Source organism: Streptomyces sp. NPDC058632 (assembly GCF_042717095.1).
Taxonomy (GTDB): domain Bacteria; phylum Actinomycetota; class Actinomycetes; order Streptomycetales; family Streptomycetaceae; genus Streptomyces.
Genome location: NZ_JBHXQZ010000023.1, coordinates 13,660 through 68,732, shown reverse-complemented (window position 1 = coordinate 68,732; position 55,073 = coordinate 13,660). Strand labels below are relative to the sequence as shown.

Annotated in this window: 52 protein-coding genes, 2 tRNA genes and 3 riboswitches; of the genes, 28 read left to right on the top strand and 26 right to left on the bottom strand. The window is 72.4% G+C overall.

Annotated features, from left to right (window positions below; genetic code table 11):
- Positions 1-138: 138 nt before the first annotated feature.
- Positions 139-963, top strand: coding sequence for an N-formylglutamate amidohydrolase (locus ACFWVE_RS11765; RefSeq protein WP_384011286.1), 825 nt, complete (start codon positions 139-141; stop codon positions 961-963).
- A 19-nt stretch (positions 964-982) separates the two neighbouring features.
- On the opposite strand, the gene ACFWVE_RS11760 is transcribed toward ACFWVE_RS11765, so the two are convergent.
- Genes ACFWVE_RS11760 through ACFWVE_RS11750 form a run of 3 tightly spaced genes read right to left on the bottom strand, consistent with a single transcriptional unit; the run spans position 983 to position 3,563 of the window.
- Entirely contained in the window at positions 983-1,492 is a 510-nt protein-coding gene (locus tag ACFWVE_RS11760; protein WP_384011284.1) for a hypothetical protein, read from the bottom strand.
- Positions 1,493-1,497: 5 nt separating this feature from the next.
- A complete protein-coding gene (locus ACFWVE_RS11755; RefSeq protein WP_384011281.1) occupies positions 1,498-2,073 on the bottom strand; it encodes an RNA polymerase sigma factor in 576 nt (191 codons plus the stop codon).
- A 59-nt stretch (positions 2,074-2,132) separates the two neighbouring features.
- Positions 2,133-3,563, bottom strand: a complete 1,431-nt coding sequence (locus ACFWVE_RS11750) for a S8/S53 family peptidase (protein ID WP_384011279.1) — start codon at positions 3,561-3,563, stop codon at positions 2,133-2,135.
- Positions 3,564-3,810: 247 nt separating this feature from the next.
- On the opposite strand from ACFWVE_RS11750, the gene ACFWVE_RS11745 reads away from it, so the two are divergent.
- Positions 3,811-6,402, top strand: a complete 2,592-nt coding sequence (locus ACFWVE_RS11745) for a CHAT domain-containing protein (protein ID WP_384011346.1) — start codon at positions 3,811-3,813, stop codon at positions 6,400-6,402.
- Positions 6,403-6,433: 31 nt separating this feature from the next.
- Here ACFWVE_RS11745 and ACFWVE_RS11740 read toward each other — a convergent pair whose 3' ends face one another.
- Positions 6,434-8,311, bottom strand: coding sequence for a LuxR C-terminal-related transcriptional regulator (locus ACFWVE_RS11740; protein ID WP_384011276.1), 1,878 nt, complete (start codon positions 8,309-8,311; stop codon positions 6,434-6,436).
- 96 nt (positions 8,312-8,407) lie between these two features.
- Between ACFWVE_RS11740 and ACFWVE_RS11735 the strand changes: the two genes are divergently transcribed.
- Positions 8,408-9,493, top strand: a complete 1,086-nt coding sequence (locus tag ACFWVE_RS11735; protein ID WP_384011274.1) for a M12 family metallopeptidase — start codon at positions 8,408-8,410, stop codon at positions 9,491-9,493.
- 310 nt (positions 9,494-9,803) lie between these two features.
- Here ACFWVE_RS11735 and ACFWVE_RS11730 read toward each other — a convergent pair whose 3' ends face one another.
- The 4 genes from ACFWVE_RS11730 to ACFWVE_RS11715 all read right to left on the bottom strand — a co-directional run bounded on the left by ACFWVE_RS11730 (position 9,804) and on the right by ACFWVE_RS11715 (position 13,606).
- Entirely contained in the window at positions 9,804-10,742 is a 939-nt protein-coding gene (locus ACFWVE_RS11730) for a TauD/TfdA dioxygenase family protein (RefSeq protein ID WP_384011271.1), read from the bottom strand.
- A gap of 399 nt (positions 10,743-11,141) precedes the next feature.
- Entirely contained in the window at positions 11,142-11,840 is a 699-nt protein-coding gene (locus ACFWVE_RS11725) for a (2Fe-2S)-binding protein (RefSeq protein ID WP_384011269.1), read from the bottom strand.
- 62 nt (positions 11,841-11,902) lie between these two features.
- Positions 11,903-12,244, bottom strand: a complete 342-nt coding sequence (locus ACFWVE_RS11720; protein ID WP_384011343.1) for a (2Fe-2S) ferredoxin domain-containing protein — start codon at positions 12,242-12,244, stop codon at positions 11,903-11,905.
- 128 nt (positions 12,245-12,372) lie between these two features.
- Positions 12,373-12,502, bottom strand: a riboswitch (cobalamin riboswitch).
- A 117-nt stretch (positions 12,503-12,619) separates the two neighbouring features.
- Entirely contained in the window at positions 12,620-13,606 is a 987-nt protein-coding gene (locus tag ACFWVE_RS11715; protein WP_384011265.1) for a ferric reductase-like transmembrane domain-containing protein, read from the bottom strand.
- A 343-nt stretch (positions 13,607-13,949) separates the two neighbouring features.
- A riboswitch (cobalamin riboswitch) is annotated at positions 13,950-14,152 on the top strand.
- Between the two features lie 119 nt (positions 14,153-14,271).
- On the opposite strand from ACFWVE_RS11715, the gene ACFWVE_RS11710 reads away from it, so the two are divergent.
- The 8 genes from ACFWVE_RS11710 (at position 14,272) to ACFWVE_RS11675 (ending at position 22,700) form a co-directional block, all read left to right on the top strand.
- A complete protein-coding gene (locus tag ACFWVE_RS11710; RefSeq protein ID WP_384011263.1) occupies positions 14,272-15,258 on the top strand; it encodes a hypothetical protein in 987 nt (328 codons plus the stop codon).
- Positions 15,255-16,277 (top strand): cysteine synthase family protein, encoded by a 1,023-nt coding sequence (locus ACFWVE_RS11705; protein ID WP_384011260.1) that lies wholly within the window; start codon positions 15,255-15,257, stop codon positions 16,275-16,277. Before ACFWVE_RS11710 ends, ACFWVE_RS11705 begins: the two co-directional genes overlap by 4 nt.
- Positions 16,274-17,527 carry an ATP-grasp domain-containing protein gene (locus ACFWVE_RS11700; protein ID WP_384011258.1) on the top strand — a complete coding sequence of 418 codons (1,254 nt, stop codon included), beginning with the start codon at positions 16,274-16,276 and terminating at the stop codon, positions 17,525-17,527. The genes ACFWVE_RS11705 and ACFWVE_RS11700 overlap by 4 nt, the downstream gene beginning before the upstream one ends.
- On the top strand, positions 17,520-18,785 hold the full coding sequence (locus tag ACFWVE_RS11695) for an MDR family MFS transporter (protein ID WP_384011255.1): 1,266 nt from the start codon (positions 17,520-17,522) through the stop codon (positions 18,783-18,785). The genes ACFWVE_RS11700 and ACFWVE_RS11695 overlap by 8 nt, the downstream gene beginning before the upstream one ends.
- Positions 18,754-19,503 (top strand): class I SAM-dependent methyltransferase, encoded by a 750-nt coding sequence (locus ACFWVE_RS11690; protein ID WP_384011253.1) that lies wholly within the window; start codon positions 18,754-18,756, stop codon positions 19,501-19,503. The genes ACFWVE_RS11695 and ACFWVE_RS11690 overlap by 32 nt, the downstream gene beginning before the upstream one ends.
- 51 nt (positions 19,504-19,554) lie before the next feature.
- Positions 19,555-19,735: riboswitch (cobalamin riboswitch) on the top strand.
- A 27-nt stretch (positions 19,736-19,762) separates the two neighbouring features.
- The gene (locus ACFWVE_RS11685; RefSeq protein ID WP_384011251.1) at positions 19,763-20,788 is read left to right on the top strand and encodes an ABC transporter substrate-binding protein; all 1,026 of its coding nucleotides are present in this window, start codon (positions 19,763-19,765) and stop codon (positions 20,786-20,788) included.
- On the top strand, positions 20,785-21,888 hold the full coding sequence (locus tag ACFWVE_RS11680; protein WP_384011249.1) for a FecCD family ABC transporter permease: 1,104 nt from the start codon (positions 20,785-20,787) through the stop codon (positions 21,886-21,888). Before ACFWVE_RS11685 ends, ACFWVE_RS11680 begins: the two co-directional genes overlap by 4 nt.
- Entirely contained in the window at positions 21,885-22,700 is an 816-nt protein-coding gene (locus tag ACFWVE_RS11675; protein ID WP_384011247.1) for an ABC transporter ATP-binding protein, read from the top strand. The genes ACFWVE_RS11680 and ACFWVE_RS11675 overlap by 4 nt, the downstream gene beginning before the upstream one ends.
- Before the next feature lie 129 nt (positions 22,701-22,829).
- On the opposite strand, the gene ACFWVE_RS11670 is transcribed toward ACFWVE_RS11675, so the two are convergent.
- Both ACFWVE_RS11670 and ACFWVE_RS11665 read right to left on the bottom strand, forming a co-directional pair.
- Positions 22,830-22,903 (bottom strand) — tRNA-Pro (locus ACFWVE_RS11670).
- A gap of 114 nt (positions 22,904-23,017) precedes the next feature.
- The gene (locus ACFWVE_RS11665; protein WP_384011245.1) at positions 23,018-23,668 is read right to left on the bottom strand and encodes a GntR family transcriptional regulator; all 651 of its coding nucleotides are present in this window, start codon (positions 23,666-23,668) and stop codon (positions 23,018-23,020) included.
- A 208-nt stretch (positions 23,669-23,876) separates the two neighbouring features.
- On the opposite strand from ACFWVE_RS11665, the gene ACFWVE_RS11660 reads away from it, so the two are divergent.
- A complete protein-coding gene (locus tag ACFWVE_RS11660) occupies positions 23,877-25,040 on the top strand; it encodes a Gfo/Idh/MocA family protein (protein ID WP_384011243.1) in 1,164 nt (387 codons plus the stop codon).
- Between the two features lie 4 nt (positions 25,041-25,044).
- On the opposite strand, the gene ACFWVE_RS11655 is transcribed toward ACFWVE_RS11660, so the two are convergent.
- Positions 25,045-25,656: a TMEM175 family protein gene (locus tag ACFWVE_RS11655; protein ID WP_384011240.1), complete on the bottom strand. Its 612-nt coding sequence runs from the start codon at positions 25,654-25,656 to the stop codon at positions 25,045-25,047.
- A 75-nt stretch (positions 25,657-25,731) separates the two neighbouring features.
- The gene (locus ACFWVE_RS11650) at positions 25,732-26,766 is read right to left on the bottom strand and encodes a LacI family DNA-binding transcriptional regulator (RefSeq protein ID WP_384011238.1); all 1,035 of its coding nucleotides are present in this window, start codon (positions 26,764-26,766) and stop codon (positions 25,732-25,734) included.
- 115 nt (positions 26,767-26,881) lie between these two features.
- Between ACFWVE_RS11650 and ACFWVE_RS11645 the strand changes: the two genes are divergently transcribed.
- From ACFWVE_RS11645 to ACFWVE_RS11635, 3 genes are all read left to right on the top strand, one after another.
- Positions 26,882-28,069, top strand: a complete 1,188-nt coding sequence (locus ACFWVE_RS11645; protein ID WP_384011236.1) for a phytanoyl-CoA dioxygenase family protein — start codon at positions 26,882-26,884, stop codon at positions 28,067-28,069.
- Between the two features lie 58 nt (positions 28,070-28,127).
- Positions 28,128-28,904 (top strand): SDR family oxidoreductase, encoded by a 777-nt coding sequence (locus tag ACFWVE_RS11640; protein WP_384011233.1) that lies wholly within the window; start codon positions 28,128-28,130, stop codon positions 28,902-28,904.
- Between the two features lie 74 nt (positions 28,905-28,978).
- On the top strand, positions 28,979-29,983 hold the full coding sequence (locus ACFWVE_RS11635; protein WP_384011231.1) for a Gfo/Idh/MocA family oxidoreductase: 1,005 nt from the start codon (positions 28,979-28,981) through the stop codon (positions 29,981-29,983).
- 93 nt (positions 29,984-30,076) lie between these two features.
- Here the strand turns inward: ACFWVE_RS11635 and ACFWVE_RS11630 are convergent, their stop codons facing one another.
- From ACFWVE_RS11630 to ACFWVE_RS11610, 5 genes are read right to left on the bottom strand one after another with little or no spacing between them, the layout of a single operon-like run.
- Positions 30,077-31,096 (bottom strand): Gfo/Idh/MocA family protein, encoded by a 1,020-nt coding sequence (locus ACFWVE_RS11630; protein ID WP_384011227.1) that lies wholly within the window; start codon positions 31,094-31,096, stop codon positions 30,077-30,079.
- Positions 31,097-31,134: 38 nt separating this feature from the next.
- Entirely contained in the window at positions 31,135-32,037 is a 903-nt protein-coding gene (locus ACFWVE_RS11625) for a sugar phosphate isomerase/epimerase family protein (RefSeq protein ID WP_384011224.1), read from the bottom strand.
- A gap of 1 nt (position 32,038) precedes the next feature.
- Positions 32,039-32,950, bottom strand: a complete 912-nt coding sequence (locus ACFWVE_RS11620) for an ATP-binding cassette domain-containing protein (protein ID WP_384011221.1) — start codon at positions 32,948-32,950, stop codon at positions 32,039-32,041.
- A 5-nt stretch (positions 32,951-32,955) separates the two neighbouring features.
- Positions 32,956-34,032 (bottom strand): ABC transporter permease, encoded by a 1,077-nt coding sequence (locus ACFWVE_RS11615; RefSeq protein WP_384011219.1) that lies wholly within the window; start codon positions 34,030-34,032, stop codon positions 32,956-32,958.
- A complete protein-coding gene (locus ACFWVE_RS11610) occupies positions 34,032-35,054 on the bottom strand; it encodes a sugar ABC transporter substrate-binding protein (RefSeq protein WP_384011214.1) in 1,023 nt (340 codons plus the stop codon). Before ACFWVE_RS11610 ends, ACFWVE_RS11615 begins: the two co-directional genes overlap by 1 nt.
- 317 nt (positions 35,055-35,371) lie before the next feature.
- On the opposite strand from ACFWVE_RS11610, the gene iolC reads away from it, so the two are divergent.
- The 6 genes from iolC to ACFWVE_RS11580 all read left to right on the top strand — a co-directional run bounded on the left by iolC (position 35,372) and on the right by ACFWVE_RS11580 (position 42,545).
- Entirely contained in the window at positions 35,372-36,370 is a 999-nt protein-coding gene (iolC, locus tag ACFWVE_RS11605) for a 5-dehydro-2-deoxygluconokinase (protein WP_384011208.1), read from the top strand.
- A gap of 13 nt (positions 36,371-36,383) precedes the next feature.
- Positions 36,384-37,259 carry a deoxyribose-phosphate aldolase gene (locus ACFWVE_RS11600; protein WP_384011203.1) on the top strand — a complete coding sequence of 292 codons (876 nt, stop codon included), beginning with the start codon at positions 36,384-36,386 and terminating at the stop codon, positions 37,257-37,259.
- 77 nt (positions 37,260-37,336) lie between these two features.
- A complete protein-coding gene (iolB, locus tag ACFWVE_RS11595) occupies positions 37,337-38,230 on the top strand; it encodes a 5-deoxy-glucuronate isomerase (protein WP_384011196.1) in 894 nt (297 codons plus the stop codon).
- Entirely contained in the window at positions 38,227-40,098 is a 1,872-nt protein-coding gene (gene iolD / locus ACFWVE_RS11590) for a 3D-(3,5/4)-trihydroxycyclohexane-1,2-dione acylhydrolase (decyclizing) (RefSeq protein ID WP_384011193.1), read from the top strand. Before iolB ends, iolD begins: the two co-directional genes overlap by 4 nt.
- Before the next feature lie 107 nt (positions 40,099-40,205).
- Positions 40,206-41,699: a CoA-acylating methylmalonate-semialdehyde dehydrogenase gene (locus ACFWVE_RS11585; RefSeq protein WP_384011189.1), complete on the top strand. Its 1,494-nt coding sequence runs from the start codon at positions 40,206-40,208 to the stop codon at positions 41,697-41,699.
- Between the two features lie 60 nt (positions 41,700-41,759).
- Positions 41,760-42,545 carry a GntR family transcriptional regulator gene (locus ACFWVE_RS11580; protein ID WP_384011183.1) on the top strand — a complete coding sequence of 262 codons (786 nt, stop codon included), beginning with the start codon at positions 41,760-41,762 and terminating at the stop codon, positions 42,543-42,545.
- Positions 42,546-42,588: 43 nt separating this feature from the next.
- Here the strand turns inward: ACFWVE_RS11580 and ACFWVE_RS11575 are convergent, their stop codons facing one another.
- The 5 genes from ACFWVE_RS11575 to ACFWVE_RS11555 form a co-directional block, all read right to left on the bottom strand.
- Positions 42,589-43,572 (bottom strand): aldo/keto reductase, encoded by a 984-nt coding sequence (locus ACFWVE_RS11575; protein WP_384011181.1) that lies wholly within the window; start codon positions 43,570-43,572, stop codon positions 42,589-42,591.
- Between the two features lie 143 nt (positions 43,573-43,715).
- Positions 43,716-44,870, bottom strand: a complete 1,155-nt coding sequence (locus tag ACFWVE_RS11570; RefSeq protein WP_384011176.1) for a hypothetical protein — start codon at positions 44,868-44,870, stop codon at positions 43,716-43,718.
- A 168-nt stretch (positions 44,871-45,038) separates the two neighbouring features.
- Positions 45,039-45,371 carry a DUF3140 domain-containing protein gene (locus ACFWVE_RS11565; protein WP_384011174.1) on the bottom strand — a complete coding sequence of 111 codons (333 nt, stop codon included), beginning with the start codon at positions 45,369-45,371 and terminating at the stop codon, positions 45,039-45,041.
- Between the two features lie 10 nt (positions 45,372-45,381).
- Positions 45,382-45,612 carry a DUF2945 domain-containing protein gene (locus ACFWVE_RS11560; RefSeq protein ID WP_384011172.1) on the bottom strand — a complete coding sequence of 77 codons (231 nt, stop codon included), beginning with the start codon at positions 45,610-45,612 and terminating at the stop codon, positions 45,382-45,384.
- Between the two features lie 256 nt (positions 45,613-45,868).
- A complete protein-coding gene (locus ACFWVE_RS11555) occupies positions 45,869-46,084 on the bottom strand; it encodes a hypothetical protein (RefSeq protein WP_384011170.1) in 216 nt (71 codons plus the stop codon).
- A gap of 248 nt (positions 46,085-46,332) precedes the next feature.
- Between ACFWVE_RS11555 and ACFWVE_RS11550 the strand changes: the two genes are divergently transcribed.
- Complete coding sequence (locus ACFWVE_RS11550; RefSeq protein ID WP_384011166.1) at positions 46,333-46,596, top strand: HU family DNA-binding protein; 264 nt, start codon at positions 46,333-46,335, stop codon at positions 46,594-46,596.
- A gap of 176 nt (positions 46,597-46,772) precedes the next feature.
- Here ACFWVE_RS11550 and ACFWVE_RS11545 read toward each other — a convergent pair.
- Positions 46,773-46,846: transfer RNA gene (locus ACFWVE_RS11545), tRNA-Pro, on the bottom strand.
- 99 nt (positions 46,847-46,945) lie between these two features.
- On the opposite strand from ACFWVE_RS11545, the gene ACFWVE_RS11540 reads away from it, so the two are divergent.
- Entirely contained in the window at positions 46,946-47,515 is a 570-nt protein-coding gene (locus ACFWVE_RS11540; protein ID WP_384011160.1) for a DUF309 domain-containing protein, read from the top strand.
- A gap of 120 nt (positions 47,516-47,635) precedes the next feature.
- Positions 47,636-48,409 carry a precorrin-6A synthase (deacetylating) gene (gene cobF / locus ACFWVE_RS11535; protein WP_384011155.1) on the top strand — a complete coding sequence of 258 codons (774 nt, stop codon included), beginning with the start codon at positions 47,636-47,638 and terminating at the stop codon, positions 48,407-48,409.
- Between the two features lie 45 nt (positions 48,410-48,454).
- Here the strand turns inward: cobF and ACFWVE_RS11530 are convergent, their stop codons facing one another.
- Complete coding sequence (locus ACFWVE_RS11530; protein ID WP_384011151.1) at positions 48,455-49,231, bottom strand: cobalt-precorrin-6A reductase; 777 nt, start codon at positions 49,229-49,231, stop codon at positions 48,455-48,457.
- A gap of 258 nt (positions 49,232-49,489) precedes the next feature.
- Between ACFWVE_RS11530 and ACFWVE_RS11525 the strand changes: the two genes are divergently transcribed.
- Entirely contained in the window at positions 49,490-50,893 is a 1,404-nt protein-coding gene (locus ACFWVE_RS11525) for a diacylglycerol/lipid kinase family protein (protein WP_384011146.1), read from the top strand.
- 29 nt (positions 50,894-50,922) lie between these two features.
- On the opposite strand, the gene ACFWVE_RS11520 is transcribed toward ACFWVE_RS11525, so the two are convergent.
- A complete protein-coding gene (locus tag ACFWVE_RS11520; RefSeq protein WP_384011341.1) occupies positions 50,923-51,741 on the bottom strand; it encodes a sulfite exporter TauE/SafE family protein in 819 nt (272 codons plus the stop codon).
- 196 nt (positions 51,742-51,937) lie between these two features.
- Between ACFWVE_RS11520 and ACFWVE_RS11515 the strand changes: the two genes are divergently transcribed.
- The 3 genes from ACFWVE_RS11515 (at position 51,938) to ACFWVE_RS11505 (ending at position 54,089) form a co-directional block, all read left to right on the top strand.
- Positions 51,938-52,420, top strand: a complete 483-nt coding sequence (locus tag ACFWVE_RS11515; protein WP_384011142.1) for a Dps family protein — start codon at positions 51,938-51,940, stop codon at positions 52,418-52,420.
- Positions 52,421-52,623: 203 nt separating this feature from the next.
- On the top strand, positions 52,624-53,439 hold the full coding sequence (locus ACFWVE_RS11510) for an SAM-dependent methyltransferase (protein ID WP_384011138.1): 816 nt from the start codon (positions 52,624-52,626) through the stop codon (positions 53,437-53,439).
- 113 nt (positions 53,440-53,552) lie between these two features.
- The gene (locus ACFWVE_RS11505) at positions 53,553-54,089 is read left to right on the top strand and encodes an NUDIX hydrolase family protein (protein ID WP_384011134.1); all 537 of its coding nucleotides are present in this window, start codon (positions 53,553-53,555) and stop codon (positions 54,087-54,089) included.
- Positions 54,090-54,131: 42 nt separating this feature from the next.
- Here the strand turns inward: ACFWVE_RS11505 and ACFWVE_RS11500 are convergent, their stop codons facing one another.
- A complete protein-coding gene (locus tag ACFWVE_RS11500; protein WP_384011129.1) occupies positions 54,132-54,809 on the bottom strand; it encodes a GPP34 family phosphoprotein in 678 nt (225 codons plus the stop codon).
- Positions 54,810-55,073 lie beyond the last annotated feature (264 nt).

The following is a 55,073-nucleotide window of genomic DNA, read 5'->3' as shown; positions in this document are numbered from 1 at the left end:
GGAGCGCATGGGCGGTGACCTGTGCGTTGGCGAGGGGCGTGGGACCGGTCCTCGGTCCCGGTGCGCCGGCTGCGTTGTCAGTGGCGTGTGGCACCTTGATCTTGTCGTGCACCACTGACAACGCCCTGGAGCAGCCGTATGACCGATGTCCCGCCGGTACCGCAGGTCCCGCACCCCCCGCAGCCCTTCCGCCTTCTTCCCGGTGCCGGGGACTCCCCCGTGATCCTCCATGTGCCTCATTCCTCGCGGGAGATACCGGCCGAGGTGCGGTCCGGGATCGTGCTGGGCGAGGCGGAGCTGGAGCGGGAGCTGGACCACATCACCGACGCGCACACCGCCGCGATCGCCGAGGCCGCCGCCGAGGCGGCCGGGATCACTCCGTGGCGGTTCGTGAACGGACTGTCCCGACTGGTGATCGACCCAGAGCGGTTCCCGGACGAGCGGGAGGAGATGCTGGCGTCCGGGATGGGCGCGGTCTACACCCGGACCACGCACAAGGAGGCGCTGCGGCCCGACGGGTTCGAGCACGGGCCGCTGATCGAGCGGTACTTCCGTCCGTACGCACAGGCCATGACCCAGGCGGTGGCGGACCGCCTGGCGGCCACCGGGCGGGCCGTGATCATCGACGTCCACTCCTACCCCACCGCGCCCCTGCCCTACGAACTCCACGGCGTGGGCCCGCGCCCGCCGGTCTGCCTGGGCACCGACGCCTTCCACACGCCGGCCGGTCTGCTCGACGCGGCCCGCGAGGCGTTCGCGCCCTGCGGGGAGACGGGACTCGACAGCCCGTTCGCCGGGACGTACGTGCCGCTGGAGTTCTACGAGAAGCGGGCGGAGGTGACGGCGCTGATGGTGGAGATCCGCCGGGACACGTACATGACCGAGCCGGGCGGTCCCGCGGGACCGGGCCTGCGGGACCTCGCCTCGGCCCTGGGGACCCTGGTGGACGCGGTGTCGCGCTGACCTGGTGCCGGGACACGGCTCAGGTGCGCAGCCACTCCGTCTCGACCACGTCCCCGGCGGTCCGCAGGCGCAGGGCGAACGGGCCGGAGGGCGGGGTGGCGCCGGTGAAGCGGCCCATGTCGTCGGCGGTGAGGGAGGAGCCCGGCTGCGGTCCGCCCAGCACCTCGATCCGGGCCGGCTGGGGCGGCAGCAGCTGCCCCATGAGGCCGTGCGCGGTCACCTCGACGTCCACGGTCACCTCGCCCGCGCTGAAGGTGAGCATCCGCGGCGGGTCCTCGGCGCCTCTGACCGGGATGGCGTCGATCAGCGAGTCGAAGGTCAGCTCGGCCACCCTGGCGTCCAGGTCGTGCAGCGCGTAGGCGTCCACGGCGATCTGCAGCAGCGCCGGCGGCAGCGGGTCCAGGACGGCGGCGGCCTGCCGGAGTTCCTCCTCCAGCAGGCCGTCGTCGGCGTCCCCGGCGGCGGACTCCGGCGATCCGGCGTGCTCGTCGAGCGGGCCGTCGCCCAGGTCGTTGTCCATGCCGTCCATGCCGTTCACATCGCCCCCCGTGCCTCGAGCCGGGCCCGCAGCCGGCGCAGACAGCGCTGGCGCAGGGGCCCGATACTGCCCACCGCGATACCGAGCGCGGCGGACACCTCCTGATAGCTGGGCGGCGGCGAGGCGATCAGCACGCGCAGCAACTGCCTGCACCGGTCGCCGAGTTCCTCGAACTCCTGCCACATCCGCCGTACCCGTTCGCTCTGGGCGGCGGCTTCCTCCGCCTCCAGCAGCGACTGCTCCGGTGCACCGTCCTCGCTGACCCGGTCCAGGAGCTGCGGGTCGTCCGTCAGGGTCAGCCGGCGCGCGTTCCTGAGCACCTTCAGGCACTCGTGCCGCGCCGTGCTGGCCAGCCAGGCGCCGGTCTTCTCCGGTTCGCGGATGCGCCCCAGGTTCTGGGCGAAGCGGAACCACACCGTCTGGTAGACCTCGTGCGCGTCCGCGTCGGAGAGCCGGTGGGCGCGCACCACGGACCACACCAGGGGGCCCAGCCCCTCCACGATCGCCTTCCAGGCCGCCGCGTCGCCGCCGACGGCGGACTGGACCAACGCGCCGACATCAGTACGGTCCACGTCCCCACCCCTCGTGTACGGCAAGTCATCGTACGCCGCGGAGGGAACGGTTCCGGACCTCATGTCCGGGCGGAGGGGAGCGCGACCGGCGTGGGACGCCAGCTGGCCGGGATGAGCGCCGGTACGTTCGCCCCGCGCACCTCGGCGACGTCGCTGTTCGCGTCCATCAGCTGCCGCCGGGCCTTGCGCGGGTCCGTCTCGGCCCGCGCGGTCATGTGGGCGGCGACCATGCCGACGGCGACGGGGGTGGCGAACGAGGTGCCGCTCCACTGGGCGAGGCCCTCGAACATCACCTGGTCCGGCTTGCCGGAGCCGCCCTCCTCGCTGAGGACGCCGGTGTGCCGGGGGTGGCTGCAGGTGCAGGCGTAGCCGAAGCCGTAGCGGCAGGCGTCATAGGTGGAGTGCTGGTACACGTACGGCACGGGGGTCTCGAAGCCGGTGAGCGCGCTGGTGAGGCGCTCGCCGGGGGCGTAGGCCTTCACCCAGGCGCCGTGGTTGCTGAAGCAGGCGCCGAAGTCGCCGTCGCCGCGCAGGGCGCCTATCGACAGGACGGCGTTCTCGAAGCCGGGGAGGTCTGCGTAGGCGGCGGGCCAGAACGGCGTGGCGCTGGAGTTGTTTCCGGCGGCGGCGACCAGCAGGGTGCGCTGCTGCCGGAGTTCCCGCATGAAGGCGTCGACGCCGAGCAGCCCGTCGGTGCGGCCGTTGGAGGTGCCGGCGGAGAGGCTGATGACGTCGGGCCAGCCGCCTTGGTCGACGGCCTCGAACAGCTTCTCGCCGAACTCGGACTCCAGGATGGCACCGGCGTCGTTCAGGGTGCCGCGGACGGTGATGTCCGTGTTGGGGGCGACGGCCGCGACGAGCCCCGCGATGAACGTGCCGTGACCGCAGTACTGCCTCAGGATGCCGTCCTCCCCGCACTCCTCGACCTGGGCGTCGCCCCGGGTGTGGGCGAGGAGCGGGTAGGACCGGTGGTCGTTCATGAGACCGGTGTCGATGACGAGGACACCGACGGCGCTGTCGCCGGCGTACCCGCCGTCGGCGACGGCCGGGTTGGGCTGCGCGCCGGCCCCCACGGGGACGGGCTCGTCGCCGGGGCAGGCGTTGACGGCGATCGACACCACGTGATTGCGGCTGACCAGCCGGCGGCCGGTGCGGCCCTCCGGCTCCCGCAGGGCGCGCAGGGCGCCCGCGACGGCGGGGTCGCCACTGCCGTCGCCCTGCCCCGGGTCGGCGACCTGGATGCGGGTGATGCCCGAGCGGTTGGTCTCCGGGCCCGCCCGGCGCACGTGGTCGGCGGTCAGACCGGCGAACGTGGTGAAGTGCTGCCGCACGGTGTCCTCGACGAGGCGGGCCTCCTCGCCGTCGCGGGCGAGCACGACGCCCTTCTCGTAGAGGAACTCTCCCGCGTCGTCCGGGCCGATCGCCAGGGGGACGTCGGGCATGGAGCGCTGGATCTGGCTGTACTGCTCACGGAATCGCTGTGGTGCCATGGCGTGTCCTCCACCGGGACGATGGCGGCCGGGGCCGCGGGAGCTGTCGTGGAGCGGAGTCGGTGTCGTCGGGTGACGCTGTCGTCGGGCGGTGCCGCCGTCCGACGACGCCGGTCGGACGGCGCGTCGTGAATCAGAGCCGTGGGACGTCCTTTTGATACAACGTCACACCTGTGGGGCGCGGTTGCGGAGCACTACCATCCATGGGGTGACAGCGGGAAGCGAATCGGTGCTGGAACTGCTGCCGATGGTGTTCGCCGACCCGGGCGAAGCCCTGGCGGGGGCGGAGAAGGTGCTGGGCGGCCGTCCCACGCCGCTGCACGCGTCCGTCGCCCATCAGGTGATCGGCATGTGGCAGCGGGACTTCGGGGACATGCGGCTGGCCCTGACCCATCTGCGGCGGGCCCGTGACTGGGCGGCACGCACGGACTCGGCCGAGCGGGAGGCGGACGTCCTGGGCACCCTCGGGGTGGCGTTGGTGCACGCGGGGCGCACCCGGCAGGGCCTGGACGCCCTGAGCCGTGGCGTCGAGCGGTGCACCGGGCACACACGCGCGCGTGTGCTGTTCCGGCGTGCGTACGCGTGGTGGGTGCTGGGGCATCACAAGGAGGCGCTGGAGGACGTACGGCGGGCGATCACCGTGCTGCGGCAGGTGGACGACGTGATCTGGACGGCACGTGCCCTGACCCTGCGCGCGACGGTGCATCTGGCACTGGGCGCGGTGGAGCGGGCGGAGGCCGACTTCACCGCGGCGGAGGCGCTGTGGGACACCACGGGCCAGGAGCACGACAAGGCGGACGCCGTGGAGAGCCGGGGTCTCGCCGCGTTCCGCTCCGGTGACGTCCCGGCGGCGCTCAGGCTGCTGGACGAGGCGGAGGAGCGCTACGCCAAGCTCGGCACGCCGACGTTCATGCTCGACATCCGGCGCTGCGAGGTGCTGATGGCGGCGGGACTGGCGTCCGAGGCGCTGGCCGGGGCGGACGCGGCGGTCAAGGCGCTCGACGGGATCGGCGGCCAGTCCACCCGCAAGGCGGAGCTGCTGCTGGCCGCCGCGCGGGCGGCCCGGCTGGCGGGCGACCCGCAGACGGCGATCGCCCGCGCGGCGCTCGCCGTGCGGCTGTTCGCGGGGCAGCGGCGCACCTGGTGGGAGACGCACGCGCGGCTGGTGCTGATCGAGGCGCGGCACGCGGCCGGACGCGGTTCGGGGCGGCTGGTCGCGGAAGCCGCGGGGGTGGCCGACCGGCTGGCCGCGCTGGGCGCGCCGGCGGCACCGGAGGCGTCACTGCTCGCGGGCCGGATCGCGCTGGACCTCGGCTGGACGGCGGACGCCGAGCGGCATCTCGCGATCGCCGCCCGCAGCAGACGCAGCGGTCCTCCGCTCGCGCGGCTGACGGGCTGGGCGGCGCAGGCGTTGCGGGCGCAGGCGGCCGGGTCCGCGCGGGGTGTGCTGGAGGCCTGCCGGCGGGGACTCGACGTGCTCGACGACCACCGGATGACGCTGGGCGCGTCGGAGCTGCGGGCCCGTGCCACCGCGCAGGGCGCGGAGCTGGCCGCCCTGGCGCAGCGGGCGAGCCTGGTTTCGGGCGGGCCGCGGCGACTGCTGGTGTGGAGCGAGCGCTGGCGGGCCACCGCGCTGTCCACGCCGCCCACCCGGCCGCCCGCCGACCCGGCGCTGCTCAGCGGCATGACGGCCTACCGGGAGATCGCCGCCCGCGCGGAGGAGGCGCGGAGGGACGGCAGGGCCGTACCGGCACTGGAACGGGAACAGCGGCGCCTGGAGCGGGAGATCCGTTCCCGCACCCTGCACGTGCGTGGTACGGCGGCCGACGGCCGGGGCCGGTTCGACGTCGGGGGCCGGTTCGACGTCGGCAGGCTGCTGCGGCGGCTGGACGACAGCGGGGACGTCCAGCTGGTGGAACTCGCCGTGCTCGACGGGCGGGTGCAGGTGCTGCTGTGCGGGCAGGGGCGGGTACGGCGGTTCGAGGCGGGGCAACTGGCCGCGGCGGAGACCGAGGCCGAGCATGTGCAGGCCGGGCTGCGGCGCCTGGCCCATCCGGGGGCTCAGGCGCGGCTGCCGGTGGTGGAGGCCGCGGGCCGGCGTCTGGAGGAGCTGCTGCTGGGCCCGGCGGCGGCGCATCTGGGCACCGGTCCGCTGGTGGTCGTACCGCCGGGACGGCTGCACCGGGTGCCGTGGGCGCTGCTGCCGTCGTTGCGGGACCGGGTCTTCAGCGTGTCGCCGTCGGCGAGCGGCTGGCTGCGCGCGCGGGAGACCGCGCCGCCGCCCGGGGGCCGCCAGGTGCTGGTGCGCGGCCCCGGACTCGCGACGGGCGGCGCGGAGGTGCCGGAGCTCGCCGGCCGGTACGGCGGGGCGCGGGTCCTGGAGGAGGACGACGCGAGGGTGGAGCGGGTCCTGGAGGAACTGGACGGGGCCGAGCTGGCGCACATCGCCGCGCACGGCGAGTTCCGCGCGGACGGCCCGCTGTTCTCCTCGCTGCGGATGGCCGACGGGCCTCTGATCGTGCACGACTTCGAGCGGCTCGACCGCAGCCCGTACCGGATCATCCTGCCCTGCTGCGACACCGCCCGGTTCGCCAGTGTGGGTGCCGACGAACTCCTGGGCCTGGTCACGGCCTTGCTGCCGCTCGGTACGGCGGGCGTGGTGGCGTGCAGCGCACCCGTCAACGACGCCGCCGTGGTGCCGCTGATGCTCGCGCTGCACAAGGGACTCGACGCGGGCCTTTCCCTGGCCCAGGCCCTGCGCGACGCACGGGCCTCCCTGCCGGGCGACGCGGTGCACCGGGCCACCGGGTGGGCGTTCTCGGCGTTCGGCGCGGCCTGAGCGGAGACTTCGAGGGCCGGGGTACGAGGCATCAGGCGGGCTGGACCTCCCGGGGTTCGGTCGACCTGGGGTCCGTTGACCGGAGTTCCGTCAGCCGGGGCAGGGCGGTGCGGTCGCTCGCGCCGAGGCGGGTGTAGGCGCTGTACAGGTGGTTGCCGACGGTGCGGACCGACAGGGTGAGGCGTTCGGCGATCTGCCGGTTGCTGAGACCGGTGGCGGCGAGGGTGACGATCTGCCGTTGCCGTGCGGTGAGTTCGCCCAGGACCAGACCCGCCAGCGCGGGGGTGCGGGCGCCCTGGCAGCGGCGGGCGAGGGCGACGGCGCGGGTGCGTGCGGTGCGGGCGGCGCCCGGGTCGCGGTGGGCGGTGGCGGCCTGGGCGTAGGCCTCGGCCGCGAACAGCAGGAAGCCGCGCCGCTCCAGCTCCCCCGCCGCGCGGTCCAGGGCGGGACCGTCGGCGTGTGCGAGGGCGTCGGCATGGGCGGCGAAGACACCGGTGGGCCGCCCGGCGGCCCGCTCGGGGGTGCCCAGGCGGACGGCTTCGTAGGGGTCGCGGGAGGGGTGGTCGACGGGGGTGGCTCCGATGGCGTGCCGCACGCCTGTGACGTCGCCCGACTGTGTCCCGGCGAGGGCGAGTTCGGCTTGGCAGGAGAGGGCGGAGGGCGTCGTGCGCAGTCCCTCGCGGGCCCATGCGGCGGCCTCCCGCACCTCGCCCCGCAGTCGTGCGAACCGGGCCCGCAGTACCGCGTACCCGGCGGGCACCGGGGCTCCCTGCGCCACCAGCCAGTCCCCCACGGGTGCCGGGACCGTCCGGACGTCGTCCTGTTCGATCAGCGCGGTGAGGGCGGCGGCCTCGGCGGCCAGGGCGGGTCCGCACTGCTCGGGGGCGCGGGCCAGCCGTCGCGCCCGCAGCCTGCCGGCCGCGGCCCGCAGGACGGGGCCGTGCAGGGCGTGGGCCAAACGGAGGATCCCCTGATCGTCGACGTGGACCAGACCGTCGTCCTCCAGGCGTTCGAGGGCGACGAGGTCGAGACCGTCCGGGCTCTCCGGGTCCACCGGGTCCACCGGCAACGGTTCGGCGAAGGCGAGGCGGTCGAGCGCCTCGCGCTCGCCGGGGCCGGTACGGGTGAGCAGGTGGGCGGTGCGCTCACGGACGGCCGGGGTGAGCGGCACCGGGCCGCGCCAGGCCCACTCGGCGGTGCCCGGTACGCGGGTGAGCCGCCCGTGTTCCCCCAGCGCGCCGAGGAGTTCGCGCAGCAGCCGCAGGTCGCCGCCGGCGAGGCGGTGCAGCCGGTTCACGGTGAGCGGCTCCAGGGGCCGGCCGCCCGGGCCCGCCGCGACCAGTTGTGCGGTCTCCTCGCGGGGCAGTGGGTCCAGGGCCAGGCGGGGCAGCAGTTCACCGGTCCACAGCCGGGACACGGCGGCGGGTACGGGGGCTCCGTCGGTGACGACGATCAGCAGCCGGGTGTCCGGCCGTACGGCGAGTTGATGGACCAGGGCGGCGGAGGAGTCGTCGAGCAGATGGGCGTCGTCGACGAGCAGGGTCCTTGTTCCCCGGAGGAGTCGGACCGCCCGGTGCAGGGTGACCGATTCCGGCAGCAGCGGGGCGAAGGCGGCGAACGGCATCCGGTGGGCCTGCGGGATTCCCGCGACCCGGGCACAGTCGGTACCGCGGACGGCCTCGGTCACGAGCCGGGTCTTGCCCCGCCCCGCCGGCCCGGTCACCACGAGGCCGCGCCGGGCGCCGGTCAGCGAGCGCCGTATCAGATGGAGTTCGTCCTCACGGCCGGTGAACGGCCAGAGCGGCAAGGGCTCCGGCGTCACCGCGCCCGTCGCGTACGGCGCCTCGTCCCTCTCGTGCGGCGTGAACCGCGTGTACGGCGTGGTCGTGTCCCCGGGGAAAGTCGTCACATCTACAGGAGCGGGGTTACTCACCGCTGATACAGGGCGAGTTGAGTAGACCCCGACTCAGGCGCCGGGGGCCCCGCATGGGGCACCCTGTCGCCCATGACCCCTCGCTACTGCTCGCTGCCGCGGCAGCCGGCCCCCGCCTTCGCGCCGGGGCTCGCCGCCGGGCGGCTCGGCGCGCTGACGGCCGGGCGGCGGATGTGGGTCAACGGCACCGTGCTGCACTACTGCTTCTTCCGCGGCGACACCGACGGGTCGGTCATTCCCGTGCCGGGAACCGGTCGGACCCGCTGGGTGTCGTGGGGTGGCACCAAGACGCAGCAGGACGTGGTGCGTGGGTGCTTCGCCGAGTGGCAGGACCTCGGGATCGGGCTCACCTTCGCCGAGGTCCGCGACCGCTCGGAGGCGGAACTGCGCATCGGCTTCCAGTCCGGCGGCGGCTCCTGGTCCGCCGTGGGCAGGGAGGCGCTCCTGGCCGGTCTGCACGAGCGCACCATGAACTTCGGCTGGGACCTGACCGCGCCCGGGGAGCGCGGGACGGCCCTGCACCAGATAGGGCACGCCCTGGGCATGCTGCACGAGCACCAGAGCCCCTGCGCCGGTCTCCACTGGGACGACGAGGCCGTGTACGCCGAGCTCGCGGGCCCGCCCAACCACTGGAGCCGGGAGCGGACGCACCGGAACATCCTGCGCAAGCTGGATGCGAACGAGGTGAACGGCCCTGTCTGGGACGCCGATTCGATCATGGGGTACGCCTTCGCGCCGGGCCTGATCCTGGAACCGGAGCAGTACCGCGGGGGTGTCCATCCGCCCGGCACCCTGTCCGCGGCCGACAAGGAGTCCGTCCTCGGCTGGTATCCCCCGGCCGAGCGGCCCGGCCCGCCCACACTGGTGCCGTTCCGCTCGGTACCGCTGGGCCTGGGCCCCGGCGAACAGGCCGACTTCCACATCGACCCGGTGGAGACCCGCGCGTACACGGTGGGCACCTTCGGCGACGGCGACCTGGTCGTCGTGCTGTTCGAGGAGCGGGACGGGGAGCCCCGCTATCTCGCCGGGCACGACGACGGAGGAACCCCGCGCAACGCGACGCTCGCGGTCCGGCTCGTCAAGGGCCGCCGCTACTTCGTCCGGATCCGCCTGTACTCCGCACGGGGTTCGGGCGAGACGGCGGTCATGTGCTGGTAGCAGCACCGGGCCGCCGCGACGGACGCCACGACCACTGTCCGGCGCCGGGGGAGCGGTCGGGGGGGGGGGGCCGGGCGGGGGGGGGGGCGCGCCCCCGCGCCCCCCCCCACCCCCCCCCCCACGCGGCCGGCGCCGGCGCGCCGGGGGCCGCCCCGCGGCCCCCCCCCCCCCGGGCGGGGGGGCGGGGGGGGGGGGGGGGGCGGGCCCCCGGGGGGGGGGGGTCACCCCCCCCCGGCCCACGCCACCCCCCGGCCCCACGGGACCGGCCATGCCTTCGCGGGGAACGGTGGACGGCGGCCGGCAGGGGCGCTCAGCAGGGGCGGTCGCCGGCGATGGCGACGCGCTCGGCGACACGGCGCTCACGGCCGTAGTCGTTGACGGCGTAGTGCTGGGTGGCGCGGTTGTCCCAGAAGGCGATGTCCCCCGGCTGCCAGCGAAAGCGCACCTGGAACTCCGGGACGTGCGCCTGCTGGAAGAGGTACCGCAGCAGGCGGTCGCTCTCGTCACGGGCCATCCCGGTGATGTGGGTGGTGAAGGAGGTGTTCACGAACAGCATGCGCCGCCCGGTCTCGGGGTGGGTGCGCACGACCGGGTGTTCCACGGGCGGGAACCGGTCCTGATGGGGGATCAGCCGCTCGGGCCCGTAGAACCTGGCGAAGCCGGGGATGAAGTCGTGCACGGCCCGGGCCCCCTCGATACGGTCCTTCACCTCCTGGGGAAGGTTGTCGTAGGCGGCCGCCATGTCCGCCCACATGGTGTCCCCGCCGAACGGGGGCACCTCGCGCACCTGGAGGACGGCGCCGAGCGCGGGCCGCTCCCGGAAGGTGACGTCGGCGTGCCAGACGTTCTCGTAGGTCGGGGTGGCCGAGTCCCGCTTGTCGAAGCGGACGACGTCCTCGGTGGAACCGGTGGCGAGCAGCGGGTTCGTCTCCAGTTCGCCCCAGTGGCCCGCGAAGGCGCGCTGCTGGTCGGAGGTGAGGTGCTGGGCGCGGAAGAACAGCACCTTCCACTCCAGCAGAGCCCGGTTGAGTTCTTCGCGAAGCGCGGGGTCGAGCGGGCGTGAGAGGTCGACGCCCTTGATCTCGGCGCCGATCGTGCGTGCCTGCGGGACGACGTCGAACCGTTCGTAGGGGCGTTCCTCCCACCCTTCGGGCAGTCGGCGCAGCGTGCGCCGCCCCTCGTGCATCCCGTCCTGCGGGATGCGCGCTTCGCGCAGGCCTACGGCCGGATCAGCATGCGTGACGGTCATGAAGTGCTCCTTCTCGTGTCTGCTTCGCCACGGTGTCCGGCGTCCGCGGGAGGCAGGGGTGCGGGCGGGCCGAAAGCTGCCGGGACGGCCGGGCGCAAGGGTGTCCGGAGCGTCCGCCGGGAAGACGGAGGCGCGGTCCGGATTCAGGGTCGGGGTGCGTCGAGCCTGCGGCTCGAAGGCAGCCGGTTATCGACCGGAGCGTTCACAACCGATTCGGTCCGGGACGCGCAGAGGCCCCGTCATCGTGTTGAACCGGTGTGTGGTCACGGCACTGATTGTGGGATCTCCGCCCTCCTCTGTCAACGGGGGTCACAGGGGGGCGGCGGCGGACGCGTGGAGGCCGGGCGTCACCCGAACCTCCCGGCGCAGCAGTGCGGCCGGCCGCCGGAGCCGGTCCTGTCACGGTCCGTCCCGGCCGGCCAGGCAGCAGTCACCGCACTTCGAGCCGTTCGGCGCACGGTAGTAGAGGCAGCAACTGCGGCGTCGGAACGTGAGATCCGGTCCGGTGATCATTCCCGTACCCGCAAGTCGTCCGGTACCCAGCAACCCGGCCGTGAGGCCGGTGAGCGGTTCGCGCAGTCCGGGGCGGGCCCCCAACAGGGCGTGGGCCGCCCCGACGAGTGCGGAGGCGGCGTTCCCGTCCAGCAGGCGCGGAGCGATCCTGACGCGGAGTCCGGCCGCGAGCCCCCGCAGATGGCCCATCACCTGCTCGTTCAGGGCGAGAGCGGGTTCGGGCAACCGCTCGGTGTACCAGCCGGCGGGGCGGGGCAGGCGGAGGGCCGGCCCGTCGTCGGCACGCTGCAACTCCGTCAGGTCCAGGACGATCCCGTGCAGCAGCGCGCAAGCGAGGGCGGGGGACCACAGGCGTGCCGCGTGTCCGAGGTGGGCGATGGACACACCGGTCCGCGGTTCGCGGGTGTGGTGCCGGTGCGCCACGGCCTCGGCCAGGTCGGTGAAGCCCTTCGCATAGGAGTGGTCGAGCGGATGCCAGCCCTCGTCCCGGCCACCGACGTGCATGACGAAGAAACCTCCGAGGGCCGCCACGTCCCGGAGCGCCGCAGCGACGGCCCCGGCGGACGCCCGAGCATGTTCGGTCATGTCGGGGCGCCTCCTTTCCGGCGGATGTACCGACGCGGATCGATGAGTGGGTGGGCGCGGTCTCAGGAAGCCGTACGCCGCCGCGGTGGCGTGATGGCGTACAGGTCGAGGATGTCCGGTCGGGGCACTACGCCGGGTCCGCCGGCACGTGCCCAGGCGGCGATGTCCTCGGTGGCGTCCGGGTCGTTGACCAGTCCGAGCCAGACGGGCCGGGCGCCGGCAGCCCGGCCCGCCGCGGAGGGCTGGACGACGATGACGTTGGCCTGGTCGCACACGTCCAGGCACGCGGACACCCGCACAGGTACCTCCGCGCGCAGGCGCGCTGTCTGCGCCGCGTGGTCGACACCGATCACTTTCGGGCTGCCACAGCAGCAGTCCCTGCACACGACCACCCGGCAGGGCACTGGGGCGGGCTCCGAGGTCGCGACGTCGACGGACGTCGTTTCGGCCGGGCGCGCGTCGGCGGGCATGCGGCATCGTTCCTCTCTCCGGGGAGATCCGCCCCGGGGATGCGTCGAGGAGGCGACCGTGTGAGTCTCCTGGCTCCCGGGTCGATGCTCGCTCCGCGCCTTCCCACCCTGGTGCGGGCAGTGGTCGTGTGCGGGGCTCGCTCGCCGATCACAGTGGCGGGACCGCGCCGGATTCACACCGGCTTCCTCGTTCCGCCGTCGCCCTGTCGCCGGCCATCATTCCATTGCGCGGGCCCTCGCACCACGGTGGCCTCTGCCCCCGCCCGGAGGTGACCGGCCGGGCGGACAGGGCGTACGCGGACGGGAACGTCATTCCGCCTCCTGGACGTGCGGTGCCGTCGCGGGCGGCTCGGCCGGACGGTCCCGTCCTCCGTCGCGGCCGGACACCACGACGGCGAGGAGCCCGACGACGACCGCCCCGGCCGCGAGCCGTCCACCCGCCCGCGCCGCCCAGGCCGGCCAGGTCACACCCGTACGTCCCCCGGGCGCGCCCAGCCGCCCGGCCCTGCGGGCCGGCCGCAGCAACCGGAGCAACAGGAGCACCGCGACCGGCAGTTGCAGCAGCCAGAGCACGGTGCGCGGCCACTCCCCGTACCAGACGTTGGTCCCGTACAGCAGCGTGTGCCACACGCTCAGCACGTACACGACGATGACGAACCGGTGCAGCCGTCGCCAGGCGTTCGCTCCGATGCGGTGCCGGACGTAGAACAACAGGCCCAGGGGGATCGCCAGATACAGGGCGCCCTGACCGAGCGGGATGGCGACCCTGCCGGTCCCGGAGTCGTACCAGCCCGGCACGAAGCTGTCCGCGAAGCCCGCCCACAGCCGCTCGGCCCAGCCCGAATCCGCCTCGTAGCGGACGAGTTCCGCCGCGAACATCAGCGCGTGCGCGAGCATCAGGGCCATCGTGGTCAGGCTCGTGGTGCGGTGCCAGCGTTCCAGTACCCGTCGGGAGACCGGCAGCCGGGCGGGACGCGGCCCCGACAGCAGCAGTCCGAGCATCACCGTGCCCCACGCCCACAGCAGGCCCGACCACCCGAACGCCTGGCTGAGCAGATACATCCAGTAGGTACCGGGATCGGCCATGAACGGCATGACCGCGACCGTGTCGGAATCGCCCGAGTCCACGCGCGCGTACAGGAACACGAACACGGCCACCGTGACCACCACCGCCGCGGTGGCGTCGGGCAGAGCCGAGCGCAGATCGCCCCGCAGGGCGACACGGTCGGCGGGCGGGCGTTCTCGTCCCGGCCGGGAGGCTGTCCCGTCTTCGTCCGGACTCGCGTCTGACAGCATCAAGGGCCTCCCGGGCGCTGGCACCGCAGGGATGGTGCACGTGTGTCGTGGGGCAACCAGTCTGGCTGAGGGGACGACAAGTCACCGATACCCGATCCAGCCAGAGCCCGGAGCGATGACGAGGGCCGGCAGCTCACCGATCCGCTGCGGCCGCCGTTCCCGACTTCCCACCGGGTCCAGTGGGTACTGCGGATCCGCCGTCGCCGCACAGCCCGCGCGCGGCCGCCGGGCTTCCCCGCCCCGGCTGTCGCACCACTCTCATTCAGGACAACCGCCGATCCCCCACTGTCGCCGGGGCACCGGCGCCTCTACGCTGATCCACGCAGCCGGTTCGCGCCGCCCGTCCGCCTGGACGTCCGGTGGCGCGACGCAAGAGGGAACCCGGTGGGAATCCGGGACTGTCCCGCAGCGGTGAGTGGGAACGAACGCCGTCAAACGACACTGGGCCCGTGCCAGGGCCTGGGAAGCGACGGCCGGTAGGTGTCCGCGGATGTCCGGCGGGCGCGCCCACGAGTCCGAAGACCTGCCGCTGCGCCCGTGCGTCATGCGCGGGCTGTGCACGGTGACCTCGTGGGCTGGGTCGGCGGTACGGACGGTCGTAGGGCTTGCGTGTGACCGCGCCTCCTTCCCTTGCGGTGTACAGGACTCGGGACGGAGGAGAACGCGTGCGTGACCCAGCGAGCGCTCATCGGCTGTGCCGGTTCACGGCCGCCTCTTCGCCCAGTGGGCCGGAACGGGTCGTGCCGGCCCCGGCCGCACGCGACCGAAAGGGACAGGGGCCGCCGGAGCGCGGCACCCTGTCCGGTGTCTGCCACGGCACCCTGGGCGAGCTGTACCAGGGGCCGTTGCGGGCAGGCGCCGATCCGGACATCGCGGTGGTGTCCTTTCCCGTGAACCGCCATTCCTGGGTGTACTTCACCCCGGGGACTGCGGCCGGTCCGCCGCAGCCACCACCGCTCGGCGAGAAGGCGGTGGCCGCGACCCGGCTCTTCCTGGAGCACTACGGCCTCACCCTGCCGCCGGGCGAGTGGAGCGCGCACTCCGATCTGCGGGTGGGCGTGGGAATGGCCAGTTCGACCGCGGACATCGTGGCCACCCTGCGCTGCCTTTTCCACATCTTCTCTCTGTCCTGTGACATGGACGTGGTGCTCGGGATCCTGGCGGCGATCGAACGCACCGACAGCGTCTTCCTCGACGAGTTCGCGCTGCACCTCAGCGGCCGGCACCGGGTGGTGAGGAGGCTGGGCACGGACGTCGGCTTCCACACCGCCTTCGTCACCGAGCCCGGCACCGTGGACACCCATGCCGTCACCGGACGGCTGCTCGAGCACTACCGGCGGCGCGGGGAGGAGTACGAGCGGTGTCTGACCGATCTCCTCAAGGGCTTCGCCTCAGGCGACTCGGCCGCCGTCGCCCGTGCCGCGACCGTCAGCGCCACGTTGTCCCAGGAGGTGCTGCCCAAGGCGGCTTTCGGCAGCCTCCTCGCCCGCCGCGAGCGGTTCGGCGCCGACGGGATCTTCGTCGCGCACACCGGCTGTCTGATCGGCTACCTCTTCACCCGGCGCCTGGACCCCGACGTCAAGTCCGAACTGTCCGCGTTCTTCCACTCGCTCGGCCACCAGTGCTCATTCGCCCAAGGAGGCTACGGGTGATCCACCCCCACATCGCCGACGCCCTGAAGGTTCCGGACCTGGTGCGACTCACCGACGGAGTGGTCCTGCTCCGGTTCGAGTCCATGAAGATCTACTCGGCGCTCACCGCCGTGCGTCATCTGCTCGAGAGGGGCACGGTCCGACCGGGACAGACCCTGATCGACAGCTCCAGCGGCATCTACGCCTACGCACTGGCGCTGGCCTGCCACCGGTACGGCATGCGGTGTCACATCATCGCGTCCACCACCGTCGACGCCACCACACTCGCCCAGCTGGAGGTTCTCGGCGCCACCGTCGAACAGGTCCGGCCCTCGCGGAATCTCGGACTCGACCAGGAGCTCCGGGTGCGCCGGGTGCGCGAGATGCTCGCCGGGCGTCCCGACTGCCACTGGATGCGCCAGTACCACGACGACGTCCACTACCTCGGCTACCACGAGGTCGCCGACCGGATCGCGGCAGCGTTTCCGGGCACCGCACTGACCGTGGTCGGCGGGGTGGGGTCGGGGGCATCGACGGGCGGTATCGTGGAACGTCTGCGGGTCATGGACCCCTTTGTGCGGCTGGTGGGCGTCCAGCCCTTCGGCAGCGTCACCTTCGGCAGCCAGGACCACCACGACCCCGAAGCGATCATCGCCGGCATCGGGTCGTCCATCGTCTTCGACAACGTCCGCCACCACCTCTACGACACCGTGCACTGGCTGGACTTCACCCACGCGATGTCCGGCACGGTCGCCCTGCTGCGCGAGCACGCGGTCTTCGCCGGACTGTCCACCGGCGCCGGTTACCTGGCCGCGATGTACGAGGCCCGCCGCCATCCCGACCGGCTGCACCTGGTCGTCGGCGCCGACACCGGACACCGTTACGTCGAGCGCGTCTTCGCCCGGCACAGGGAGGCCCAGGACCCCGCCGCGCTGAAACCCGCGGAGGTCCGCGCCCCGGAGGAGATGACCATGCCCTGGTCGAGGATGACGTGGCAGCGCACCGCCTGCCCGGCACGCTGGAAGGAGCGGGCCGTATGACCGTGGTCTGCCTGGAGTCACTGACCTTCGGTCTCGGACACCTGGTACGCGCGGCCGGCACACTCGGCGAGCGCCTGCTGCTGCTGACCCGCGACCCCTCCTTCTACGCGTACGAGCTGGACCGGCTGCCCGCCGGCTCCCTCGACGTCGTCGAGACCGACACCTTCGACGTGGAGCGGGTGGCCGGTCTGCTGCACCGGACCCGGGATCTGCGCGGTCTGATCAGCTCCACCGACACCTGGACCCTGGTCGGAGCCGACCTCACCGCCCGCTTCGGCCTGCCCGGCCTCGACCCCGCCGTCCTGCGGCTGGCCCGGGACAAGGCCGCCGTACGCAACCGGTTGCACGAAGCCGGTCTCACACGCGGACGAGCCGTCGAGACCACCGGCTCCGCGGCCGACACACGGGAACTGCTGCTCAAGGAGGTCGGACTGCCCGCGGTCCTCAAGGACACCGCGGGCACCGGAAGCCAGAACGTCTGGCTGACCCGGAACCCGGGGGAACTGGACGCCGCCCTGGGCGAGGCGGCCGGGCGGCACCTGAAGGGCCGGCTGTTCGCCGAGCCCTACTTCAGTGGCCCGGTGTACAGCGCCGAAACCCTCACCTGGGCGGGCCGCACCCGCCTGCTCGGTGTCGCCAGCAGACTCATGTCACCGGAGCCGCACTTCCGTGAGGAGATCACCGCCTTTCCCGTGGTCTTCCCAGGGGATCTGCGGGCTTCTCTGGAGGAGTGGCTCGGTGAGGTGCTGGCCGCCATCGGGTACACCGACCGCTTCGCACACGTCGAGTTCGTGCTGACCGCCGACGGCCCGGAGGTGGTGGAGGTCAATCCCCGGATCGGCGGCGCGCTGGTCGGCGAGGGCCTGTGCCGGGCGCTCGGCACCAACGTGTACGAGGCGATGGTCGAGACCGCTCTCGGCCGCCGGCCCCGTCTGATCGACGCCGAGCCGCCCGGTGGTCCGGCCGTGGCCTTCGTCCTGGGCTACCCGGCCGCACCCGGCGTCTTCACCGGGGTCGCCGGGCTCGACCGCCTGGCGGGCATGCCGGGAGCGCCGGCCTGGTACCCGGTCAAGAGGATCGGCGATCCCGTCGAGCACCTGGGCGACAGCCGCGGGTACGCGGGCATCGTCTACGCCGAGGCCGAGACGGCCGAGCTCGCCACACACCGGGCGGTGGCCGCAGCCAACGCCCTGCGTGTGCTCACCCACCCGTTCCCCGGCCGCGCCGGCCGGAAGGTCTCCGGTGGCTGAACGCCCCGAGCGGGAGGCGGGTCCGCGAGCCGGGCTGTTCCCGCTCGACGGCCCGCCGCGCTTCCTGCTGCTCAGCTCTTTCCTGATTCCGCTCGGCAGCTTCATGGTCCTGCCGTTCATGTCGGTGTTCCTGCATGAACGGCTCGGTATGAATCTCGGCGCGATCGGCGCCGTTCTCGCCGTGGCCTCCCTCGTGCAGTTCTCCGGCGGCATCGTGGGCGGGGCGCTGGCGGACCGGATCGGGCTGCGCCGCACGATGCTGTGGGCGCTCCTGATCCGCACGGCCGGTTTCGTCGGCCTGCTGACGGCGTTGCGCTGGCCGCCGCTGGCTGTCGGCGCGCTGATCCTGACGTGCTGTGGCGCCGCGCTCTACCTGCCGGCCAACAAGGCGTATCTGGTGCACGGCGTGGACGACGAGCGTCGCCCGGCGTTCCTGTCGGCGGGCAACGCGGCGCTCAACGCGGGCATGGCTGTAGGCCCTCTGGTCGCCGGGCCGTTCGTACTGTCCTCGCCCGGCTGGCTGTTCGCGGCCGTCACGGCCCTGTTCCTCGTGGTCACGGCGGGCCACGCCCGGCTGCCCGACGCGGGCGGGAAAGGAACCTCCACCCCGGACACCGGCCGCAGCGGTCTCCTGGCCGGCGTGGCCGTCCTGCCTTTCGCCGCCAACGCGCTGGCGTTCTACCTCTACTTCCACTTCCAGCACTTCCTGGCGGTGTACGCCGTCGAGCGGGCCTCGAGCGAGTTCTACAGCCTGGTGCTTCTGCTCTGCTTCACGCTGGTCGTCGTCGTGCAGCCCTTCGCCTCCGGCCTGATCCGGCGTATGCCGTACGCCCTCGCCCTGGCGGTCGGTTTCACCGGGCTGGCGGCCGGGCTGGCCGTCCTGGCGATCGGCACCCGTGCGGCACTGCTTGCGGGCGGTGCGCTGATCACCCTGGGCGACATCGTGCTGTTCCTGAAGAACGACCTGGAGGCGCTGCGCCGCAGCCCCCGTTCCGACGCCGTGGTCTTCGGTCAGCAGCGGCTTGCCGCGGGCCTGGGCGCCTGCGCGAGCGGCCTGCTGGGCGGGCAACTGTACGGCCTCGGCGAGCGGGCCGGGGACACCGGCTCGTTCTGGCTCCTGGCCGCCGCTCAGTGTCTCCTGCTTCCCCTTGTGTTACTGCCGCTGCGCCGCCGTACGGCACAACGGCCCTTCCCCCACGGCAACGACGAAGGAGCGCTGACGCGGCATGACACGGACGGGTGGGTTCCAGGACGATGACTTCTGGACCGAGTTCCACGACTTCCTCTTCTCCGAGCAGCGCTACCGACAGGCCGAGGAACTGCTGGAGACCTCTCCCCTGCTGTCCCTCCCGCCCGGGTCGCGGGTGCTGGACCTGTGTTGCGGGCCGGGGGTGTTCACCGTGCCGCTCGCCCGCCGCGGCCATGAGGTGACCGGAGTGGACCTCAGCCCGGCCATGCTGGACCGGGCTCGCAAGCGGTCGGCCGACGCCGGTGCCCGGGTCGCCTACGTACAGGCCGACGCGCGCCGGTACAAGGCGCCGGAGGGTTTCGACGTCGTCCTCAACATGTTCACGTCGTTCGGGTACTTCGAGGATCCCGACGACAACGTACGCGTGCTGCGCACCATGCACACCTGTCTGGTTCCGGGCGGCACCCTGGTCCTGGACCTCGCGGGCAAGGAACTGCTGGCCCGCAAGGTCGTCCCGCCCAAGGTGGTGCGGCGCGGTGACGACCTGATGGTGCAGACCGACACCGTGCTCGACGACTGGGCCCGGCTGCGCAGCGACTGGGTGCTGGTCCGCGGGGAGCGGGTCACGCGGGCCACCTTGGTGTGGTTCGTGTACAGCGCGGTGGAACTGCGCCGAATGGCCGAGGAGGCGGGCTTTGCCCGTGTGGAGGTCTTCGGCGGTTTCGACGGCCGTCCCTACGACGAGAACGCCGAGCGGCTCGTCCTGCGGGCGGTCCGCGGGAGCTGACGGCAGCGGGGGCGTACGGCCGGTCCCGTACGCCCTTTCGCCCTCCCCCCAAGAAACGTAGTATTACCTGGTCATCGCCGCGACGGGAGACAGGAAGCCGGTGCGAATCCGGCACGGTCCCGCCACTGTGACCGGGGAGCGCCCCTCCGACACGCCACTGCGCGCCGCGCGGGAAGGCGGGGGGAACGTCGATCCGGGAGTCAGGACACTGGCCTGTCGCGGGCCCGTCCCGAGGAGCGCGGACTCCAGGAGGCTTCACGTGTTTCCCTTACTCACCCCTGCACGAAAGCGCCGCTCCCTTCGCACGACGGCCGCGGCGGCCGCGCTGTCGGCGACCCTGCTGACCGCCGGCTGCGGCTCGCCCGACGACAGCACCGGCGACGCGAAGGCCACCGCGACCGCGCCCGAAGGCTTTCCCCTCACCATCGGCAACTGCGGTGTGCGGACGACGTACGGCGCACCGCCGTCCAGGGTGGTCACCATCCACCAGCACCCCGCGGAGCTGATGCTCGCCCTCGGCCTGAAGGACCGCATGGTGGGCACCGCCTTCCCCGACTCGGCCGTACTGCCGGAACTGAGGGAGGACTTCGAGGCGATACCGGAACTCGCCGAGAGGGAACCGTCGTTCGAGAAGATCCTCGACACCGGGCCCGACTTCGTCTACGGCGGTTACGGCAGCGCCTTCGCCGAGAACGAGGGCCGTTCCCGTGAGGCGTTCGCCGATGCCGGCATCGACACGTACCTCAACCGCGAGTACTGCGGCGAGAAGCAGCTGACGATGGAGGACACCTACGCCGAGGTCCGCACCATAGGCAGGATCTTCGACGTGTCCGACCGTGCCGACAAGCTGGTCGCCGACCTCCGGGGCAGGGTCGGCAGGGCCGCGTCCGCCGTCGAAGGAGAGCCGGAGGTACCGGTCTTCGTCTACGACAGCGGCGACAAGAGCGCCTTCACCGCGGGCGGCAAGGGCCTGGGCACCGAGCTGATCCGGCTGGCCGGCGGAGAGAACGTCTTCGCCGACCTCGACGAGGTCTTCGGTGACGTCTCCTGGGAACAGGTTGTCGAGCGCAGGCCCGAGGTGATCGCCATCTACGACTACGCCGGCGCCGGCAGCGTCGAACAGAAGAAGAGGTTCCTGCTCTCCCAACCCGCTCTCGCCGACGTGCCCGCCGTCAGGAACAAGCGGTTCGTCGTCCTGCCGCTGACCGCGACCCTGATCGGCATCCGGTCGGCGTACGCGGTCGAGAACCTGGCCCGCGGGCTGCATCCCCAGAGCTTCCGGTGACGCGCACCGTCACCGGGACATCCGCCGGCCCGGTTTCGGCGGAGGGGCGCAGAGAGGGCCGCACGACCATGGCCGGCATCCTGCTCGTGCTGGCCGTTCTGCTCGTGGCCTCCGCGACGGCGGGCCTGGCCATCGGCTCGGTCCAGGTACCGCCCGGCCAGGTCTGGGGCATCGTGACGCACGCGCTGGGCGCCGACTGGGCGGGGCCGGACTGGTCCGGTGCACGGGAGACCATCGTGCTGGACGTACGGGCGCCGCGTGTCCTGCTCGGAGCCGTGACCGGCGCCGGCCTCGCGGTGGTGGGCACCGCCCTGCAGGCGCTGGTGCGCAACCCGCTCGCCGAGCCCTACCTGCTCGGGGTCTCCTCCGGGGCGTCCCTCGGCGCGGTCGCGGTCATCGTCTTCGGCGTCAGCTTCGTCGGCCCCCTCTCCCTGTCCGCCGCCGCGTTCGCCGGTGCCCTCGGCGCACTGCTGCTCGTCTACTCCACCGCCCGCACCGGCGGACGCATCACCTCGACGCGTCTGATCCTGTCCGGAGTGGCGATCGCGGCGGTGCTCACCGCCGTGCTCAACCTGCTGCTGCTCACCACCGACCGCGGCAACGAGGCCCGGGCCGTGCTCGCCTGGACCCTCGGCGGCCTCGGTGGCGTCAACTGGGGCACTCTGTGGCTGCCGGGTCTGGCGGTGCTGCTGGGGATCGGCGTTCTCCTGGTGCAGGCCCGGAACCTGAACCTGCTGCTGGCCGGTGAGGAGGCGGCGACGACCATGGGGCTGGACGTGGCCCGCTTCCGGGCCCGGATGTTCGTCCTGCTCTCCCTGGTCACAGGCGTCCTGGTCGCGGCGGCCGGCCCGATCGGCTTCGTCGGCCTGATGCTGCCGCACATCGTGCGCCTGTTCGTCGGCGGCGAGCACCGCCGGGTGCTTCCCACGGCCGCGCTCGCCGGGGCGGTCTTCCTGATCTGGGCCGACATCGCCGCCCGTACGATCGCCGCGCCCCTGGAGATACCGGTCGGCGTGCTCACGGCGCTGTGCGGCGGGCCGTTCTTCCTGTGGCTGATGCGCCGGGACGCCCGGCGGAACACCGACCGAGGAGTGGCATGAGCGCCGCGACCGACCTGTCCGTGGAGGGCGTCACCCTCACCGCCGGTGCGCGCCACCTGGTGCGCGACGTGTCACTGACCGCGTCCGCGGGGCAGGTGATCGGGGTGGTCGGTCCCAACGGCAGCGGCAAGTCCAGCCTGCTCAGAGCCGTCTACCGCGTGCTGCGCCCCGTCGCGGGGACGGTCCGCGTCGACGGCACCGACGTCCGGTCGGTGCCCGTACGGCAACTGGCCCGCACGGTGGCGGCGGTCGTGCAGGACTCGGCCACGGACTTCGACCTCACCGTCCGTGAGGTCGTCGCCATGGGCCGCACCCCGCACCAGCGGCTGCTGGCCGGCGACACGGCGGAGGACGCCGCCGTCATCGACGACGCACTCGCCGCGGTGGATGCCGTCCACCTGGCCGGCCGCCGCTTCGACCGGCTCTCGGGCGGCGAACGCCAACGCGTCCTCATCGCTCGTGCCCTCGCCCAGCGGCCCACCCTGCTCGTACTCGACGAACCGACCAACCACCTGGACATCCGCCACCAGTTGGATGTCCTGGGCGTGCTGCGCCGGCTGCCGGCGACCGTGCTGCTGGCTCTGCACGACCTGAACCTGGCCGCGTATTACTGCGACCGCCTCCACGTCCTGTGCGAAGGCGAGGTCGTGGCCTTCGGCCCGCCCGCCGAGGTCCTCACGCCCCAACTGCTGGCCGACGTGTACGCGGTCGCGGGCGAGGTGACCGTCCATCCGCGCACGGGCGCCCCCCAGGTGACCTTCCTTCCGGGGGAGCACCGGCGCAGCCCCGCGGTGGACGCGCCGCACCACTGAACTCGCATGCGGCTCGGCGACCCGATCGCGCTGGTCCGGGGCAACGTCCGCCTCCAGCCGGCCCCCAGGAATGATCAAAGGCGGTTTCGGATGTCTCCGAAGCCGGCCCTGATCTGTGACTCTCACGAGTCGGGACGACAGGATTTGAACCTGCGACCCCTTGACCCCCAGTCAAGTGCGCTACCAAGCTGCGCCACGTCCCGATGCGGTCCGCGGGGTGAACCGCGTGATCACGCAGGTCAACCCTACCGCATGCGGGGATGCTCCGAAGACGCCGTGCGGCGCTCGCCTCGCAGCGCCGGACGACCGACCGGCTGTCAGCCGCGCAGCGCCTCGATCACGCTGGTGAGGTGGGCGCGGACGGCGGCCTCGGCCGCCTCCGGGTCCCTGTCCCTGATCGCTTCGATCATGGCCAGGTGCTCGGTCAGGGAGTGCTGCGAGCGTCCCGGTCTGAGCGCCAACTGGAAACGGTGGCGCACCAGTTGGCCGTTGAGGCGGTCCAGCAGGGCCACGGCTGTGCGCTGGCCGGAGAACTCCTGGATGCGGGTGTGGAGTTCCTGGTTGAGCTGGGAGTAGGTGAGGGGTTCGCCGTCGGCCACGGCCTTGGTCATGGCCGTGCCCAGTTCGGTGAGTCGGGCCAGTTGCGCGTCGTCGGCCGTGGCGGCGGTCTTGGCCGCGCACAGCCCTTCGAGCACCATCCGGCATTCGGTGATGGCGACCGCTTCCTCCACGGTGACCACCCGCACCCGGGAGCCGCGGTTGCGGATCCGCTCGACCAGGCCCTGGGCCTCGAGGTCGATGAGCGCCGCCCGGATGCTGGCCCGGGTCACCCCGAACTGTTCGGCGAGCTCGTTCTCCACCAACCGCTGGGCCGGCGCCATCTCGCCGCGCAGGATCGTCTGTCGCAACTGCGCGACGGCGTGCTGCTTGGCCTGCTCCCCGGTGCTCGGGCGGACTTGGTCGGGCATCGTCGCTCTCCCCTGAGTGGGTGCCTGGTGACCCTAACCCTATCCAGACAGAATGGTCAACAATTTCGTTCGCTTCATTGCAGACAAGAAGCCTCCCGTCCGGCGCTCTCCTTGACACCCTCACCTGTGCACACTCAAGGTTTGTCTGGACAATGATGGACGGAACAGGGAACGGTCCGGTCACGGAACGGTCCGAGGAAGGGCTCTCATGGTGGATACGCTCGGTGTCGCCGTCATCGGATTCGGCTGGATGGGGCGGGTGCACACCCAGGCGTACACGCGCGTGCCGCACCACTATCCGCAGCTCGCCCTGCGTCCGGAGCTGATCACTGTCGCCGAGGAGGTGCCGGGCCGGGCCGAGGAGGCCGCCGCGCAGTTCGGGTTCGCCCGCACCACCCGCGACTGGCGCGACGTGGCCGCCGATCCGCGGGTCCGGGCGGTCAGCATCACGGCCCCGAACTTCCTGCACCGTGAGATCGGCGTCGCGATGGCCGAGGCCGGCAAGCACATCTGGATCGAGAAGCCGGTCGGTCTCACCGCCGAGGACGCCCGCGCGGTGTCGGACGCCGTCGCCAAGGCCGGCGTCCGCAGCGCGGTGGGCTTCAACTACCGCAACGCGCCCGCCGTCGAGGCGGCCCGTGCCCTGATCGCCGCCGGCGACATCGGTACCGTCACCCATGTCCGCATCCGCCTGTTCAGCGACTACGCCGCCCACCCCGAGTCCGCCCTGACCTGGCGCTACGAACGGGAGCGCGGTGGCAGCGGAGTGCTCGGCGACCTGGCCTCGCACGGCGCCGACCTGGCTTGCTTCCTGCTCGGCGACATCGCCTCGCTGACCGCCGACACGGCGATCTTCCTGCCCGAGCGGGCCCGCCCGGCCGGTGCCACGGCCGGCCACGCCCGCGCCAGTGGCGGCGAACTCGGCCCGGTGGAGAACGAGGACTACGTCAACTGCCTGCTGCGCTTCGCCTCCGGCGCGCGCGGGGTGCTGGAGGCCTGCCGGGTCTCGGTCGGCGAGCAGAACAACTACGGCTTCGAGGTGCACGGCACCCAGGGCGCCGTGTTCTGGGACTTCCGCCGGATGAACGAACTCGGCGTCAGCCGCGGCACCGCCTACCAGGACCAGCCGGTGAGCACGGTCCACGTCGGTCCGGGCGACGGCGAGTTCGGCGCCTTCCAGCCGGGCGCGGCGAACGCCATGGGCTACGACGACCTGAAGGTCATCGAGGCCCACCGCTTCCTGCGCTCCGTCGCCGAGGACGCCGAGTACGGTGCCACGCTCACCGACGCCGTGCGCAGCGCGGCCGTACTGGACGCGATGGTGCGCTCGGCCGGGAACGGGGCCTGGGTGACGGTGGATGCCTCCTCGTGACGTTTCAGCGGGCCGCGCTCTCCCGGCGGCCCAGCCAGACCTTGAGCGGCACCAGCACCAGCCACCACCACATGGCGGCGGGCCCGACGACCAGGGCCAGCGGGATGGTCACGAGGAACACCGCCACCGTCGAGCCCAGGTCGGCGATGGAGAGCTCCTCCTCCCGCACCGGGGCCGCGTCGCCGCGCAGCCAGGGGCGTCCGGCGAGGAGGACGGCCAGCGTGAGATGGACCCCGCCGAGTGCGGCGACCGCCGCCGAGTAGATGACCACCGAGACACGCTCGTCGCCGTACTCCGAGATCAGCGCGGTCGGGAACGGCAGCAGTGCCGCGATGCCCAGGCCGAGCACGGTCAGCGAGATCACCTGTCCGTCCACCTGCCGGACGGTACGGAAGATCGCGCGGTGCTCGCGCCAGAAGCCGGCCAGCACCACCAGGCTGATCGCGTAGGCGCCCAGGTTGGGCAACAGCTCGCGCAGAGCGTCGTGGTACTCCACGGGGCTCAGTCCCCGCTGCACGGAGAGGTCCAGGACGAGCAGGGTGATGGCGATGGCGAACACGCCGTCGGCGAGGGTCACCAGCCGCTCGGGCCCGCCTTCCGGGGTCGGTTTCCTCATGCGCACGACCGTAGGCAGCCCCGGCCCGCCGGACGGGGATACACGCCCGGGCCGCGGCTCCTTCACCGCGAGCCGTCACCCGGCCACCGTGCCGGGCGGCATGTTGTAGGGGGTGACCACCTGGATCGCGGAGGGGAGGGTGGGGCCGGCGGGCGGCAGGGCGCCGTGGGCGCGCATCACGATGTGGCAGGCCTCGCGCAGGTCGTGGCGCAGATCGTGGTGGAGCACGGCGGAGAGGCGGTGCTCGCGCAGCAGCCGGGTGTTGTCGTGGTCGAGGTCGTGCGCGACGAACACGGCACACTCGCGCCCCGCGTCCTCGAAGGCCCGCAGGGTGGCGATGTTGCCGCCGCCGATCGAGTAGACCGCGCGGATGTCCGGGTCGCGGCCCAGGGCCGCCCGCACGAGCTCGTACTGGGTGGTGTCCAGGCCCTGTCCCTCGGCGATCTCCACCAGGGCGCGCTCGGGGTACCGGGCGCGCATGGCACTGCGGAAACCCATCTCGCGCTCCTCCTCGTTGCGGAAGAAACCGCTGGAGAGGCTGGTGAGCACATTGCCGGGGCCGTCGCCGAGCCACTGCCCCATGAGATACGCGGCGGTCGCGCCGGCCGCCCGGTTGTCGCTGCCGACGTAGCCGACACGAGCGCTCGCGGGCAGGTCGGTCACCAGCGTCACCACCGGGATGCCCGTCGCCGCGAGCCGGCCGACGGCGGCGGTGACCTCGGGGACGTCCGGGGCCTTGAGGACCACCCCCTGCGAGCCGCGCCGCCCGATCCGGTCGAGGGCGGCGACCAGCTCCCCCACCGACCCCGTCTCGCGGAAGTGGAAGCGGGAGCGGACCACGGCCGGGCGCAGGGAGGGGAGTTCGGCCTCCAGGGCCGCCCGCACGGCGGTGGAGAACCGCTCCGGCGACTGCATCACGATGTCCACCATGAACGTGCGGCCGACCAGCCGGACCTGGGTGCGCTGCCGGTCCAGGTCGGCGATCGCCCGGTGCACCTCCTGCGCGGTGCTGTCCCGCACTCCGCCCCGGCCGTTGAGCACCCGGTCGACCGTGGCCTCGCTCAACCCTGCCTGACGTGCGATTTCCCTGATGGGGAAGGGGTGGCCCATGTGACCGGCTCCTGGAGCTCCTGAGGGGTTTTTGATGGCTGGCTGCTGGTTGTTCGAAGGCTTTGTACTGACAAGAATGACAGAGCCGAGTCCCCCGTGACCCGAAAGGACGACCATGTCCTTCCCCACCGCTTCCACCCCGGTCCAGCCGTCCGCGCGGCAGCGGCCCTGGCTGTCCGAGCAGGACTGCGACCTGGACGCCTTCCGTGCCCTGGTCGAGCGGACCACGGACCGTTCCGCCTACCCGCACGCCGCCGCCGTGGAGCGGAACGTGCTGCTCTACGACGCCGGCCGGCTCGCCCTCGCCGACCGGCGCGAGGTCCAGGCCGAGCTGGTGCACGCCCTCGCCGACGGCCCCGGCATCGTGGTCGTCCGGGGCGCCTTCCCCGACCCGGCGGTCGTGGACCGGGCCACCGCCGTGTTCGACGCCCTGATCGCCGAGCAGCGCGCCACGGGTGCCACCGCCGGCGACCACTTCGCCAGGCCGGGCGCCAACGACCGGGTGTGGAACGCCCTGGAGAAGGCCGCCCTCCACGACCCGCGGGCCTTCGCCGACTACTACGCCAACGACGTGATCGCGCTGGTGTCCGCGGCCTGGCTCGGCCCCGGCTACCAGGTCACCTCCCAGGTGAACGTGGTCAACCCGGGCGGCGCGGCCCAGACCGCGCACCGCGACTACCACCTCGGTTTCCTCTCGGGCGAGGCCGCCGCCGCCTACCCGACGCACGTGCACCATCTCTCCCCCGTGCTCACCCTGCAGGGCGCGGTCGCGCACTGCGACATGCCCGTCGAGTCCGGTCCCACGCTGTACCTGCCGCACTCGCAGAAGTACGGGCCCGGCTACCTCGCCTGGCGGCTCCCCGGGTTCCGGGCGTACTTCGAGGAGCACCACGTGCAACTGCCGCTCGCCAAGGGCGACGCGGTCTTCTTCAACCCGGCCCTGTTCCACGCCGCCGGCGCCAACCACTCGGCGGACATCCGGCGCATGGCCAACCTGCTCCAGGTGTCCTCCGCGTTCGGGCGGGCCATGGAGACGGTGGACCGCGAGACCGTGACGGCAGCCGTCTACCCGGTGCTGCTCAGGGCGCGGGCCGAGGGCACCGGCGAGCAGTGGCAGGAGAACGTGATCGCGGCGAGCGCCGAGGGCTACCCCTTCCCCACCAACCTCGACAACGACCCGCCGGTCGACGGCCTGGCTCCGCCCTCGCAGGCGGACCTCGTACGACGGGCACTGCGCGAGAACTGGACCGTGCGCACCCTGCGGGAGGCACTGCGGGCCGGCACCAAGCGGCGCGAGAGCTGACACCACGCCGCCCCACCCCGCACGACCGGCTCGAGAACGGAAAGGACCCCCGAACGGCATGGGACTTCTGGATGACAGGATCGTCCTCGTCAACGGCGGCAGCCAGGGCGTCGGCGCCGCCGTCGTGCGGGCCGCGGTCCGCGAGGGGGCGGTCGTGGCCTTCACCGGACGCCGCCCCGCGCCCGGTGAGGCCCTGGTGGCGGAGCTGGCCGCCGCGGGCGGCAAGGCGGTGTTCGTCCGCGCCGACCTGGCCGACGCCGAACAGGCCAAGGGCTCCGTCGCCGAGGTGGTGCGGGCGTACGGCCGGGTCGACTGCCTGGTCAACTCGGCGGGGCTGACCTCGCGCGGAACGCTGCTGGACACCACCCCGGAACTGTTCGACCAGCACATCGCGATCAACCTCAAGGCGCCGTTCTTCGCCATGCAGGCCGCCGTGGCGGACATGGTGCGGCGCGAGGAACCCGGCACGATCGTCAACGTCATCACCTCGTCGGCGCACGGCGGGCAGCCCTTCCTGGCCCCCTACGTCGCCGCGAAGGCCGGGCTCATCGGCCTGACCCGCAACGCGGCACACGCCCACCGCTGGGACCGGATCCGGATCAACGGGCTGAACATCGGCTGGACCGCCACCGAGGGCGAGGACGCCACCCAGCGCACCTTCCACGGCGCGGGCGACGACTGGAAGGAGCGGGCCGCCGCCCGGCTGCCGATGGGCAGGCTGGGCCGGCCGGACGAGATCGCCGACTTCGTGGTCCTGCTGCTGTCCGACCGCTCCGGCGTGGTGACCGGCTCCGTGATCGACTGGGACCAGAACGTCCTCGGCGGCCTCGACTGACAGGACCGCGCCCGCCACGCCCCACTCTCTCCCCCACGCAAGACCGCACCCCGCACCCAAGGAGCACCACCCCCATGCGCATCGGAATCCTCGGTCTCGGCCGTATCGGCGCCTTCCACGCCGAGACCCTCTTCGGACTCGACTCCGTCGAGTCGCTCGTCGTCTCCGACCCGTTCGCGGACGCCGCGAAGGCCGCCGCCGAGCGCTTCGACGCCGAGGTCGCGGACTCCCCCGAGGCCGTGCTCGCCGCCGGCGTGGACGGCGTGGTGATCGCCGCGGCGACCGATGCCCACCCCGGGCTGATCCTCGCCTGTGTCGAGGCGGGCGTCCCCGTGTTCTGCGAGAAGCCGGTGGCCCGCACGATGGCCGAGGGTGTGCGGGTGCTGAAGGCGGTCGAGGGCCGGGACGTGCCGATCCAGATCGGTTACAACCGCCGCTTCGACGCGGGCTTCGTCGCCGCGCGGGCGACCGTGCGGGGCGGGGAACTGGGCGGGCTCCACACCGTGCGCTCGACCACGCTGGACCCGGCACCGCCGCCGGCCGCGTACATCGCCGCGTCCGGCGGCATCTTCCGCGACTGTTCCGTGCACGACTTCGACATCATCCGCTGGGTCACCGGCCGCGAGGTGACCGAGGTGTACGCGGTCGGCGGCAACCGGGGCGCCGACTACATCAGGGATGCGGGCGACGCCGACACCACCGGCGCGATCCTCACCCTGGACGACGGCACCATCGCCGTGGTCTCCAACAGTCGCCACAACGCCCGGGGGTACGACGTCCGCATGGAGATCCACGGCTTCGCGGACTCCATCGCGGTCGGCCTGGAGGACAAGCTGCCGCTGCGGTCGGTGGAGCCCGGGGTGACCTTCCCCGCGGGCATCCCGCACGACTTCTTCATGGACCGCTTCACCGCCGCCTACCGCGCCGAACTCACCGCGTTCACCGAGGTCGTGGCCGGCTCCCGGCCGTCCCCGTGCACGGTGGCGGACGCCCTGGAGGCGGGCTGGATCGCCGACGCCTGCACCCTGTCCCTGCACGAGCACCGCCCCGTCACCGTCGAGGAGGTGCGTCAGGCGTGAGCGGCGGTACGCGCTCCTGGACGCCGGTGGGATGAACAACGTGGGTGGGGGCCGCCCTTCAGGAGAGGGCCCCCACCCACGCGTCACGCCGCCTCACCGGTACAGCGCCGGTTTCTCCACCTGTTCGACCGCCACCCGGCCGCCCTCCTCCAGGGCCCGGACGCCGGCCTCGCAGACGGCGGCCGCCGCGTAGCCGTCCCAGGCGCTGGGGCCGCCGACCTCGCCCCGGCGGGTGGTGGCGACCCAGGCCCGGAGCTCGTCGTCGTAGGCCTGGGCGAAGCGTTCGGTCCAGTCCTGGGTGATGGTGCCGCCCCAGCGGCCGGCCGTGCTGGTGACCAGGTGGTGGCCGTCGCCGACGCGGGCGGTGCCGCGTTCGCAGACCACCTCGGCCTGGACCTGGTAGCCGAAGCCGCAGTTGACGAAGATCTCGACGTCGCTCAGCGCGCCGCCGTCGGTCTCCAGGACGACGAACTGCGGGTCGCGCAGCCCGTCGGGCGCCCCGGCGGAGGAGGCCGGGGCGAGCACCGTGACCGCCGTGATCTCGTGACCCAGCAGCCAGCGGGTGACGTCGACTTCGTGGGAGACGGAATCGGTGATCAGCATGGAGCTGGTGAAGAACGGCGAACTGGCCACATTGCGGTGCCGGTTGTGCAGCATCAGGGGGCGGCCCAGCTGCCCCGTCTCCAGCAGCGACTTGAGGCGGACGTACTCGGCGTCGTAGCGGCGCATGAAGCCGACCTGGATCCGGCGGTGGCCGAGTGCCTGTTCGGCTTCGACGACGCGCAGTGCGGAGGCCGCGTCGGGGGTGAGCGGCTTCTCGCACAGGACGGGCAGGTCCAGCTCGAACGCGGCGAGCAGGGCGGTCTCGTGGGCCGGTCCCGGGGAGGCGATGAGCACCGCGTCGACGCCGGCCGCCGCCATCGCGGCGGCCGGGTCGGTGTGCGCGGTGCAGCCGTCGATGCCGGCGGCCACCGCCTTGGCCCGTTCGGCGTCGGTGTCGGCGACGGCGGCGACCCGCGCGCCGCTGATCACCCGGTCGATCCGGCGCACGTGGTCCGCGCCCATGCGGCCCGTGCCGATGACGGCGATTCCCAGGGGCTGGTTGCCGTGCACGGCTCCCGCCTCCCTTCCGGGTCGTCCGGCGACGGTTCTCAGGCGCCGCAGGAGCGGAGGAACCTGCGGGTGCGGACCGCGATCGGCAGCGGCTTGTCCGGCTCGCAGGGGTACATGTCCTGCTCGACGATCGCGAACAGGTCCACGTCCAGTTTCTGGGCTGCGGTCAGGACCGCGCCCAGCTCCGGTACTCCGGCGGGCGGTTCGCACATCACGCCGCGCTGCACGGCGGGGCCGAACGGGATCTCGTTCGCGACCACGTCGGCGAGGATGTCCGGGTCGACCTGCTTGAGGTGCAGGTAGCCGATGCGTTCGCCGTAGGTCTCGATGAGCTTGACGCTGTCGCCGCCGCAGTAGGCGTAGTGCCCGGTGTCCAGGCACAGGTCGACCAGGGAGGAGTCGGTGGAGTCGAGGAAGCGCTCGACGTGCTCCTCGGTGTCGATGTGGGTGTCGGCGTGCGGGTGGACGACGATGTCGAGGCCGTAGGTGTCCCGCACCTCCCGGCCCAGGCGTTCCATGCCCTTGGCGAGGTGGCCCCACTGCTCGGTGGTCAGCTCCGGGGGCTCCAGGATCTCGGCGGTCTTGTCGTCGCGCCAGAAGGACGGGATGACGACCAGGTGCTTGGCGTCCATGGCCCGGGTGAGCGAGGCGACCCGGCTGACCTGCTCCCAGGTGGACTCCCACTCGGAAGGGCCGCGGTGCAGTCCGCAGAAGATGGTGCCGGCGGAGACCTTGAGGTCCCGCTTCTCCACCTCGTCGGCCAGGCGGGCCGGGTCGGTCGGGAGGTAGCCGTAGGGGCCGAGTTCGATCCAGGAGTAGCCGGCCTCGGCGACCTCGTCGAGGAAACGCTGCCAGGGCACCTGCTGCGGGTCGTCGGGGAACCAGACACCCCAGGAGTCGGGGGCGGAGCCCACCCTGATGCGGTCGAGCGCGACTGCCATGTCAGGACTTTCCTTCCGGGGATGCCACTGCGGGGGCCTGGAGGTCTCCCTCCTCGGGGAGCTCCTCGACGTCGACGCCGCGGACCTGGGCCAACTCGTGCTTGAGTGCGGCGAGTTCGGTACCGCCGGCCATGTGGTTGGTGAGTTCCTCCAGGGAGACCTCGCTGCGGGCCGCGGAGAGCTCGCCGGTTCCCAGGCGCAGGACGCTGAAGTGGTCGCCGACCATGTAGGCGTGGTGCGGGTTGTGGGTGATGAAGATGACGCCGAGGCCGCGGTCGCGGGCGGCGGCGATGTACTTCAGCACCACACCGGACTGCTTGACGCCGAGCGCGGCGGTGGGCTCGTCCAGGATGAGGACGCGGGCGCCGAAGTAGACGGCGCGGGCGATGGCCACGCACTGGCGCTGGCCGCCGGAGAGGGTGCCGATGGGCTGTTCCAGGTCGTCCAGGACGATGCCCATGTTGCGCAGTTCCTCGTCCGCGGTCCTCTTCATCCGCTCGATGTCGAGGCGGCGGACCGGCCAGGGGCCCTTGGTCATCTCCGAGCCGAGGAAGAAGTTGCGCCACACCGGCATCAGCGGGACGACGGCGAGGTCCTGGTAGACGGTGGCGATGCCCTTGTCGAGGGCTTCGCGCGGGGTGGAGAACCGTACCGGGGTGCCGTCGACGAGGAACTCGCCCTCGGTGTGCTGGTGCAGCCCGGAGACGATCTTGATGAGGGTGGACTTGCCGGCGCCGTTGTCGCCGAGCACGCAGGTCACGCGGCCGGGGTGGACGGCCAGGTCGACGCCGTGCAGGGCGCGGATGTTGCCGTAGGACTTGCCGGCCCCGCGGAGTTCGACCAGGGGGTGCTTCCCGTCGGGGGCGGTCTCCTGCAGGACGGCACCGTGGGTGCCGGTCGTGTCGTCGGTCATTGCGGTCACCTCCGGGTCGCCGTGCGCTGGACCCACAGATTGATGAGGACGGCGCCGAGGAGCATCACGCCGAGGAAGGCCTTGAACCAGTCCGGGTTCCAGCCGGCGTAGACGATGCCCTGCTGCACCATGCCGAACATGAAGGCGCCGAAGACCGGGCCGATCGCGGAACCGTAGCCGCCGGTCAGCAGGCAGCCGCCGATCACCGCGGCGGCGATGTAGATGAGCTCCTGGCCCACGCCCTCGCCGGACTGCACGGTGTTGAAGGAGAACAGCTGGTGCATGCCGACGAACCAGGCGCCGAAGCCGACCAGCATGAACAGGGAGATCTTGGTGAACGTCACCGGCACACCGACGGCGCGGGCGCTCTCCTTGTTGCCGCCGACCGCGAAGATCCAGTTGCCGTACTTGGTGCGGAGCAGTACCCAGGAGGCCAGGACCGCGAAGACCAGCCACCACACGACGGTGATCTTCACCTGGATGCCGCCGACCTCGAAGCTCGAGGCGAAGACGGCCTTGGCCTGCTCGAAGCCGTCCATGTCGCTGATGTCGTCGGTCGCGACGTTCCCGGTGACCAGCTTGGTCACGGCCAGGTTGACGCCCTGGAGGATCAGGAAGGTGCCGAGGGTGACGAGGAAACTGGGCAGCCCCGTCCTGACCAGGAACCAGCCGTTGAACAGGCCGACGGCGAGGGACACCGCGAGGGCGACGATCACGCCCACCCAGACGTTCATGGAGAGCTGGTAGGCGAGCATGCTCGCGGTGAGCGCCGAGGTGACCACCGCGACACCGGCCGACAGGTCGAACTCGCCGCCGATCATCAGCAGCGCCACCGGCAGGGCCATGATCCCGATGGTCGACGACTGGTACAGGATGTTCGCCATCGAGCTGCCGTCCCGCATGGGCGGGGCGGTGATCAGGAAGAAGATCAGGACGGCCAGGGCACCGAGGAAGACGCCGATCTCGGGCCGGGCCAGCAGCCGCAGTGCCAGCGGGCGCCGCGCGGTGCGGCCGTCGGTCTCCTTCGGGCCGGGGGCCGGCGGTGGGGTCACCGCCGGCTCAGCCTGTCGGGTCATACTCATCACCGAGTGCCCTTCGCGGCGTACTCGGAGACCGCGTCGACGTTCGACTCGTCGACGAACGCGGGGCCGGTCAGCACCGGCTGCTCACCTCCGCCGCTGTAGTTGCCGTTGTTCTCGTAGAGCCACAGGCCGTCGATGGCCAGGTAGCCCTGGAGGTAGGGCTGCTGGTCCACGGCGAACTCGATGTCGCCGGCCTGGATCGCCTTGGTCAGGTCCTTGTTGAGGTCGAAGGTGGTGACCTTCGCCTCGCTGCCGGCGTCGCCGACCGACTGCACCGCGGTCTGCGCGAAGGGGGCGCCGAGTGTGGCGACGTAGTCGATGGAGGGGTCCTGCTTGAGCTTGGCGGTGATCGTCGACTTCACCGACGGCATGTCGGTGCCGTTGACGTTGAGGATCTGGGTCTCGCCCTCGAAGGTCTCCTTCAGCCCGTCGCAGCGCTGGGTCAGGCCGACGTTGCCCTGCTCGTGGACGACACAGACGGTGTTCTTGGCGCCGACCTCGTTGAGCTTCTTGCCGAAGGCCTCGCCGGCCACGGACTCGTCCTGGCCGAAGAACTCCAGCAGGCCGAGGTCCTTCCAGTCGCTCAGGCCGGAGTTGAGGCCGACGACGGGTATGCCGGCCTTCTCCGCCTTGGCGAGGACGCTCTTGAGGGCGTCCGGCTTGGCGAGGGTGACGGCGATGCCGTCGACCTTCTGGTCGATCGCGTTCTGCACCAGGTTGGCCTGGTTGCCCGCGTTCGGGTCGGCGGAGTAGATGAGATCGACGTTGTCCTTCGCGGCGGCGGCCTCGGCGCCCTTGCGGACGATGTCCCAGAAGGTGTCGCCGGGCGCCTGGTGGGTCACGAGGGCGACGGTCATCTCGGGCGTGTTCGCCTTGCCGGCCGACGCGCCGTCGCCGCCGCCTTCCTCGGCCTTCTTGCCACCGGAGCCGCTGGAGCAGCCGGCGAGGGTCAGGGCGGCCGCCGCGGCCACCGCGACGAAGGGCACGATTCTGCGGGGGCGGTGGTGGGAAGAGCGGTCCATCTTGCCTGCACCTCACTGTGCTACGCGGAAAAGGGCGGGGGTCCGAGAATCCTCCCCGGAGCCTCGGACGTCCGGGTCTGTGTCGTCGTGCGAAACAGGTGTCGTGCTGGGACCGGATCAAATCCCTTGACGCGCACTCTGTCAATACTTTGTTAAGACATCATTTCACTTGCTAGTCCGAATGTAAGTACAAACTATTGACATCGCCGCCCTCCGAGACCTACACCTGAGAGGCGGCAGGTCCCCCGGCTTCCACGCCCCACCGTGGCAGGGCACCCCGGGACCCGCATCCCCAGCAGTTCGAGGAGCTTCGCTCGATGACCGACTCAGACGCACCACAGTATTTCGACCTGATCACCATGGGCCGCATCGGGGTCGACCTTTACCCACTGGAGACCGGCGTTCCACTGACAAAGGTCGAAACGTTCGGAAAGTTCCTCGGTGGTTCGGCCGCGAACGTGGCGGTGGCCGCCGCCCGGCTCGGCCGCTCCACGGCCGTGATCACCCGCACGGGAGACGATCCCTTCGGCGTCTATCTGCATGAGGCACTGAAGGACTTCGGCGTCGACGACCGGTGGGTCACCCCGGTCGCCGCGTACCCGACGCCGGTCACCTTCTGCGAGATCTTCCCGCCGGACGACTTCCCCCTGTACTTCTACCGCCGGCCCAAGGCCCCCGACCTGGAGATCCACACCGCCGAGCTGGACCTCGACGCCGTCCGCGGGGCCGGGATCTTCTGGATCACCGGCACCGGTCTGAGCGAGGAGCCGAGCCGCTCGACGACGCTCGAGGCGCTCGAGGCCCGCGCCAAGGCGGGCACCACCGTGTTCGACCTGGACTGGCGCCCGATGTTCTGGCGCGATCCCGACGAGGCCCGCCCCTATTACCGCCGGGCCCTGCGGCACGCCACGGTCGCCGTCGGCAACCTCGACGAGTGCGAGGTCGCCACCGGAGTGCGCGAGCCCGAGGCGTGCGCCGAGGCGTTGCTGGCGGCCGGGGTGGAACTCGCCGTGGTCAAACAGGGTCCCCGGGGCGTGCTCGCCGTGCACCGCGACGGCACCCGCGCAGAGGTGCCGCCGGTCCCGGTGGACGTGGTCAACGGCCTCGGCGCGGGCGACGCCTTCGGCGGTTCGCTCTGCCACGGTCTGCTCTCGGGCTGGGACCTGGAGCGCACCATGCGCCACGCCAACGCCGCCGGCGCCCTCGTCGCCTCGCGCCTGGCCTGTTCGTCCGCCATGCCCACCGGGCCGGAAGTCGCGGACCTCCTCGCGCGGGCCGTGCCGCCGGGCGACGCGAACCCGCCGAGCCAGTCCTGAACGGAGTCCTTTCTTGAACCTCAGCATCTGTGACCTCACCACGGTCCGGGCCCGGCATCCGGAGGCCGTCGCCGAGGCGGCGGCCCGCCGGGCCCGCCGTCCGCTGATCGGCGACAGCGGACGGCTGATGATCGTGGCCGCCGACCATCCCGCGCGGGGCGCGCTCGGGATCGGCGACCGGCCCCTGGCCATGGCCGACCGCGCCGATCTGCTGGAACGGCTGTGCGTCGTGCTGTCCCGGCCCGGCGTCGACGGGGTGCTGGCCACCGCCGACATCCTCGAGGACCTGCTGCTGCTCGGCGCGCTCGAGAACAAGGTCGTGATGGGGTCGATGAACCGCGGAGGTCTGGCCGGTGCGGCCTTCGAGATGGACGACCGCTTCACCGGCCACCGCCCCGAGGACATCGAGCGGTTCGGCTTCGACGCGGGCAAGCTGCTGGTCCGCATCGACTACGACGACCCGGGGTCCCTGACCACCCTGGAGTCCACCGCCCGCGCCGTCGACGCCATGGCCGAGCGCCGGCTCCCCGTGTTCGTGGAGCCGTTCATCTCGCGCCGGGTCGACGGCAGGGTCCGCAACGACCTGTCCGCCGAGGCCGTCACCCGCTCCATCGCCATAGCCTCCGGGCTCGGCGGCACCTCCGCCTACACCTGGCTGAAACTGCCCGTCACCGAGAACGCCGACGACATGGCGGAGGTCCTGCGCAGCTCCACGCTGCCCGTGGTCCTGCTCGGCGGCGAGGTCGGCGACCAGGAGGCGGCGTACGAGCGGTGGGGCAAGGCGCTGAAGCTGCCCTCCGTACAGGGCATGGTGGTCGGCCGCTCGCTGCTCTACCCGGCCGGGGGCAGTGTGGAGGAAGCCGTGGACACGGCCGTGAGCCTGCTGTGAACGGTGCGTCAGCCGTGAACCATGAGTCTGCTGAACCTGTTGTGAACCGTGAGCCGGTTGTGACCGGAAAGGCTGCCATGACCCACCACCTTCCCGCGGACCGTGCCCCGGCGGGCCCGTACCGTGTCGACGTGACCCCCGAGTCGGCCGGCTGGGGCCATTCCAGCCTGCGTGTGCTGGAGCTGGAGCCGGGCGGCACGCACACCTTCGACACCGGCGGGAGCGAGTGGATCGTCCTGCCGCTCAGCGGCGGCTGCACGGTCGCCTCCGCCGACGACTTCGGCCACGACTCCTTCGAACTCGCCGGCCGCGCCGGCGTGTTCGACGGCGTCACCGACTTCGCCTATGTGCCGCGCGACGCCCGCGCCACCGTCACGTCGGTCGGCGGCGGACGGTTCGCGCTCACCGGCGCCCGCTGCACCCGGCGGCTGCCCGCCCGCTACGGACCCGCCTTCGACGTCCCCGTGGAACTGCGCGGCACCGGCGCCTGCTCCCGCCAGGTCAACAACTTCGGGGCGGCCGGCACCTTCGAGTGCGACAAGCTGATCGCGGTCGAGGTGATCACCCCCGGCGGCAACTGGTCGTCGTTCCCGCCGCACAAGCACGATGAGCACCGGCCGGGCGAGGAGTCCGTGCTGGAGGAGATCTACTACTTCGAGTTCGCGGACCACGACGGCGTCCCCGGCCTCGGCTACCAGCGGGTCTCCCCGTCCGGTCCGGGCCGGGACACGGACGTCCTGGCCGAGGTGCGCGACGGCGACGTGGTGCTCATCCCGGACGGCTGGCACGGGCCGTCCATGGCCGTGCCCGGCCACCACATGTACTACCTCAACGTCATGGCGGGCCCCGAGGACGAACGCGCCTGGCTGATCTGCGACCATCCCGACCACGCCTGGCTCCGCTCCACCTGGCCCGACCAGCCCCTCGACCCCCGCCTGCCCCTCTACACCGCCCCGGAGAGGTCCGTATGAGCGCCGCCACCCGCCGACTGACGACCGCCCAGGCCCTGGTGCGGTTCCTGGCCGCCCAGTACACGGAACGGGACGGCGTACGGCACCGGCTGATCGCGGGCACGTGGGGCATTTTCGGCCATGGCAACGTGGCGGGCGTCGGCCAGGCGCTCGTCGAGTACGCCGGTGTCATGCCCTACCACCAGGGCCGCAACGAGCAGTCCATGGTGCACGCGGCCGCCGCCCACGCCCGCCAGCTCAACCGGCTGTCGGCGCAGGCCGTGACGACCTCGATCGGCCCCGGCGCCACCAACCTGGTCACCGGCGCCGCGCTCGCCACCGTCAACCGGCTGCCGGTGCTGCTGCTCCCCGGCGACTACTTCGCCTCGCACGCGGCCGACCCGCTGCTCCAGCAGCTGGAGCACCCGGTCGAGGCGGACGTGTCCGTCAACGACACGCTGCGCCCCGTCTCCCGCTACTTCGACCGGATCACCCGCCCCGAGGCGCTGATCTCGTCCGCGCTCAACGCCGTACGGGTGCTCGCCGACCCGGCCGAGACCGGTGCCGTCACCCTCTGCCTGCCGCAGGACGTGCAGGCCGAGGCGTTCGACTGGCCGGAGGAGTTCTTCGCCGACCGCGTCTGGCGGGTACGCCGTCCGGCGCCGGACCCGGTCGAGCTGGAGGCGGCGGCCAAGGCCGTACGGGCCGCCCGCCGTCCCCTGATCGTCGCGGGCGGCGGTGTCCATCACAGCGAGGCCGAGGAAGCGCTCCGGGATTTCGTGGACGCCACCGGCATTCCGGTCTCCTCCACCCAGGCCGGCAAGGGCTCCCTGCGCCACGACCACCCGGCCGACCTGGGCGGCATCGGCCACACCGGCACGGCGGTGAGCGACCAACTGGCCCGCACCGCCGACCTGGTGATCGGTGTCGGCACCCGCTACTCCGACTTCACCACCGCCTCCGGCACCCTCTTCGCCGATCCGGACGTGCGCTTCCTCAACCTCAACATCACCGGCTTCGACGCCCACAAGCTGGGAGCGCGCACCCTGGTCTGCGACGCGCGGACCGGTCTGGAAGCACTGGCCGGGTCGCTGGCAGGGCACCGCGTGGACGCCGCCTACGAGGGCGAGTACGCAGCCGGGAAGGAGCGCTGGGGGCAGGTCGTCGAGGCCGCCTACCGCGCCGACGACGAGAACGCCGTACCGACGCAGACCCAGGTGCTCGGCGCGCTCGACGCGGTCGTGGGCGACGCGGACGTGGTGATCAACGCGGCCGGTTCGCTCCCCGGCGACCTGCACAAGCTGTGGCGGGCGCGCAGCCCGCGCCAGTACCACCTGGAGTACGGCTACTCCTGCATGGGCTACGAGATCCCGGCCGCGATCGGTGTCCAGCAGGCCGCGCCCGGCACGCCGGTGTGGGCGCTGGTCGGCGACGGCACCTATCTGATGATGCCGACGGAGATCGTCACCGCCGTCCAGGAGCGGCTGCCGGTGAAGATGGTGCTGATCCAGAACCACGGGTACGCCTCCATCGGCGGCCTGTCCGAGGAGACCGGCGGCGAGCGCTACGGCACCGCCTACCGCTACCGGGCGAAGGACGGCACCTTCACCGGCGCCCCGCTGCCCGTGGACCTCGCGGCGAACGCGGCCAGCCTGGGCATGGACGTGCTGCGTGCCAAGACCGTGCGGGAGCTGCGCCACGCCCTGGCCGAGGCCCGCGGCGCCGAGCGTCCGACCTGTGTGTACGTCGAGACGGACCCGGCGCCCACCGCTCCCCCGGCCGAGGCCTGGTGGGACGTGCCGGTGGCGGAGGTCGCCTCCCGCGAGGCCGCCGTCCGGGCGCGCGAACGGTACGACGCCCAGGTCACCGGCCGCCGCCGCCACCTCTGAACCCCTGCGCCTCTGCACTTGCGCACCGCACCGTCGACATTCCGGGCCCGGCACTCGAGCCCCCGCTCCCGTATCAACGCACCGCACGTGAAAGGTCGTCCGCTCTCATGAAGACCATCAGCCACTGGATCGGCGGCAAGCCCGCCGAAGGCACCTCCGGCCGTTTCGGCCCCGTCTGGAACCCGGCCACCGGCGCCCAGGAGAAGCAGGTCGCGTTCGCGGACACCACGGAGGTGGACGCCGCCGTCGCCGCCGCGAAGGATGCCTTCGAGAGCTGGGGCACCTCGTCGCTGGCCAGGCGTACGGCGATCCTGTTCAAGTACCGCGAGCTGCTGGACGCCCACCGCGACGAGATCGCGGAGCTGATCACCGCCGAGCACGGCAAGGTGCACTCCGACGCCCTCGGCGAGGTCGCGCGGGGCATGGAGATCGTGGAGCTGGCCTGCGGGATCAGCGTGCAGCTCAAGGGTGAGCTGTCGACGGAGGTCTCCAGCCGCGTCGACGTCGCCTCGATCCGCCAGCCGCTGGGCGTGGTCGCCGGCATCACGCCGTTCAACTTCCCGGCCATGGTGCCGATGTGGATGTTCCCGCTGGCCATCGCGTGCGGCAACACGTTCGTGCTGAAGCCGTCCGAGAAGGACCCGTCGGCCTCCGTCCGCCTCGCGGAACTGGCCACCGAGGCGGGCCTGCCGGACGGTGTGCTGAACGTCGTGCACGGCGACCGCACGGCCGTGGACCGCATCCTGGAGCACCCCGACATCGAGGCCGTCTCCTTCGTCGGCTCCACCCCGATCGCCCGGCACATCCAGCGGAAGGCGACCGAGCACGGCAAGCGGGTCCAGGCCCTCGGCGGCGCCAAGAACCACATGCTGGTCCTGCCCGACGCCGACCTGGACCTGGCCGCCGACCAGGCGATCAACGCGGCGTACGGTTCGGCCGGCGAGCGCTGCATGGCCGTGTCGGTCGTGGTCGCGGTCGGTGACATCGGCGACGACCTGGTCGGCCGGATCACCGAGCGCGCCAAGAAGCTCCGCATCGGTCCGGGCAACGACCCGGCCTCCGAGATGGGCCCGCTGATCACCCGCGAGCACCGCGACAAGGTGGCCTCGTACGTGGCGGGGGCGGCGGCGCAGGGCGCCGAGGTCGTGCTCGACGGGACGGGTCTGACGGTCGACGGTCACGAGGACGGCTTCTTCGTCGGTGTCTCGCTGCTCGACCGGGTGCCGCTGACCGCGGACGCCTACCAGGACGAGATCTTCGGTCCGGTGCTGTGCGTGGTCCGCGCGGAGACCTACGACGAGGCCATCGCGCTGATCAACGACTCCCGCTGGGGCAACGGCACCGCGATCTTCACCCGGGACGGCGGCGCCGCCCGCCGCTTCCAGCTCGAGGTGAAGGCGGGCATGGTCGGCGTCAACGTGCCGATCCCGGTCCCGGTGGGCTACCACTCCTTCGGCGGCTGGAAGGACTCCCTCTTCGGCGGCCACCACATCTACGGCAACGACGGCGTCGCCTTCTACACCCGGGGCAAGGTCATCACCACGCGCTGGCCGGACCCGTCCGACGGGGGCATCAACCTCGGCTTCCCGAGCAACTCCTGACCCTCGGTCCCCCGAGCGGCTCCTGCCCCCGGGAGCGCTCCGCGACAGGAAGGTACGTCCATGGCGAAGACCGGTGACCGGGCCCGTGCCGTGACCGAACCCGCTCTCAGCTCACTGGACTTCCCCCTGGACCGGGGCAGTCCGGTACCGCTGTACCACCAGCTCGCCCAGCAGCTGGAGGCGGCGATCGTGCAGGGCGTCCTCGCCCCGGGCAACCTCCTGGGCAACGAGGTCGACCTCTCGGTGCGCCTCGGTCTGTCCCGCCCCACGGTCCGCCAGGCCATCCAGTCCCTTGTCGACAAGGGACTGCTGGTCCGGCGGCGTGGGGTGGGCACCCAGGTGGTGCACAGCCAGGTCAGGCGCCCCCTGGAGCTCAGCAGCCTCTACGACGACCTGGAGGCGGCCGGCCAGGGCCCGAGCACGGAGGTCCTCCGCCACGAGACGGTCCCCGCGCCCCCCGGCGTGGCGGCGGCCCTGGGCCTGCCCGAGGGCGGGGAAACGGTCCTCCTCGAACGTCTGCGCCGCACCCACGGCCGGCCCGTCGCCCTCCTGTGCAACTACCTCCCGTCGGGTCTGCTGGAACTGGACGACGCCCGCCTGGAGTCGACCGGCCTGTACCGCATGATGCGCGCGGCGGGCATCACCCTGCACAGCGCCCGGCAGACCGTCGGCGCCCGTTCGGCCACCGCCGGGGAGGCGTCCCGCCTGGACGAGAAGGAGGGCGCCGCCCTGCTCACCATGCACCGCACCGCCTACGACGACACGGGCCGCGCGGTGGAGTACGCGGCCCACGTCTACCGTGCCTCGCGCTACTCGTTCGACTTCCAGCTGCTGGTCAGGTCCTGAGCGGGTGCCCTCCGGCGGGCCCGGGGCGGGCGCCTCGGGCGTCTCAGTGCGCCGCGTCCAGCCGTGCCCGCTGCTCCGGCGACAGCTCCAGGTCCACCGCCGCCAGGTTCTCCTCCAGCTGAGCGACGGAGGACACTCCGGCCAGCGGCAGGATCGGCAGCTCGTGGCCGAGCTGCCAGGCCAGCACCACCTGGCCGGCGCTCGCCCCGGTCTCCCGGGCGACCTCGTGCAGCACCTTCAGCCGGGCGGGTGTCCCCGGGTGGTCGTAGTCCCGGGGCAGCCGCTCCGGCCGGGCGTACGCGCCCTTCAGCAGCGGCGAGTAGGCGACCAGGGCCAGCCGGGGCTCGTCCCGCAGATAGGTGAGCAGTTCGGCACCGGCGTGCCCGAGGCTGCCGTCGGGGAAGAGGTCCCCGGGCACGTCGGCGCGGGGGCGCAGGTAGCTGTGCTGGTACTGGAGCACCTCGTAGCCGGGCAGTCCCGCGGCGGCGGCGAGGGCGCGGGCCCGCTCCACCCGCCACACCGCGTGGTTGCTCGCGCCGAGCATTCCGACCGTGCCCTCGGCGACGAGGGCGGCGAAGCCCTCGGCCGTCTCCCGGAGAGGAACCGCGCGGTCCTCGATGTGCGCGTACAGCAGGTCCAGCCGTTCCATGCCGAGCCGCTCCCTGCTGCGCTCGGCGGACTCCCTGATCGCCTTCGCCGACAGGCCCTCCGGGTTGTCGGTGTAGCTCGTACCGGGGGCGAGGGGCCGGGCGCCCAGCTTGGTCGCGACGACGATCTCGTCACCGACGCCCCGGCTGCGCCGCCAGCGGCCGAGCAGTTCCTCGCTCTGTCCGCCCTGACCGCCGTCGGTCCAGAAGGCGTAGTTGTCGGACGTGTCGATGAAGTTCCCGCCGGCCTCGACGTACCGGTCGAGTACGGCGAAGGACGTCTTCTCGTCCGTCACGGAGCCGAACAGCATCGCGCCGAGCGCGAGCACGCTCACCTCCCGGCGGGTCTGCGGATCGCTGCCGATGGTGCGGTACCTCATGGCGTTCCCCTCCTGTGAGCACCCCGTCGTCGGGGCACGGAACGGGAGTCTTCAGCTTGAAGTGCGCTTCAGGTCAAGGGCGGACGCGGCGAATCGGCGAACAGGCCCCGCGGACGGGGAGTCGGGCGGCGACGGGGGACGGCCTACTTGTTCGTGCCCCGGAAGCGGCCGAACGCCTTCGTGAAACTGCTGAGTGGCGAGTCCTCCTCCCCGGCCGCCGGTCCTGGCACGGGCGGCCGGGGTACGCCGTCGCCGCCGGTCACCTCGGCGAGTGCGGCCTGGGCCGCCTCGGCCGCTTCCCGGTACCGGTCACGGGACTCCGTCATGGCTTCGAGCGCGTGGGCGTACCTGGCGACCATGTCCTGGGCGTGGACCAGCTCCTCGTCCGGGCTGAGCAGGTGCCAGCCCTCGCGCAGCCGCGTCAGGGCCTGCTCGGCCCCGGACGGCAGGGGCCGCGGCAGTGCGGCGAACTCGATGATCCTGCCGAGGAATTCGACCGGCTCCGAGCCGTCCAGGAAGATGTTGCGCACCGTGAAGTGCTCCGGGTCGTAGCCCGGTTGCTGCGGCACCGTGGGCAGGACGACGGCGCCTCCGCGCGGCATCCGCAACTTCAGCTCCCGCTGCAGCGCGAAGTCGGCGATCCGGGCCTGCTCCGGCGTGCCCCGGTGCTCGACCACCCGGTGCCGCAGGCCCGGCGGCAGGAACTCCGCGACCGGCCGCTGCCCGCGCGCGTCCGGGGTCATCGCCTCGTGCACCACGACATGGACGAACCAGCTGCTGCGCGCGCAGTCCCGCAGCCGGCGGCGCACTTCGTCGTCGTCCTTCGGCAGGTGGTTCACCGTCCGCAGGCGCACGCCCGGCACCGTGTCGTGGTCCCACTCGACCTGACTGCTGTCCGGCCAGAACAGGGTGGCGGGCGACGGCCAGCGGGCGTCCCACGCGCGCCCCGCCTCGGCGACGAGGATCCAGGTGACTCCCTCGGTCCCCTGCCCACGGGCCTGCGGATCGTACGTGGTCAGCTGCGCGCGCACCGTGACGTCCCCGGCCACACGCCAGCGGGCCTCGAAGAGGCGGCGGGCCGACGGGCCGGGGTCGGCGGAGGCGTCCCGGGGGTGCAGGGCGGTGGAACGGACCGCCTCGACGGGGTCGAGCTCCAGGAAGTCGTCGAGGCCCCCGGCCGCCTTGAGGGCGATGAGGTTGCGCCGGACGTCCAGCTCGGGCTCAGGGCCCGGATGGCGCCCGCGCGCCAGCCATACGGTGTCGGGGACGGTGGGCGTGGGAGTGCTGTTTTTGACCATGGAGTCGTTCTGTGAGTGACCAGGGGCCTGGTCAGTATGGTCCGTTGACCGGCGCACCGTCCATGACCTGCGGCACCTCACTCACGGACACCGGCACCGTCCCGGCTCCCGGCATGCCCTCCACGCGCCCCGCGACGGCGTGCGGAAGCACCCCTGATTCGTCCTGCGTCATGCCAGCGGGTCGTGGCCCCAGTTCATGAGCGAATGCCGCCACCGGGTGTCCTGGACGTCGCCCGAGGGCCGCTGGGCCAGATGCCGCCGGACGTAGCCGACGACCTTCCGCATGTGCTGGTAGTCGTCGTCCGAGAGGTCGCCCTTCTTCGCGCGCAGGATATCCACGATCCGGCGGCCCGAGGCGTGCCCCGTGGACTCTCCCCCGCCCTTGTCCTGTCCGGCGTTCTGCGACTGCTCCGAAGCCAGCCACTTCTCCAGTTCGGCCGGTTTCATGTTCACCAGCTCACGGAATTCGTCCCAGGTCTCTTTCCGCTCGTCACCGTCCATCCGTACGGCCTCACTTCTTCTTCTTGAGGGCGGACGGCTTGTGCACCGCGGACCTGCCGGACTTCTCGCTGCGGACCTGATACTGCGGGTCGTCCGGCGAGGCGTCCACCGTTCGTCCCGCGGCTTCCGTTCGCCCGGTGATCTCCTTCTCCACCTCGCCCTCGGCCTGACTTCCGTGACTGCTCCAGGCGACCTTGTCACCTTTCTTGAGCTTTTTGTCCCCACTACGGTTCTTTGCCATTCCGGTTCCTCTCACTGTGCGCTGCGGGCAGCCCGATTCCCCCTCCTTCCAGGGTGAAGGACCACCGCGCGCCTCGCAGCTCGCGAGCAGGCCCGGGCCGGGGGAACGGGGCCCATGCCAGGCCGTCGGCCCCGGGGGGAGGGCCTGCACGCCACGTCCGGTCTTTGGAGGACCGCGCCCGGAATTCACTGCCGATCCGGTACCGGGCGCGTTCCGGAAGCGGTGCAGCGCCCACCATCCCGGTGTGTCGCCGGTGCTACTTCTCGTAGGTCGACAGTGCCAGGCCGAGGGCGAAGAAGGTGGGGGCCCACTCTCCGACGAAGATGCCCCAACGGTCGGCGCGCTCCTCTCCCTTCTTCTCCACACGCAGTGAGGCGTTCCAGGAGACGACGGACAGACCGATGGAGACGAAGCCGGCCGTGTAGGCGTGTTCGGCTCGGACTCCGGACTCGTGCAGCTTCTTGACCAACACGACCGACTCGCTTTCTGCTGAGGGGGAGGTCACTCCCATCACAACCGCCGTCCGGCGAATCAGCGAGCGGTGTGCCGCCGAACGGCTCACCCTCTTCCGGTGGGGGCCGGGACGTCGCACCGTGACGGCCGTGCCCTCCCCCACCCGCACGCCCATCAGGAGATGCACCGGCCACCGAATGCCACGATCGTGGCATCGCAGGCTTCGGCTCTCCGGCTCTCCGGCTCCCCAGCGAACAGGCAGGACACATGGACAGGACCCAGTTGATCGAGGCGACCGCGGGCAATGCGGCGGACCACGGCGAGGGCCGTCAGCTCACCCCCGAGCATGCCGAACGTGCGCTCGACGCCGTCTTCGGGACCGTGGAACATCCGGGCTCGATCGCCGAGGCCCTCCGTCGAGGGGAAACGGTCGTCCTGGGCAGCTTCGGCAGCTTCCACACGGACGGCGAGGCGGTCACCTTCCGGCCGGGCAAGGCCCTCACCGAGTACCTCCGGCACACGACGGAATGACCGCGTCGCTCGAGGCGACCGTGTGAGGACGACGGTGCCGCCGTACCGGCCGCGAGTCGGTCCGCTGCGCGGTGAGGGGCGCGGCGGGCACGGCCGCCACCGACGAGCCCTCAGGAAGGGCCGAAGGCCGGTTTCGGATGCCTCCGAAACCGGCCCTGACCTGCGACTCTCTCGAGTCGGGACGACAGGATTTGAACCTGCGACCCCTTGACCCCCAGTCAAGTGCGCTACCAAGCTGCGCCACGTCCCGATGCGCTCACGTGCGGTGGACCGCGTGATCGCGCGGTCCGTACTTTACCCCACGGCCCCGGCCGGACCGAAAGCGGTCCGGGCACGGGACAATCGGGGTATGGGCAGCAACGACAGCATTTCCCGGGAGCAGGACGACAGCGCCTCCGAGCGGGCGGGCGACGCGCGCGACCGGGACGGTGACGGGCGGGCGCGCAGTGCGCGGCCCCGGGACGGGCTGGGGCGGCCGTTGCCCCACGGGGCGCAGGGGGTGCCGCGGCAGCCGGAGGGGGTGGTCCGGCCGCCACTGGAGAGCGTCGCCGAGGCGCAGCGGCTGTTGGACGAGGGGAAGCCGTTCCACGCGCACGAGGTGTTCGAGGACGCCTGGAAGTCGGGGCCCGAGGAGGAGCGGGAGCTGTGGCGGGGGCTCGCCCAGCTCGCCGTGGGGCTCACGCACACGGCGCGCGGGAACGTGACCGGCGGGGCCCGGCTGCTGCGGCGCGGGGCGGGCTCGGCCGAGGAGTGGGCGGCGGGCGCGGGAGAGACGCGTCCGTACGGGATCGACCTCGGCGGTGTCGTCGCGTGGGCCCGGGAGCTGGCGGCGGAGGTCGAGCGGGGGGACGCTGTTCCCGTGGACGCCGGGGCGCGGGCGCCGCGGCTGCGGGCGGGGGCCCGGGGGCAGGGCTCGTAGGCGGGAGGCCCCGGGAGGTTCCTGGACGGCGGCTCCCTGCGACGGGGGCGGGCAACGGGGCCGGGGGCGATGAGTGGAGGCGGTGGGCCCGGTGTCAGTGGCGTGCGGCAGACTCGGGGCGTGCGAAAGATTCATGTCATCGGTATCGGTGCGGGCGACCCCGACCAGTTGACCCTGCAGGCGGTCAAGGCGCTGCGCGGCACGGACGTGTTCTTCGTCCTCGACAAGGGTGAGGTGAAGGCGGACCTGACCGGCCTCCGCCGGGACATGCTCGACGCGCACCTGCCGGAGCGGGCGTACCGCGTCGTCGAGGCGCGCGACCCGGAGCGGGACCGGCGGGCCGGCGGCGCCGCCTACTCCCCCGCCGTCGGCGACTGGCGCAGCGCCCGCGCGGACATCTACGCCCGGCTGATCGCCGATGAGCTGGGCGAGGACCAGGTCGGCGCGTTCCTGGTGTGGGGTGACCCGGCGCTGTACGACAGTACGCTCGCGATCCTCGAGGAGGTCCTGGCGCGGGGCGAGGTCGTCTTCGACTACGACGTCGTTCCGGGGATCAGCAGTGTCTCCGCCCTCGTCGCCCGGCACCGTACGGGACTCAACCGGGTCGGCCGCCCGGTCCAGATCACCACCGGCCGGCGGCTCGCGGAGGGCTTCCCGCAGGGGGTGGACGACGTGGTCGTGATGCTGGACGCCCACCAGACCTTCCGGCAGTACGCCGGCCAGGACGTCGACATCTACTGGGGCGCCTACATAGGCACCCCGGACGAGATCCTCGTGTCCGGCCCGCTCGCCGAGGTGGCGCCCCGGATCGAAGCACTGCGCGCCGAGGCCCGCGAGCGCAAGGGCTGGATCATGGACACGTATCTGCTGCGCCGGAACCCCGGGAACGGGTGAGCCCCGGAGGCGCGTGGGCCCTGGGCGCGTGGGCCCTGGAAGGCGTCAGAGAGGCCCCAGTTGCTCCAGGGCGCCCTCGACGTCGGGCACCGCGCGCACGCCTTCCGGGAGGGGCGGGCGGCTGACGACCACGACCGGCAGGCCGAGTTCGCGGGCTGCCGTGAGTTTGGCGGAGGTCGCCGATCCCCCGCTGTCCTTGGTCACCACGATGTCGATGCGGTGCTCGCGCAGCAGGGCCGTCTCGTCGGCCACGCCGAACGGGCCGCGGGCCAGCAGGACATGGGTGTGCGGCGGCATGGGTGGCTCGGGGGGTTCCACCGACCGTACGGTGAAGTGGAGCCGGGTCAGGTGTGCGAAGGCGGCGAGGCCGAGGCGGCCGGTGGTGAGGAGGACCCGGTGCCCGAGCCGGGGCAGCAGTTCGGCGGCGGCCTCCAGGGTGGGGACCGGGTGCCAGCGGTCTCGGGGGCCCGGCTGCCAGCCGGGGCGGCGCAGGACGACCAGGGGCAGGCCGGCCGCGGTCGCGGCCCGAGCCGCGTTCGCCGTGATCGTCCCGGCGAACGGGTGGGTGGCGTCGATCAGGGCGGTCACGCGCTGGTCGCGCAGCCAGTCGGCGAGTCCTCGGGCCCCGCCGAAGCCGCCGACGCGCACCTCGCCCGCGACCGCTCCGGGCCGCGCCACGCGCCCGGCGAGCGAGGTGGTCACCCGTACGCCGGAACGGGCGGTCAGTTCGGCGGCGAGTTCGCGCGCCTCGGTGGTGCCGCCGAGGACCAGGACGTGCGGGGACGGCGAGGGCTGCGGCGAATGCGACGGCTGCGGGGGCATGGCGTCGAGCGTACGGGGCCGGTACGAGGCAGCCGCGGCGCAGGGACGGGACCGGTTGCCGAAGGCCGTGCGGCGGACCCGGAGAAGGGGGCGCGGCGAGGGTCGGAACGCGTCACGGCGAGAGCCGGAACCGATCAGGACGGGTACGGGAGCGGGGCAGGCACACGGATGTCGGACATGCGCCGTGACCAGGTCACGGAACCCGGTCTCACCCATGGCCCCGTACGCCCTACGATGACGCCGTCGACTGGAGGAGTCATGGCCGTGGACTTGAGCAGGCGGGCCTACCGGGCCCAGCGGTGGGCCGCGCGGGCGGCGCTGGCCGCGGCCGCGCTCGCGGTGGTGATCCCTCTCGTCTACGGCGGCACGCGAGGCCTGGTGGTGCTGCTCTGCGGTGCGGTCGGACTCGCCGTCAGTGCCGCCGCCCTGTGGTGGACGCTGACCCTGCGGGGGCCGCTGCGCTGGGTGGCCGCGCTGGTCGCCGTCTGCGTGCCCGCGGCCGTCATCACCGTGTACGCGGTCATCCTGTTCTGGGCTCTCCCGCTGTCGCTGGCCCTGTGGGTGCTGGCCGTGTGGAGCGGCCGGTTCGCGCTGCGCGGGACGGGAAGCGAGCGGCTGCGCGAACGGCCGGGGGAACGGCGGATGCCGTCGCCCCGGCGGGCGGTGCTCATCATGAATCCGCGGTCGGGCGGTGGCAAGGTGGGCCGCTACCGGCTGCGGGAGAAGGCGGAACGGCTGGGCGCCCGGGTCGTCCTGCTCGATCCGGAGAAGGAGAACGACGTGACGGCGATGGCCCGGGAGGCCGTCGCGGGCGGCGCGGATCTGCTGGGTGCCGCGGGCGGTGACGGCACGCAGGCGCTGGTCGCGGCCGTGGCCGCCGAGCACGACGTCCCGTTCCTGGTCATCAGCGCCGGGACCCGCAATCACTTCGCCCTGGACCTGGGCCTGGACCGCGGCGATCCGGCGGCCTGCCTGGACGCGCTCACCGACGGGGTGGAGCTGCGCGTCGATCTGGGTTTCGCCGGCGACCAGCCCTTCGTGAACAACGCGTCCTTCGGCGCGTACGCGTCGATCGTGCAGAGCCCGGCCTACCGGGACGACAAGATCGGTACCAGCCTGGAGCTGCTGCCCGATCTGCTCACCGGCCAGCAGGGAGCCCGGCTGGTCGCCCACGTCGGGGACACGGCGCTCGACAATCCGCAGGCCGTACTGGTCAGCAACAACCCCTACCGCACCGACGACCCCTTCGGCCTCGGCCGACGGGAGCGGCTGGACACGGGTGTGCTCGGGGTCCTCGGCGTCAAGGTCGAGAGCGCGGTCGACGCCGCCGCGCTGCTGCTGGACCCCTCGCGGGGCCGGCTCACCAACCTGACCGCCTCCGAGGTCCTCGTCGAGGGTGACCGGGCGGAGATCGAGGCCGGGGTCGACGGCGAGGCGCTGCTGCTGCCCGCGCCCGTCCGCTGCCGTATCGCGTCCGGCGTGCTCCGTGTCCGCGTCCCGCGCAAACGGCCGGGGGTGGCCCAGCCGCCCCCGCGTCTGAACTGGCGGCGGCTGCGCAAGCTGGCGGCGACGGTCGGCCGTACGGCGGCCCCCAGCCGGTTCCGGCACCACCCGGACCTCCCGGACGTCCCGGAAGGACAGGGGCCCTTCCTCGGGCGGTGAACCCGGCGCGCACGGCGACGGCTCCCTGCTCAGCGCAGCAGGAGTTGCAGGCCGCCCACCACCGTCGCCGCGATCACCAGCTGCTCGAACAGCCGCTGGTTGATCCGGCCGACGGCCCATTTCCCGAGCAGCGCGCCGGGTACGACGAACAGCACGAGCGCCGCGTCGAGCAGCAGTGACTCCGCGTCGATCAGTCCGAGGCCCACGCTGAAGGGCACCTTCGACGTGTTGACGATCAGGAAGAAGAACGCCGAGGTCCCGAGGAACCCCAGTTTCCGGAAGCCGGCGGAGAGCAGGTACATGGACATCACCGGCCCGCCCGCGTTGGCGACCATGGTGGTGAAGCCGCCGAGGACGCCGTACGAGCGGGCCCTGAGCCGGCCGGCCCGGGAGGTGACCTCGTCCGGGCCGTTCCGTTCGCCCTGTTCACGCTGCTCCGCGTCGGAGGCGGTCCTCGCGGCCCGGTCCGCCGCCCGCCGCCGCCACACCGTCACCGCGGCCATCAGCAGCAGGATCGCCCCGATCGACGTCCCCACGGCCTCGTCGTCCGCCCACATCAGGAAGACGGTGCCGACGACGACACCGGCCGCGACCGCCGGGAACAGCCGCCACAGCGTGGGCCAGTGGGCATGCCTCCGGTAGGTGAGGACGGCGAGCACGTCACCGGCGATGAGGAGGGGCAGCAGCACGCCGGTGGAGGCGCGGGCGGGCAGCATCGCCGCGAAGATCGCGAGGCTGACCGTGTTCGCCCCGCTGACGGCGGTCTTGGAGAAGCCCACGAGCAGGGTTGCGAAGGCGAGGGCGGCGAACTCCCAGCCGGTGAGGTGCCAGAGCGTCATCATGTCCATTGCGGAGACCGATGCTATGTCCACCTAACGATCGCCGTAAGCACCGTCTCGCCTGTCGGCTTCTCGCACGGTGCTCGCTGCCGCCCCCGCCCGGCCCTGCGCGCACAGCGGCGGGCCCGCGTTTGCGCCGGGGGAACCGGGGCACCCGCGCGTTCGCGGAGCACCCACGCAACCGACCGAGAAGGAGCGATACCCCATGACCGTTGTGCGGAGCCCCCTGCCCGACGAGGCCCGCCGGGTCGTCGGCAAGGCACTCCAGGACACTTTGGTGGATCTCCTGGGTCTCTCGCTGATCGGCAAGCAGGCCCACTGGAACGTCGTGGGTCCGCGGTTCCGCTCGGTCCACCTCCAGCTGGACGAAGTGGTCTCGACCGCGCGTGCCCAGGCCGACACGGTCGCGGAGCGGGCCGCGACGCTCGGTGTGCCGCCGGACGGCCGCCCGGAGACCGTCGCCAAGGTCTTCGCGCTGCCCGTCCCCGAGGAGGGCTGGCTGCGCGACGCGGACACCGTGCGGCTGATGGCGGAGGCGCTGGGTGCCGCGATCGTACGGCTGCGCGAGCGCGTCGACGCCACCGAGAAGGCGGACCCGGTCACCCAGGACCTGCTGATCGCCGTCACCGCCGAACTGGAGAAGCAGCGCTGGATGTTCGAGGCCGGGAACGCCCCCGACCAGGCGTGACGGACCCCGACGACCGACCCCGACGACGGACCCCGCCGATGGATCCCCACGACGCTCCCCGCCTCCCGTCGGCATCCCCTCCCGCTCCTCGCCCCGCTCTCCCGTTCCCGGGACAACGTGATCACTGCGCGGGCACAATGGCCGCGACGGCCGGATCCGGTCGCAGGAAAGGGCGAAGGCAGGGGAGAGGGAGGGGAAGAGACGTGGGTGAGAGCCACACCCCGCCGCGCGGCTCGGCGCGGCTGGACACCTCGGTGGCGCACAACGCACGCGTGTGGAACCACTGGATCGGCGGCAAGGACAACTACGAGGTCGACCGGCGGGTCGGCGACCGGGTCGCCTCGATCATCCCCGTCATCCGGGACATCGCCCGCGCGGACCGGGAGTTCCTGGAGCGGGCCGTCGCCCACCTGGCCGGTGAGGGCGGTGTGCGGCAGTTCCTCGACATCGGCACCGGGCTGCCCACCGCGGAGAACACCCACGAGATCGCCCAGCGGATCGCGCCCGACTCCCGGATCGTCTACGTCGACAACGATCCGATCGTGCTGATGCACGCCCGGACCCTGCTCACCGGCACCCGGGAGGGCGCCACCGACTACATCGACGCCGATGTGCGCGACCCGGACGCCATACTCGAACGGGCCGCCGCAACCCTCGACTTCGACCGCCCGGTCGCGGTGATGATGCTGGGTGTCCTCAACTTCGTCCTCGACACCGAGCAGGCGCGCGCGACCGTGCGGCGCATCATGGACAAGCTCCCCTCCGGCAGTTTCCTCACCCTCACCCACCCCACCCACGACGCCGAGGTGGGCGGCGGAAGCCAGATCCCGGCGATGGAGTTCTGGAACGAGAACGCCACTCCCCCGATCACGGCTCGCAGTGCCGAGGACATCGCCGCGTTCTTCGAGGGGCTGACCCTGGTCGAGCCCGGCCTGGTGTCCTGCTCGCGGTGGCGCGCCGGGACCGGCTCCGCCGCCCCGGTGGTACCGCAGTACGGTGCGGTGGCCGTGAAACCCTGACGCGTCCCCCCGGATCCCCCGCCCCGCCGACCCGGCCGAGCCCGTCGAGGAGGACACACCCCCGCGGAGCGGCCCTCCCTGTCAGTCCGAACCGTTGAAAGTATGATCAAGCAATGTCTGACACGACCGAAACCACGCCGGGATGGCTGTCCTCCGACGAACTGGAGATGACACGTGCCCGCATGCCGATCCTGTACGTCGAGTCCGTCCCCGTACGTGTCGACGACAGCGGCGAAGTCACCAGCGTAGGCCTGCTGCTGCGGATCGGACCGGACGGCACGGTCAGCCGGACGCTGGTCTCCGGCCGGGTGCTGCACCACGAGCGCATCCGGGACGCGCTGCTGCGCCACCTGGAGAAGGACCTCGGCCCGGTGGCGCTGCCCCGGGTCCCGGCGTCGCTCCAGCCGTTCACGGTCGCCGAGTACTTCCCGACGCACGGGGTCACGCCGTACCACGACCCACGCCAGCACGCGGTGTCCCTGGCCTACATCGTGCCGGTGACGGGTGACTGCCGGCCCCGGCAGGACGCACTCGACCTGGTGTGGTTCAGCCCGCAGGAGGCGCTGTCGGAGGCGGTGCAGAGCGAGATGCCGGGTGGGCACGGGGTCCTGCTGAGGCAGGCCCTCGCGCACGCGGGCTGCCTCGGCTGACGCGCCCCCTGCCGCTTCCCGGCCGTTGTCGTCACACCCCGGTCATACGGCTCGCCAGATGTTGTCGAAGGCCGCCGCCTCGACGGCCCGGCGTTGCCGTACACCGGCCAGTTCGACGACGGCTTCGTTGACCGCGGCCAGTACGGTCACGATCCGGTCGTCGCCGAGATCCGCGAGAACGTCGCGGTCCCCGACGCCGTTGCCCGGGTCGCCGGCGCCCGGGTCGCCGTCGTCCCGGGCGCCGACGCCCGCAGCGGCGGCGAGGGCTGTGAGCACGGGTTCGTGTGCCGCCCAGCGGTCGTTCGCGTGGCGGCGCGCCGGCGAGTCGGCCAGCGCCGAGGGGTCGATGCTCAGCGACGGCTTCCGGGTCCGCCAACGGGCGGCAGCCGATCCCGTCGTCCCCAACTCCGCGAGATACGCGGCCACCAGGTCGCGGCCACGGCGCCACAGCCAGTCCTCGACGGGCTCATGAGGCTCCTTCCGGACCAGCGCGGACGCGGCCTGCCGCAGCAGCGGATCGTCGACGGCCGGCCCCGCGGCGGGCTCCGCTGCCTGCCGCGGGGGCGGCACCACCCTGTCCCCGTCGAGGTCGGCGGCCCCGGCGTCGATGAGGTCGAGCAGTTCCGCGCCCGCGAGCGCCAGCGACAGATCGCCCCACTCGACGGACGTACCGGACCGTGTGTCGATGACGACGACGAGCAGATCCCGCGCTGTGGTCATGAGCGGCTCCACATCAAGAGGGGGCGGCGACGGACGAGCGGCAACAGGCTTCTTCAGGAGCTGACCCGTTGCCCCCAGAACCACGAAGACCGTCTCCTCATTCCCGCTGCCTTTCCCTGTGCCTCACTACCGGCGATCAGGGAGCAGGGAGGCTTCGGACGCGTGTCGGGCATCCGTCACCGGGAAGCTCGTGAACGGTCGAGGGGGGGGGTGGGGGTTATGACAAAAAACCCCACCCACAAAGGGATAAGAAAAAAATGTACA

Coding starts and splice junctions, on each gene's coding strand:
- ACFWVE_RS11765 (WP_384011286.1), top strand. CDS start 139: ATGACCGATGTCCCGCCGGTACCGCAGGTCCCGCACCCCCCGCAGCCC.
- ACFWVE_RS11760 (WP_384011284.1), bottom strand. CDS start 1,492: ATGGACGGCATGGACAACGACCTGGGCGACGGCCCGCTCGACGAGCAC.
- ACFWVE_RS11750 (WP_384011279.1), bottom strand. CDS start 3,563: ATGGCACCACAGCGATTCCGTGAGCAGTACAGCCAGATCCAGCGCTCC.
- ACFWVE_RS11745 (WP_384011346.1), top strand. CDS start 3,811: ATGGTGTTCGCCGACCCGGGCGAAGCCCTGGCGGGGGCGGAGAAGGTG.
- ACFWVE_RS11735 (WP_384011274.1), top strand. CDS start 8,408: ATGACCCCTCGCTACTGCTCGCTGCCGCGGCAGCCGGCCCCCGCCTTC.
- ACFWVE_RS11730 (WP_384011271.1), bottom strand. CDS start 10,742: ATGACCGTCACGCATGCTGATCCGGCCGTAGGCCTGCGCGAAGCGCGC.
- ACFWVE_RS11725 (WP_384011269.1), bottom strand. CDS start 11,840: ATGACCGAACATGCTCGGGCGTCCGCCGGGGCCGTCGCTGCGGCGCTC.
- ACFWVE_RS11715 (WP_384011265.1), bottom strand. CDS start 13,606: ATGCTGTCAGACGCGAGTCCGGACGAAGACGGGACAGCCTCCCGGCCG.
- ACFWVE_RS11700 (WP_384011258.1), top strand. CDS start 16,274: ATGACCGTGGTCTGCCTGGAGTCACTGACCTTCGGTCTCGGACACCTG.
- ACFWVE_RS11690 (WP_384011253.1), top strand. CDS start 18,754: ATGACACGGACGGGTGGGTTCCAGGACGATGACTTCTGGACCGAGTTC.
- ACFWVE_RS11675 (WP_384011247.1), top strand. CDS start 21,885: ATGAGCGCCGCGACCGACCTGTCCGTGGAGGGCGTCACCCTCACCGCC.
- ACFWVE_RS11665 (WP_384011245.1), bottom strand. CDS start 23,668: ATGCCCGACCAAGTCCGCCCGAGCACCGGGGAGCAGGCCAAGCAGCAC.
- ACFWVE_RS11660 (WP_384011243.1), top strand. CDS start 23,877: ATGGTGGATACGCTCGGTGTCGCCGTCATCGGATTCGGCTGGATGGGG.
- ACFWVE_RS11655 (WP_384011240.1), bottom strand. CDS start 25,656: ATGAGGAAACCGACCCCGGAAGGCGGGCCCGAGCGGCTGGTGACCCTC.
- ACFWVE_RS11650 (WP_384011238.1), bottom strand. CDS start 26,766: ATGGGCCACCCCTTCCCCATCAGGGAAATCGCACGTCAGGCAGGGTTG.
- ACFWVE_RS11645 (WP_384011236.1), top strand. CDS start 26,882: ATGTCCTTCCCCACCGCTTCCACCCCGGTCCAGCCGTCCGCGCGGCAG.
- ACFWVE_RS11640 (WP_384011233.1), top strand. CDS start 28,128: ATGGGACTTCTGGATGACAGGATCGTCCTCGTCAACGGCGGCAGCCAG.
- ACFWVE_RS11635 (WP_384011231.1), top strand. CDS start 28,979: ATGCGCATCGGAATCCTCGGTCTCGGCCGTATCGGCGCCTTCCACGCC.
- ACFWVE_RS11625 (WP_384011224.1), bottom strand. CDS start 32,037: ATGGCAGTCGCGCTCGACCGCATCAGGGTGGGCTCCGCCCCCGACTCC.
- ACFWVE_RS11620 (WP_384011221.1), bottom strand. CDS start 32,950: ATGACCGACGACACGACCGGCACCCACGGTGCCGTCCTGCAGGAGACC.
- ACFWVE_RS11615 (WP_384011219.1), bottom strand. CDS start 34,032: ATGAGTATGACCCGACAGGCTGAGCCGGCGGTGACCCCACCGCCGGCC.
- ACFWVE_RS11610 (WP_384011214.1), bottom strand. CDS start 35,054: ATGGACCGCTCTTCCCACCACCGCCCCCGCAGAATCGTGCCCTTCGTC.
- iolC (WP_384011208.1), top strand. CDS start 35,372: ATGACCGACTCAGACGCACCACAGTATTTCGACCTGATCACCATGGGC.
- iolB (WP_384011196.1), top strand. CDS start 37,337: ATGACCCACCACCTTCCCGCGGACCGTGCCCCGGCGGGCCCGTACCGT.
- iolD (WP_384011193.1), top strand. CDS start 38,227: ATGAGCGCCGCCACCCGCCGACTGACGACCGCCCAGGCCCTGGTGCGG.
- ACFWVE_RS11585 (WP_384011189.1), top strand. CDS start 40,206: ATGAAGACCATCAGCCACTGGATCGGCGGCAAGCCCGCCGAAGGCACC.
- ACFWVE_RS11580 (WP_384011183.1), top strand. CDS start 41,760: ATGGCGAAGACCGGTGACCGGGCCCGTGCCGTGACCGAACCCGCTCTC.
- ACFWVE_RS11575 (WP_384011181.1), bottom strand. CDS start 43,572: ATGAGGTACCGCACCATCGGCAGCGATCCGCAGACCCGCCGGGAGGTG.
- ACFWVE_RS11570 (WP_384011176.1), bottom strand. CDS start 44,870: ATGGTCAAAAACAGCACTCCCACGCCCACCGTCCCCGACACCGTATGG.
- ACFWVE_RS11565 (WP_384011174.1), bottom strand. CDS start 45,371: ATGGACGGTGACGAGCGGAAAGAGACCTGGGACGAATTCCGTGAGCTG.
- ACFWVE_RS11560 (WP_384011172.1), bottom strand. CDS start 45,612: ATGGCAAAGAACCGTAGTGGGGACAAAAAGCTCAAGAAAGGTGACAAG.
- ACFWVE_RS11550 (WP_384011166.1), top strand. CDS start 46,333: ATGGACAGGACCCAGTTGATCGAGGCGACCGCGGGCAATGCGGCGGAC.
- ACFWVE_RS11540 (WP_384011160.1), top strand. CDS start 46,946: ATGGGCAGCAACGACAGCATTTCCCGGGAGCAGGACGACAGCGCCTCC.
- ACFWVE_RS11530 (WP_384011151.1), bottom strand. CDS start 49,231: ATGCCCCCGCAGCCGTCGCATTCGCCGCAGCCCTCGCCGTCCCCGCAC.
- ACFWVE_RS11525 (WP_384011146.1), top strand. CDS start 49,490: ATGGCCGTGGACTTGAGCAGGCGGGCCTACCGGGCCCAGCGGTGGGCC.
- ACFWVE_RS11520 (WP_384011341.1), bottom strand. CDS start 51,741: ATGGACATGATGACGCTCTGGCACCTCACCGGCTGGGAGTTCGCCGCC.
- ACFWVE_RS11515 (WP_384011142.1), top strand. CDS start 51,938: ATGACCGTTGTGCGGAGCCCCCTGCCCGACGAGGCCCGCCGGGTCGTC.
- ACFWVE_RS11505 (WP_384011134.1), top strand. CDS start 53,553: ATGTCTGACACGACCGAAACCACGCCGGGATGGCTGTCCTCCGACGAA.
- ACFWVE_RS11500 (WP_384011129.1), bottom strand. CDS start 54,809: ATGACCACAGCGCGGGATCTGCTCGTCGTCGTCATCGACACACGGTCC.